General features: G+C 56.9%; 36 protein-coding genes, 1 tRNA gene and 1 rRNA gene. 22 read left to right on the plus strand and 16 right to left on the minus strand.

The window, feature by feature from the left end; genetic code table 11:
- Nucleotides 1-17: 17 nt before the first annotated feature.
- Together EIEH_RS02925 and rrf are read left to right on the plus strand one after the other, a co-directional pair.
- Nucleotides 18-93, plus strand: a tRNA-Thr gene (locus EIEH_RS02925).
- A 34-nt stretch (nucleotides 94-127) separates the two neighbouring features.
- Nucleotides 128-243, plus strand: a 5S ribosomal RNA gene (gene rrf / locus EIEH_RS02930).
- A gap of 112 nt (nucleotides 244-355) precedes the next feature.
- Here rrf and mobB read toward each other — a convergent pair.
- Together mobB and mobA are read right to left on the minus strand one after the other, a co-directional pair.
- Nucleotides 356-910: a molybdopterin-guanine dinucleotide biosynthesis protein MobB gene (gene mobB, locus EIEH_RS02935; RefSeq protein WP_049640970.1), complete on the minus strand. Its 555-nt coding sequence runs from the start codon at nucleotides 908-910 to the stop codon at nucleotides 356-358.
- Entirely contained in the window at nucleotides 871-1,455 is a 585-nt protein-coding gene (mobA, locus tag EIEH_RS02940; protein ID WP_035608613.1) for a molybdenum cofactor guanylyltransferase MobA, read from the minus strand. The genes mobB and mobA overlap by 40 nt, the downstream gene beginning before the upstream one ends.
- Before the next feature lie 172 nt (nucleotides 1,456-1,627).
- Between mobA and EIEH_RS02945 the strand changes: the two genes are divergently transcribed.
- The 3 genes from EIEH_RS02945 to dsbA are packed head-to-tail and all read left to right on the plus strand — an operon-like array spanning nucleotide 1,628 to nucleotide 3,542.
- Nucleotides 1,628-1,897, plus strand: a complete 270-nt coding sequence (locus EIEH_RS02945; protein ID WP_015873027.1) for a YihD family protein — start codon at nucleotides 1,628-1,630, stop codon at nucleotides 1,895-1,897.
- Nucleotides 1,898-1,901: 4 nt separating this feature from the next.
- Nucleotides 1,902-2,888 (plus strand): serine/threonine protein kinase, encoded by a 987-nt coding sequence (locus tag EIEH_RS02950; RefSeq protein ID WP_015873026.1) that lies wholly within the window; start codon nucleotides 1,902-1,904, stop codon nucleotides 2,886-2,888.
- Nucleotides 2,889-2,918: 30 nt separating this feature from the next.
- Nucleotides 2,919-3,542 (plus strand): thiol:disulfide interchange protein DsbA, encoded by a 624-nt coding sequence (dsbA, locus tag EIEH_RS02955; protein ID WP_015873025.1) that lies wholly within the window; start codon nucleotides 2,919-2,921, stop codon nucleotides 3,540-3,542.
- A gap of 58 nt (nucleotides 3,543-3,600) precedes the next feature.
- Here dsbA and EIEH_RS02960 read toward each other — a convergent pair whose 3' ends face one another.
- A complete protein-coding gene (locus EIEH_RS02960; RefSeq protein ID WP_035608616.1) occupies nucleotides 3,601-4,518 on the minus strand; it encodes an acyltransferase in 918 nt (305 codons plus the stop codon).
- Nucleotides 4,519-4,967: 449 nt separating this feature from the next.
- Between EIEH_RS02960 and polA the strand changes: the two genes are divergently transcribed.
- Both polA and spfP read left to right on the plus strand, forming a co-directional pair.
- Nucleotides 4,968-7,760 (plus strand): DNA polymerase I, encoded by a 2,793-nt coding sequence (gene polA, locus EIEH_RS02965; RefSeq protein ID WP_015873022.1) that lies wholly within the window; start codon nucleotides 4,968-4,970, stop codon nucleotides 7,758-7,760.
- A gap of 160 nt (nucleotides 7,761-7,920) precedes the next feature.
- On the plus strand, nucleotides 7,921-7,968 hold the full coding sequence (gene spfP, locus EIEH_RS20180) for a small protein SpfP (RefSeq protein WP_071892919.1): 48 nt from the start codon (nucleotides 7,921-7,923) through the stop codon (nucleotides 7,966-7,968).
- 203 nt (nucleotides 7,969-8,171) lie between these two features.
- On the opposite strand, the gene yihA is transcribed toward spfP, so the two are convergent.
- Nucleotides 8,172-8,825 (minus strand): ribosome biogenesis GTP-binding protein YihA/YsxC, encoded by a 654-nt coding sequence (gene yihA, locus EIEH_RS02970; protein ID WP_015873021.1) that lies wholly within the window; start codon nucleotides 8,823-8,825, stop codon nucleotides 8,172-8,174.
- Between the two features lie 669 nt (nucleotides 8,826-9,494).
- Here yihA and yihI point away from each other — a divergent pair.
- Genes yihI through hemN form a run of 3 tightly spaced genes read left to right on the plus strand, consistent with a single transcriptional unit; the run spans nucleotide 9,495 to nucleotide 11,585 of the window.
- Nucleotides 9,495-10,025 carry a Der GTPase-activating protein YihI gene (yihI, locus tag EIEH_RS02975; protein WP_015873020.1) on the plus strand — a complete coding sequence of 177 codons (531 nt, stop codon included), beginning with the start codon at nucleotides 9,495-9,497 and terminating at the stop codon, nucleotides 10,023-10,025.
- A gap of 6 nt (nucleotides 10,026-10,031) precedes the next feature.
- Complete coding sequence (locus tag EIEH_RS17215; RefSeq protein ID WP_015873019.1) at nucleotides 10,032-10,205, plus strand: hypothetical protein; 174 nt, start codon at nucleotides 10,032-10,034, stop codon at nucleotides 10,203-10,205.
- A 6-nt stretch (nucleotides 10,206-10,211) separates the two neighbouring features.
- Complete coding sequence (hemN, locus tag EIEH_RS02980; protein ID WP_015873018.1) at nucleotides 10,212-11,585, plus strand: oxygen-independent coproporphyrinogen III oxidase; 1,374 nt, start codon at nucleotides 10,212-10,214, stop codon at nucleotides 11,583-11,585.
- Nucleotides 11,586-11,644: 59 nt separating this feature from the next.
- On the opposite strand, the gene EIEH_RS02985 is transcribed toward hemN, so the two are convergent.
- From EIEH_RS02985 to glnA, 5 genes are all read right to left on the minus strand, one after another.
- Nucleotides 11,645-13,303: a putative transporter gene (locus tag EIEH_RS02985; protein ID WP_015873017.1), complete on the minus strand. Its 1,659-nt coding sequence runs from the start codon at nucleotides 13,301-13,303 to the stop codon at nucleotides 11,645-11,647.
- Nucleotides 13,304-13,528: 225 nt separating this feature from the next.
- Nucleotides 13,529-13,654: a YshB family small membrane protein gene (locus tag EIEH_RS18780; protein WP_226092371.1), complete on the minus strand. Its 126-nt coding sequence runs from the start codon at nucleotides 13,652-13,654 to the stop codon at nucleotides 13,529-13,531.
- A 90-nt stretch (nucleotides 13,655-13,744) separates the two neighbouring features.
- Entirely contained in the window at nucleotides 13,745-15,160 is a 1,416-nt protein-coding gene (glnG, locus tag EIEH_RS02990) for a nitrogen regulation protein NR(I) (protein WP_015873015.1), read from the minus strand.
- 36 nt (nucleotides 15,161-15,196) lie between these two features.
- Nucleotides 15,197-16,264 (minus strand): nitrogen regulation protein NR(II), encoded by a 1,068-nt coding sequence (glnL, locus tag EIEH_RS02995; RefSeq protein WP_015873014.1) that lies wholly within the window; start codon nucleotides 16,262-16,264, stop codon nucleotides 15,197-15,199.
- 233 nt (nucleotides 16,265-16,497) lie between these two features.
- Complete coding sequence (gene glnA, locus EIEH_RS03000) at nucleotides 16,498-17,907, minus strand: glutamate--ammonia ligase (RefSeq protein ID WP_015873013.1); 1,410 nt, start codon at nucleotides 17,905-17,907, stop codon at nucleotides 16,498-16,500.
- A gap of 370 nt (nucleotides 17,908-18,277) precedes the next feature.
- Here glnA and typA point away from each other — a divergent pair, with 370 nt between their 5' ends.
- From typA to dtd, 4 genes are all read left to right on the plus strand, one after another.
- Entirely contained in the window at nucleotides 18,278-20,098 is a 1,821-nt protein-coding gene (typA, locus tag EIEH_RS03005; RefSeq protein WP_015873012.1) for a ribosome-dependent GTPase TypA, read from the plus strand.
- A 164-nt stretch (nucleotides 20,099-20,262) separates the two neighbouring features.
- Nucleotides 20,263-20,850 (plus strand): glucose-1-phosphatase, encoded by a 588-nt coding sequence (yihX, locus tag EIEH_RS03010; protein WP_015873010.1) that lies wholly within the window; start codon nucleotides 20,263-20,265, stop codon nucleotides 20,848-20,850.
- A gap of 120 nt (nucleotides 20,851-20,970) precedes the next feature.
- Nucleotides 20,971-21,849, plus strand: a complete 879-nt coding sequence (locus tag EIEH_RS03015; protein ID WP_015873009.1) for a virulence factor BrkB family protein — start codon at nucleotides 20,971-20,973, stop codon at nucleotides 21,847-21,849.
- Between the two features lie 15 nt (nucleotides 21,850-21,864).
- Nucleotides 21,865-22,302, plus strand: coding sequence for a D-aminoacyl-tRNA deacylase (gene dtd / locus EIEH_RS03020; protein ID WP_015873008.1), 438 nt, complete (start codon nucleotides 21,865-21,867; stop codon nucleotides 22,300-22,302).
- Nucleotides 22,303-22,345: 43 nt separating this feature from the next.
- Here dtd and EIEH_RS03025 read toward each other — a convergent pair whose 3' ends face one another.
- The gene (locus EIEH_RS03025; RefSeq protein ID WP_015873007.1) at nucleotides 22,346-23,578 is read right to left on the minus strand and encodes an MFS transporter; all 1,233 of its coding nucleotides are present in this window, start codon (nucleotides 23,576-23,578) and stop codon (nucleotides 22,346-22,348) included.
- A 181-nt stretch (nucleotides 23,579-23,759) separates the two neighbouring features.
- Nucleotides 23,760-24,317, minus strand: coding sequence for a carboxymuconolactone decarboxylase family protein (locus EIEH_RS03030; RefSeq protein WP_015873005.1), 558 nt, complete (start codon nucleotides 24,315-24,317; stop codon nucleotides 23,760-23,762).
- 230 nt (nucleotides 24,318-24,547) lie between these two features.
- Here EIEH_RS03030 and EIEH_RS03035 point away from each other — a divergent pair, with 230 nt between their 5' ends.
- Entirely contained in the window at nucleotides 24,548-25,147 is a 600-nt protein-coding gene (locus EIEH_RS03035; RefSeq protein WP_015873002.1) for a TetR/AcrR family transcriptional regulator, read from the plus strand.
- Between the two features lie 228 nt (nucleotides 25,148-25,375).
- Nucleotides 25,376-26,278 carry a methylenetetrahydrofolate reductase gene (gene metF / locus EIEH_RS03040; RefSeq protein WP_015873001.1) on the plus strand — a complete coding sequence of 301 codons (903 nt, stop codon included), beginning with the start codon at nucleotides 25,376-25,378 and terminating at the stop codon, nucleotides 26,276-26,278.
- Nucleotides 26,279-26,325: 47 nt separating this feature from the next.
- Here the strand turns inward: metF and ppc are convergent, their stop codons facing one another.
- A complete protein-coding gene (ppc, locus tag EIEH_RS03045) occupies nucleotides 26,326-28,959 on the minus strand; it encodes a phosphoenolpyruvate carboxylase (RefSeq protein ID WP_015873000.1) in 2,634 nt (877 codons plus the stop codon).
- A gap of 235 nt (nucleotides 28,960-29,194) precedes the next feature.
- Nucleotides 29,195-30,346 carry an acetylornithine deacetylase gene (gene argE, locus EIEH_RS03050; RefSeq protein ID WP_015872999.1) on the minus strand — a complete coding sequence of 384 codons (1,152 nt, stop codon included), beginning with the start codon at nucleotides 30,344-30,346 and terminating at the stop codon, nucleotides 29,195-29,197.
- Between the two features lie 203 nt (nucleotides 30,347-30,549).
- On the opposite strand from argE, the gene argC reads away from it, so the two are divergent.
- The 4 genes from argC (at nucleotide 30,550) to argH (ending at nucleotide 35,091) form a co-directional block, all read left to right on the plus strand.
- Nucleotides 30,550-31,572, plus strand: coding sequence for an N-acetyl-gamma-glutamyl-phosphate reductase (gene argC / locus EIEH_RS03055; RefSeq protein WP_015872997.1), 1,023 nt, complete (start codon nucleotides 30,550-30,552; stop codon nucleotides 31,570-31,572).
- 29 nt (nucleotides 31,573-31,601) lie between these two features.
- Nucleotides 31,602-32,375, plus strand: a complete 774-nt coding sequence (gene argB, locus EIEH_RS03060) for an acetylglutamate kinase (RefSeq protein WP_015872996.1) — start codon at nucleotides 31,602-31,604, stop codon at nucleotides 32,373-32,375.
- Between the two features lie 38 nt (nucleotides 32,376-32,413).
- Nucleotides 32,414-33,631 carry an argininosuccinate synthase gene (locus tag EIEH_RS03065; RefSeq protein WP_015872995.1) on the plus strand — a complete coding sequence of 406 codons (1,218 nt, stop codon included), beginning with the start codon at nucleotides 32,414-32,416 and terminating at the stop codon, nucleotides 33,629-33,631.
- Between the two features lie 77 nt (nucleotides 33,632-33,708).
- Nucleotides 33,709-35,091, plus strand: a complete 1,383-nt coding sequence (gene argH, locus EIEH_RS03070; protein WP_015872994.1) for an argininosuccinate lyase — start codon at nucleotides 33,709-33,711, stop codon at nucleotides 35,089-35,091.
- Nucleotides 35,092-35,111: 20 nt separating this feature from the next.
- On the opposite strand, the gene EIEH_RS03075 is transcribed toward argH, so the two are convergent.
- Both EIEH_RS03075 and EIEH_RS03080 read right to left on the minus strand, forming a co-directional pair.
- Complete coding sequence (locus EIEH_RS03075) at nucleotides 35,112-36,560, minus strand: dihydrolipoyl dehydrogenase (RefSeq protein ID WP_015872993.1); 1,449 nt, start codon at nucleotides 36,558-36,560, stop codon at nucleotides 35,112-35,114.
- A gap of 86 nt (nucleotides 36,561-36,646) precedes the next feature.
- Nucleotides 36,647-37,381, minus strand: coding sequence for a glutathione peroxidase (locus tag EIEH_RS03080; protein WP_015872992.1), 735 nt, complete (start codon nucleotides 37,379-37,381; stop codon nucleotides 36,647-36,649).
- Nucleotides 37,382-37,522: 141 nt separating this feature from the next.
- Here EIEH_RS03080 and oxyR point away from each other — a divergent pair, with 141 nt between their 5' ends.
- Entirely contained in the window at nucleotides 37,523-38,446 is a 924-nt protein-coding gene (gene oxyR, locus EIEH_RS03085) for a DNA-binding transcriptional regulator OxyR (protein ID WP_015872991.1), read from the plus strand.
- Here the strand turns inward: oxyR and sthA are convergent.
- A complete protein-coding gene (gene sthA, locus EIEH_RS03090; RefSeq protein WP_256594397.1) occupies nucleotides 38,429-39,850 on the minus strand; it encodes a Si-specific NAD(P)(+) transhydrogenase in 1,422 nt (473 codons plus the stop codon). The genes oxyR and sthA overlap by 18 nt on opposite strands.
- A gap of 225 nt (nucleotides 39,851-40,075) precedes the next feature.
- Between sthA and fabR the strand changes: the two genes are divergently transcribed.
- Nucleotides 40,076-40,747: an HTH-type transcriptional repressor FabR gene (gene fabR / locus EIEH_RS03095; protein ID WP_015872988.1), complete on the plus strand. Its 672-nt coding sequence runs from the start codon at nucleotides 40,076-40,078 to the stop codon at nucleotides 40,745-40,747.
- Nucleotides 40,748-40,829 lie beyond the last annotated feature (82 nt).

Consider the following 40,829-nt stretch of genomic DNA (forward strand, 5'->3'; position numbering starts at 1 on the left):
GGCATCAAATTTAGTGTGCTGATATGGCTCAGTCGGTAGAGCGCACCCTTGGTAAGGGTGAGGTCCCCAGTTCGATTCTGGGTATCAGCACCACTTTTTCGGGGTTTTGTTCGGCAAAAAGAATTTGCTTGGCGGCGATAGCGCGGTGGTCCCACCTGACTCCATGCCGAACTCAGAAGTGAAACGCCGTAGCGCCGATGGTAGTGTGGGGTCTCCCCATGCGAGAGTAGGGAACTGCCAAGCATTAAATAAAGCAAAAAAGCCGCTCAATGAGCGGCTTTTTTGCGTCTGAAGCCCGGCCAGATCCTGTGAAAAACCGCCGTTGGCGGTCTTTTTATACACAGGTGTTATCTCCTTATCCTTTAGCTTGTTGCTTTAACCAACGCTGGATGAAGGCTGCAATTTCACCGGGGTTATTAATATCCAGGAATGGGACGGCGCAGTCATGACGGCTATCGCTGGCCAACGCAATGACGTACTTGTCGATAAGGCCGCTAAAGGGTTTGCCAACCGCGTGCCGGTAAAGCGCTATTTTGGCAATATGTTCATGTTTAAATCCCTCGACCAGAATTAAATCGCAGCGCCTGGCATCGATGCGTGAGGCCAGAAAGCGTAAGTCCAGCGGCTGCCTCTCCTGCGTTTCGCTCATCAATGCCCAGCGTAGATCGCTGGCGACCAGTGTTTGATCTGCCCCGGCCTTACGCAGCTCATAGCTGTCTTTACCCGGGGTATCGACATCCATATCGTGATGGGTGTGCTTGATCAGGGCGATGCGGATCCCCCGGGCTTTTAGGCTGGGAATCAGCTGTTTCAGCAGCGTGGTTTTTCCGGTGCCGCTGTAGGCGGCAATGCCCAAGAGTGGTGGGGTCGTCACGGTGATGTGTGTTCCTGTTGTTGCGCCTGCTGGCATTCTTGCAGACTATTAATATTGATAAAGAGCGCGGGATCGGCATAGCGTACGGGCTGCGCATCAACCCATTGCATGAATAGCATGAGCTTACGCTCTCCCCGCTGCAGAAAGGTGCGTAGCTGCGGCAGCAGGCTGCGGTGCCATAGGGCGAGCGTCGGGTGACAGCGCTCGCCGTCGTTGATATAGGCTGCGAGGGCGTCGCCTTTGCCTTGCCAGAGTACGTTGACCAGATCGGCGGGAATAAAGGGGACATCGCAGGGAACAGAGATGAGCCACGGCGTTTGACACTGCTCCAGCGCCGTTAGCACGCCGGCCAAGGGGCCAGGAAAGTCCGCCATGCGGTCGCTGAGCACTTCGCAGCCGCTTTGCCAGTAGGTCTGCTGATTTCGATTGGCGCTGATGACGACCCGGGACACCTGGGGCGCTAGACGTTGTAAAACCTGCTGATACAGGGGTATGGCGTTGAGTGTAACCAATCCTTTATCTCTACCCTGCATCCTGGTGGCTCGCCCGCCCGCTAAAATAACCCCCTCAATGTCCTGCATTGTGAAAGCGCTCCTGTAAACTGTAGATGTCGAACGATGCTCTATCATAGCGCCCCTTTAATGATGATGTAATAGTTTGTAAATAGTGAGTGTTACACGGTAAACGACTATCTTTGCTAAATTAGGATTGCTAGTTTTAGCAGCCCTGTGAATAGACAAGAGAGCGTACTCTATGAAATGCCATCGTGTTAATGAGCTTATTGAGTTAATCCATCCGGCCTGGCAGCAGGAGCCGGATCTGAACCTGATGCAGTTTTTACAGAAGCTGGCCGACGAGGCGGGCTATGAGGGCGCACTGGCTGACCTTACTGATGATATTCTGATCTATCACCTGAAAATGCGCGACAGTGAGAAGAGCGCGGTGATCCCAGGCCTGCAAAAAGACTATGAAGAGGATTTCAAAACGGCCCTACTGCGCGCGCGCGGCGTGATTAAAGATTGATGCTATGACGACGTCGGCCTTTAATTTTCAGACTCTGACACCGGATCTCATCTTGGGTGCGCTGGAGAGTACGGGGATCCGCATTGATTCCGGTCTCAGTGAGCTGAACAGCTATGAAAACCGCGTCTATCAGCTGATGGATGAGGAGAGACGGCGCTATGTGGTGAAATTCTATCGGCCCGAGCGTTGGAGCGATGCTCAGATCGCAGAGGAACACGCTTTCTCTGCCGAGCTGGCCGCGCAGGAGATCCCGCTGGCGGCTCCGCTGTCCCTGAATGGCACCACGCTGCATCACTACCATGGATATGCCTTTGCTGTTTTCCCCAGCCTGGGGGGCCGTGAGTATGAGGTCGATAGCCTCGACCAGCTGGAGTGGGTTGGGCGCTATCTGGGGCGTATCCATCAGGTAGGCCGACGCCAGCTGTTTGGCTGTCGGCCTACCATTGGGCTGGACGAATATGTCTACCAGCCGCGGGCGCTGCTGGCGGACAGCCCACTGGTGCCCGAAGCGCAGCGATCTGCGTTGCTATCGGCGTTAGATACGCTGATTGCGGTGTTGCTTCCGTGCTGGCGGGATGATTTGCCGCAGCTGCGCCTGCACGGTGACTGCCACCCGGGAAATATACTGTGGCGCGATGGTCCACTGTTCGTCGATCTGGACGATGCGCGCAACGGCCCGGCGATCCAGGATTTGTGGATGCTACTGAATGGAGATGACGCAGAGAAGCGCGTACAGCTGGATGTACTGCTGGAGGCCTACGGCGAATTCAGTAATTTCGATCTGCGCGAGCTGGCGCTGATTGAGCCGCTGCGCGCCATGCGGATGATCCATTATGTGGCCTGGATCTGCCGTCGCTGGCAGGATCCTGCGTTTCCGCGCAGTTTTCCCTGGATGGGCGAGACCCAGTTCTGGCTGCGTCAGATCCAGGTTTTTCAGGAGCAGGTCCGTCTGTTACAGGCCGCTCCGCTACAGTTAACGCCGATGTATTGACGACAGATCCCGAATAATGGAGAAGTGATAATGAAAAAGATGTGGCTGGCCCTGCTGGGCATGGTTATAGCGTTTGGCGTATCGGCTGCGCAGTTTACTAACGGGGAACAATATACCACGTTGGATAAACCGGTAAACGGTGCGCCGCAGGTATTGGAATTCTTCTCGTTTTATTGTCCGCATTGCTATGAGTTTGCTGAGGTTTACCATATTCCCCAGGCTATTGAAGGTAAACTGCCGCAGGGGATAACGCTGACAAAATACCATGTAGAGTTTCTGGGGCCATTAGGAAAACAGCTGACTCAGGCATGGGCTGTCGCGATGGCGCTGGGAGTTGAGGATAAGATTACCCAGCCTATGTTTGATGCGCTACAGAAAACACAGAGTATTAAAACCGAGGCGGATATTCGCAATGTCTTTATTCAGGCCGGAGTGAAACCGCAAGAGTATGATGCTGCGCTGAATAGCTTCGTGGTTAAATCTTTGGTGGTACAGCAGGAGAAAGCCGCAGAGGATTTCCAACTGCGCGGTGTGCCGGCGGTATTTGTAAACGGCAGATACATGGTGAAAAGCGATGGATTGGATACCAGCTCCATGGCGAACTATGTGGCGCAGTTTGCCAATGTGGTGCACTTCTTGGTGAGCCAGCCGTAATCGGCGCACTGACCCTGAGCAACACGCCGGATATCGTCTCTCCGGCGTTTTTTAGACTTTAGACGGTAGGACGGTAACGTTCGCGTAGCCGTGTTATCAGCAGATCCTTACGCTGCCAAAGTGTATTCAGCCATAGCTGAAACTGGTGTTTGAAGTCTTTATTATTGAAATAATCGCCGCGAATTTCATCGCTGATAGGCAGTATTTCAACGTGTACGACGATGCCTTGCATGCGTCCGCAGAGGAGATCGAGGAAAGGGCGTCGCTCATTCTGCGGGTAAAGCAGCGTGACGTTAAGCACTCGCTCAAACTGGCTGCCAAGGGTACTGAGGGTAAACGCGATGCCCGCAGCCTTGGGCTGTAATAGGTTCTGATAGGGTGAGTTTTGGCCGCGGCGTTTTTCCTCCGTACAGCGTGATCCTTCGACGAAGTTAACGATAGTGGTTGGATGCAGGCGAAATTTCTCGCATGAACGGCGGGTCGTTTCGATATCCTTACCGCGCAGCTCCGGGTGTTTAAGGAGATAGCTGCGGGAATAGCGTCGCATGAAAGGCATATCCAACGCCCAACAGGCTAGGCCGATAAAAGGTACCCAGGCCAGCTGCTGCTTAAGGAAATACTTATTCATTGGAATATGATTCCGTAGCAATACACACAGCACTACAATATCCGTCCAGCTGTTATGATTGCTGATCAGCAGATACCAGTTTTGCTTACTTAACCCCTCTAGGCCGCTGACGTGCCATTTTAGTCGTGGATTAAGGTTCATTAATCCGGCCAAACCTTGGCACCAGCACCACATCAACCTATCAGAGTATCGGGAAATAGCATGCCTCACTCCGGGTAGCGGCAGCAGAAGTTTTATGACGCCCAATAGTACGATAGGCAGCGAACAGGCCATGGTGACTACGATGGCCAACAGCGTTATTAGTACGAAGGTAAAAGGAGACAACACCGTGGCAGTCAGGGTTGGCATTGGGAAATCACACCGCACTCGGAAGAATAGGATCTGCAATGTTAGCAGATAGAGGCGTAAGTCGGCACATTTTGTCCCGCTCAAAGATATTTCTGTAAAAAAGTCTGTGCCGTTTTAAAAGTAGGTCATACTATAATGACGCTTATCGAACTGTCAGGTTCTGTTGGTTATATTTTTCAAGTTATACACAGTTCACTCCTTATGTTTTTTATATTAACTCCTTCGGTATTAAGTGAATATGACATTGATTTTAAATGATTATAATCATTGAGTCTTCATATATAGTCTTCTTGGTATTAAGTGTTCTATTTTTTGCTCACAAACTTATCCACAGATTGATTCTGTGTGGTTGTGCATCATAGATAGCGATAAAACTCCCCGAATATTCGTCAGCGCACCTGAGGTGTGGCATCCTTATACTTTGATAACCACCACGACAAAGACAGATTATGGCCCAGATAGCTGAAAATCCCCTGATCCTGGTTGATGGATCCTCATACCTTTACCGTGCCTATCATGCGTTTCCACCGCTGACCAATAGCGCCGGGGAGCCTACCGGGGCTATGTATGGTGTGCTGAATATGCTGCGAAGCCTGATCATACAATATCAGCCGAGCCATGTTGCCGTGGTGTTTGATGCCAAGGGCAAAACGTTTCGCGATGAGCTGTTTGCCGAATATAAGTCACATCGTCCTCCGATGCCGGACGATCTGCGTGAGCAGATAGCGCCGTTGCACCAGATGGTTGAGGCGATGGGGCTACCGCTGCTGGTCGTACCGGGGGTGGAGGCGGACGATGTGATCGGCACGCTGGCGCGCCGCGCTGAGCTGGCGGGGCGGCATGTTCTGATCAGCACCGGCGACAAGGATATGGCGCAGCTGGTAACACCGAATATCACGCTTATCAATACGATGACCAACACTGTTCTGGGACCTCAGGAGGTGTGTGACAAATATGGGGTGCCGCCGTCGCTGATCATCGACTTTTTAGCGCTGATGGGCGATGCCTCTGACAATATTCCCGGCGTCCCCGGCGTAGGTGAGAAGACGGCGCAGGCGCTGTTGCAGGGCATTGGCAGCCTGAAGACGATTTATGATGATCTCGATCGGGTGGCTACCCTGAGCTTTCGTGGCGCGAAGACTATGGGAGCCAAGCTGCTGTTGAATAAAGAAAAGGCCGATCTTTCCTACCTGTTGGCGACCATTAAGACCGACGTTGATCTGGCGCAGGGGGGCGACGATTTGGCCATTAAAGTGCTGGATAGTGAGACGCTGCACCAGTTGTTCAGCCGCTATGAGTTTAAGCGATGGCTGAGCGATGTGCAGGAGGGCTCTTGGCTAACAGGGGCGACAGGCGGTCGTAAAACGCGGGGGAATAAAATCGCTGACACACCTGCGGCGCTTGCGCCGGAGGTTTTCGTGACGCTGACGCGCGAGGGCTACCAAACGATCCTCGATGAGGCCGCGCTGGAGGCATTGATTACGCGCCTGCGCCAGGCCGGGAGCTTTGCCTTTGATACTGAGACCGATTCGCTGGATGTACTGTCGGCCAATCTGGTGGGGATCTCCTGCGCCGATAAGCCGGGGCAGGCATGTTACATCCCGCTGGCCCATGACTACCTGGATGCGCCGCATCAGCTCGATCGTCAGTATGTTCTGGCGCGCCTACAGCCGCTGCTGGAGGATGAAGGGATAGCCAAGATTGGTCAGAACCTGAAGTATGATATTGGCGTTATGGCGCGCTATGGTATCACGCTGCGCGGCGTGGCATTTGATACCATGTTGGAGTCCTATGTGCTCAATAGCGTTGCTGGGCGCCATGATATGGATAGCCTATCTGCTCGCCATCTCGACCATAAAACGATTACGTTTGAAGAGATTGCCGGTAAAGGAAAAGGTCAGCTGACGTTCAATCAAATCCCGCTGGAGCAGGCGTCGGAGTATGCCGCAGAGGATGCCGATGTTACCCTGCAGCTGCATCAGCATTTGTGGCCGATGCTGGAGGGAGAGTCTGGTCCGAGCCATATTTTCCGCGATATTGATATGCCGTTGGTTCCGGTGCTGTCGCGGATGGAGCGTACCGGGGTGTTGATCGACAGCGCGATTCTGGGTCAACATTCACAGGAGCTGGCGGTACGGCTGGAGGCGCTGGAGCAGCAGGCGCATAGCGAGGCTGGAGAGCCATTTAATCTGTCATCGACCAAACAGCTGCAGAGTATTCTGTTTGAGAAGCAGCAGCTGCCGGTATTGAAGAAAACGCCGGGCGGAGCGCCATCAACCAATGAAGAGGTGCTGGTTGAGCTGGCCGAGCAGGGGTATGCGTTGCCACAGGTAATCCTGGAGTACCGCACGCTGGCCAAGCTGAAGAGTACCTACACCGATAAGTTACCGCTGATGGTTAATCCGCTGACGGGCCGGGTACATACCTCCTATCATCAGGCCGTCACCGCGACAGGCCGTCTGTCATCCAGCGATCCTAACCTGCAGAATATCCCCGTGCGCAGCGACGAAGGGCGGCGCATCCGTCAGGCTTTCATCGCGCCGGTCGGCAGCCGGATTGTGGCGGCGGATTACTCACAGATTGAGCTGCGCATAATGGCACACTTATCGGGAGACAAAGGGCTGCTGCAGGCATTTGCGGCAGGGAAAGATATCCATCGCGCCACGGCGGCAGAGGTCTTTGGCTTGCCGTTAGAGGCGGTGAGCGCCGATCAGCGCCGCAGCGCTAAGGCGATTAACTTTGGCCTGATTTATGGTATGAGCGCTTTTGGTCTGGCTCGTCAGCTGAACATTGGCCGCGGCGAAGCCCAACGCTATATGGATCTCTACTTTGAGCGCTATCCGGGCGTGCTGGCCTATATGGAGCGCACCCGCCAGCTGGCATCGGATCAGGGCTATGTTGAAACGCTGGATGGCCGTCGGCTCTATCTGCCCGAGATCAACGCGCGCAACGGTATGCGCCGTAAAGCGGCGGAGCGTGCCGCGATTAACGCGCCGATGCAGGGAACGGCGGCCGATATCATTAAACGGGCCATGATTGCCGTTGATGGCTGGCTACAGGAGACCCAGCTGGAGGTTCGTATGATTATGCAGGTACACGATGAACTGGTATTTGAAGTGCCAGAGTCTCAGGTTGAGGCGGTGGTCTGTCAGGTTCGTGTACTAATGGAAAATAGCCTGTCGCTGGCGGTTCCATTAAAAGTTGATATTGGTTGTGGTGAAAATTGGGATCAAGCTCACTAAAATGTGAATATTTAATCCTGTTATGTAATTAATTTACATAAAAAATGCGTTTATTGATGGGTTTTGCGGATTAAAACGGCGTTTTTTGTAAGTAAACAACAAAAAGGTTGATTGATACATAAAATGTTGTACAGTTGTCAGAGTAGGGTACAGAGGTAAGATGTTCTATCTTTCAGACCTTTTACTTCACGTAATCGGATTTGGCTGATTATTAGCCGCCCCGGTCTTTATGACTGGGGCGTTTTTTTTGTATAAAGAAAAGTCAGTTGAAATATAACCGCATATAACTCTTCGCTGGCGCCGTGTGCGTGTGTCGCCGCATAAGTTGATGCGCTTATTTTTATATTTTGCTGAAAAATAGCATAAAAAAGCCGCTCTCGCGGCTAATTGTATCGATACATCAGGGAGTTATTACTCGCCGATGCTGGGATCGTCGTCCTTGTCCGCCTGCTGAGGCGTGATCTCGCTGAACCAGGTATCCAGCTTATCTCTCAGCTTATCGACGCCAAACTTTTTGAGGGAGGAGAATGCGTCGACCTGGATGTCGCCCATAAACGGCAGCACCGCCTCTCGCACCATATTCAGCTGCGCCTTGCGGGCGCCAGAGGCCAATTTATCGGCCTTGGTTAACAGCAGCAATACAGGCAGGCCAACCTCTACCGCCCAGGCGATCATCTGCTGATCGAGATCTTTTAGCGGGTGTCGGATATCCATCAGTACGACCAATCCCTTCAGGCACTGCCGTTTCTGCAGATACTCTCCCAACGCCTGCTGCCATTTACGCTTCATCTCTTCCGGGACTTCGGCGTAGCCATAGCCAGGCAGATCGACAAGGCGAATGCCATCCTCAACCTCGAACAGGTTGATGAGCTGGGTACGTCCCGGCGTTTTACTGGTGCGCGCCAGGCTTTTTTGATTGGTCAGTGTATTGAGCGCGCTGGATTTCCCAGCGTTGGATCGCCCGGCAAACGCCACTTCAATACCGGTATCTTCCGGCAGGTGGCGAATATCGGGGGCGCTGGTGACGAAGTGCGTCACATGGTAGTTGTAAGTTTGACGGGCCAAGAGGATCGTCTCCCTGTTGCTGGAGGAATAATGGCAGGAATTATAACCATAATGATGGGAAAGGGCGTATAAATCCGTGTATCACCGGCATGGATGGCGTAAGCCGTCAGCCCGTCTCCACGTAAGCGATCGACTATAGCGTCATCAGATAATGGCGTATCGTTCTGTAAGGGTTTTATTTTTTAATTATTGATATTCAAATGATTACATTAATTGTGTGATATCGATCGGCTATCGAGACGCAATTTCGCTTATTGTTCTTTACCCTCAGTAAGATAGATTAATTCCAGCGCAGGGATGCAGCCTAAAACGGACTCTTCGTCAGGATGACGATGCCCTGGGAGCGTTAAGGATAATGCGTCGGGGTAAGGAGACCGGCCACAGGATGTGGCGCGACAGACAGGATGTTTGTCACAGGGATGTATCTGGCCCGGGAGTGGGCTACCGCCTTCGGGCGGAGAGGGAGTTTGCCTTAGGGATGAGGGCAGGGAGCACCGCCGCAAAGGGATAAACCGGGACGTTGTTTGCCGTTAGGGATGATTAGTGTGAATATCCTTCTGCAGAAGGTATAAAATTAAGGCGACAGTTTAGGCTGTCGCCTTTTTTCTTTGCGGCCTTTCTGATAGATTTCGCCGCAGTTTTCGACATCTCTGATCAAGAGTATAAGTTATGAGTCCGGTGAATAAATCAAAGGCCGTTAAAGCCAAAAAAACACGTAAAACCCGTCAGGAGCTGGATCTGGAAGGACGCGAGCGCAAACGCCAGAAAAAGCACCGCGGCCATAAGCCGGGCGCTCGCAATAGTGACAGTGCGGCTCAGGATGGGAAGGGAGGTAGCCGCGTAGGACGCGATCCGCGCCTCGGCAGCAAGACGCCGGTTACGTTGGTGGTCGATAGCCAGGCGATAGCGCTGCGCCGTCCGCAGTCGCCGGTACAGCCAGAGGTGAAGAAGGCGCTCTCCCCGGAAGAGGAGCTGGCGCGTCTGGAAAACGATCAGCGTCTGGATGCTCTGCTGGAGCGTCTGGAAGATGGCGCGACGCTGAATGGCGAAGAGCAGCGCTATGTGGACGAGATGCTGGATCGCATCGATGCGCTGATGGAAGAGCTGGGTATTGAGCTGGAAGATGATGAGGACGACGTGCCGGAACAGGAAGACATTATGCAGCTGCTGCGCCGCGGTAGCCCAAAAGATGCTATCTGATGCCGGATGAGCCTGATTCTGGCCATCGGCCTGATGCTCACATGTTATCTGCTGTGGTTATTGGCTAAACTATGGCGGCTGTCGCAGCGCAAAGCGCGCTGGCAACGGGCCGCCATGCGTTACGGCAGGCCGTCGGCTTCTCCACTGCGCACAGTCAGGAGAAAACAGAATAAGGAGTGAGCATCCATGTCAGAACAGACTATCGTCTGGGATTTGGCCCTGATCCAGAAATATAACTATTCCGGGCCGCGCTATACCTCGTACCCCACCGCGCTGGAGTTTAATGAACTCTTTGATGAGGCGGCCTTTCTGCGCGCCGTAGCCCGCTATCCCGAGCGGGCGCTTTCCCTTTACGTGCATATCCCGTTCTGCCATAAGCTGTGCTACTTCTGCGGCTGTAATAAGATTGTGACCCGTCAGTCCCACAAGGCCGACGAGTATTTGGATAAGCTGGCGCTGGAGATCGCTGCTCGCGCGCCGCTGTTTGCAGGGCGGACGGTGAGCCAGCTGCATTGGGGCGGCGGTACGCCGACCTTTCTCAATAAGGCGCAGATTAGCCGCCTGATGATGCTGCTGCGTCGCCATTTTACCTTTGCGCCTCAGGCGGAGATTTCGATAGAGATCGATCCGCGGGAGATTGCGCTGGATGTGCTGGATCACCTTCGTCAAGAAGGGTTTAACCGCCTGAGCATGGGGGTTCAGGACTTCAATAAGACCGTACAGACGTTGGTCAACCGCGAGCAGGATGAGGCGTTTATCTTTTCTCTGCTGCACCACGCGCGGGAAATCGGCTTTACCTCAACCAATATCGACCTGATTTATGGTCTGCCCCGCCAGACGCCGGAGAGCTTCGGTTTTACGCTGCAAAAGGTGATTGAGCTGAATCCCGATCGACTCAGCATTTTTAACTATGCACACATGCCCAAGCTGTTTGCTGCTCAGCGTAAGATTAAGGATGCCGATCTACCCAGCGCAGACCATAAGCTGGCTATTCTGCAGCAGAGTATCGCGACGCTGACCAGCGTGGGATACCAGTTTATCGGAATGGATCACTTCGCCCACCGTGACGATGAGCTGGCGGTGGCCCAGCGCGCCGGTAAACTGCATCGCAACTTTCAGGGATATACCACGCAGGGCGACAGTGATTTGCTGGGGTTGGGCGTATCGGCGATTAGCATGATCGGGGATAGCTATGCCCAAAATCGCAAGGTGCTGAAGGAGTACTATGCCGCGGTTGAGGCGCAGGGCAACGCGCTGTGGCGCGGGCTGGCCATGAGCCGGGATGACTGCATTCGCCGCGATGTGATTAAGGGGCTTATCTGTAATTTCCGCCTGGATTTCGCGCCGATAGAGCAGCAGTACGGCATTCGCTTTGTGGATTATTTCGTCGAGGATCTGGTGCTGTTGCGTCCGCTGGCGCAGGATGGGTTGGTCGAGCTGGGTGAGACGGCGATTAACGTCACGCCGCGCGGTCGTTTGCTGATCCGGAATATCTGCATGTGCTTTGATGTGTATCTGCGTCATCAGGCCCGAATGAAGCAGTTTTCGCGCGTCATCTGACGCCAGCCTAAAACGACAATCCCCGGCACGCCGGGGATTGTCGTTTTAGGCTTAGCGGTTCAGACGCTCCAGAACAGCAGCGCCAGCAGCTGGGGCGACATAATGCGCAGGAACATCGCCAGAGGGTAGACCGTGGCGTAGGAGAGCGCTGCAGCCCCGCTGGTGGCGTGTAGGCCGTTGGCGAAGGCCAGCGCCGGGGGATCGGTCATCGCCCCTGCCAGCATGCCGCAGAGCGTCAGATAGTTCATCTTAATCATCAGACGTGCCAGGAGCGCTGCCGTGAGCAGCGGGATAGCGGTGATCAGGATCCCATAGCCAATCCAGGTGACCCCTTCGCCGTTGAGCAGCGTGTCGATGAAGTTGCCGCCGGACTTTAGCCCGACGACCGCCAGGAACAGCACGATCCCCAGTTCGCGTAGCGCCAGGTTGGCGCTGGGCGGCATAAACCAGTACAGCTTACCGATGCTGCCGATACGGCCCAGAATCAGAGCGACCACCAGCGGCCCGCCGGCCAGCCCCAGCTTGAGCGCCGCCGGGAAGCCAGGAATGAACAGCGGAACCGACCCCAGCAGAACGCCCAGCCCGATACCGATAAAGACCGGCAGCATCTGCACCTGCTGCAGCTTTTGCTGGGCGTTACCGACGATGGCAGCGACGGCATCGATCGCCTGAGGCCGACCAACCAGATTGAGAATATCGCCGAACTGCAGCGTCGCATTGTTACCGGCCACCAGCTCGACACCGGCGCGGTTAAGCCGCGAGATCACGACATCGTACCTTTGCTTCAGGTTGAGATCGCGGATCTTTTTTCCCAGAACCCTCTCGTTGGTGACCACGACACGGCTGACCTGCAGCTCGGTTCCGCGGGTGGACAGCGAGGTGTCAACCTGTTCGCCGATCACCAGCCTGGCGTTTTCCAGCTCCTGCTTTTGCCCCACCAGATGGAGCAGATCGCCGCTTTCGATCTGGGTGGTGGGCAGTGGCACCATGAGGAAATCACCGCGCTTGAGGCGTGAGCAGACGATGGTATCACTATTCAGGATCGGCACCTCCTGTATGGACAGTCCACTCAGGTTGGGGTTGCGCACCATGATATTCATGGTTTGCAGCAGCTCGTGGCTATGACCGTTGCGTGAGTCGAAGTCACGTGCTTCGGCGTCGATATTGATGCGAAACAGCAGGCGTATCAGCCAAATCACCAGCAGAATGCCGCAGATGCCAAAGGGATAGGCCATGGCGTAGCCCATTCCCATCAGATCTATTTGGGACGGGTTGGACCCCAGATCGGTTAATATCTGCTGCCCGGCACCCAGCGCGGGGGTGTTAGTGACGGCACCGGAGAAGATCCCGAGAATAATCGGCAAGGGGACGGCAAATAGCTTGTGAATGGCGGCGGTAATCAGCCCGCTTATCAGTACCATTAGGACGGCAAAGGCATTGAGGCGCAGGCCGGAAACGCGTAGCGAGGAGAAAAAGCCGGGGCCTACCTGAATACCGATGCTGTAGACAAACAGGATCAGGCCAAACTCTTGAATAAAATGCAGCATATCACTGTTGAGATCCAGCTGGTAGCGCTGGGCAAAATGGCCGACGATGATCCCGCCGAACAGGACGCCGCCAATCCCCAGACCGACGCCGTAGATCCGCCAGTTACCAATCCACAACCCAAGCACAGCGACCAGTGATAACATACTGACCGTAAGGGCGATATCGCTCATGATACATCCTTGATAATTAAACGACTCCGGTGAAACGCGCGCGACCGGATGATCTGCTGGGGTAACGGAAAACTCACCTGTATATTGTTACAGAGCGTTGGTAAATAGACTGTGTCACACGACACAGCCCGGATATTTAGTGGATATCCTAGCAGATATTCTCCCGGGGGACTGAAGGGCCCAAGGCGCGCTATCATGATGGCCATCTCCTGGACGTAGAGAGGGTTATCCCAACAGGTGGAGCTGCGCGACGCACAGCACAGCGGCAATGGAGGCATGCGATGGTGGCCCGCCGCTGGCGTTGAGTCCGGTGCCGTGGGAAACCATGGCGCACAGCGAATCGATCATCATTATTCTCCCGCGTGGTGGTATAACGATCGCGACTGCCGTTTTTTTGTGCGCACGGCCTCGTTTTTAACCGAGGGTGTCCTCTCCCCATCATTACTCCATTCCCAGCTCTTTCAGCTTGCGGGTCAGGGTATTGCGGCCCCATCCCAGCAGCCTGGCCGCCTCTTGTTTATGGCCATGAGTGTGGTGCAGGGCGCAGTGCAGCAGCGTACGCTCCATTTCCGGCAGGGCTTCGGCCAGCAGATCCTGCTGGCCGCTCTGCAGGGCATGCTCCGCCCACTGACTCAGCAGCCGTGGCCAGCTGTCCGGCGGGAGTATCACCGGCTGGCGTTCATCGCGCGCGCGCTCAAACAGCTCCGCCGGCAGATCCTGCGTCAACACCTCTTGGCCTGCGGCCATGACCGTCAGCCAGCGGCAGGTATTCTCCAGCTGGCGCACATTGCCAGGCCACGGTAGACGGATCAGAGCCGCTTCGGCCTCCGGGCTGAGCACTTTGGCCTCGACGCCCAGCTCCTGTGCGGCCACTTTGAGAAAATGGCGAGCCAGGCGGGGAATATCCTCGCGCCGCTCACGCAGCGGCGGAAGATGTATGCGGATAACGTTGAGGCGGTGGAAGAGATCTTCGCGGAACTTCCCCTCTTGTACCCGCTGTTCCAGATTCTGATGGGTCGCGGCGACGATGCGCACATCGACCCTGACCGGCGCATAGCCACCGATGCGATAAAACTGTCCGTCGGCCAGTACGCGCAGCAGGCGGGTCTGAACGTCCAACGGCATGTCGCCGATTTCATCGAGGAATAGTGTCCCGCCGTCCGCTTGCTCAAAGCGTCCCTGGCGGATCTGGCTGGCACCGGTAAAGGCGCCTTTTTCATGGCCGAACAGCTCGGATTCGATCAGATCGCGCGGAATGGCCGCCATGTTCAGGGCAATAAATGGCCCCTTGGCACGCGGGCTGTGGCGGTGCAACGCATGGGCGACCAGCTCTTTTCCGGTGCCCGACTCCCCATTGATCAGCACGCTGATGGAGGAGCGTGACAGGCGCCCGATAATGCGAAAGACATCCTGCATCGCCGCTGCTTCGCCAATAATATCGGCGCTGGGATCGCTTCCTGGCGTCTGGCGTGCTGGCTGCTGCTGCTCCTGATAGTGGCTGATAGCGCGTTCGACGAGCGCGACGGCTTCGTCAATATCGAACGGTTTGGGCAGATAATCAAAGGCGCCCTGCTGGTAGGCGCTGACCGCGGCATCCAGATCGGAATGGGCCGTCATAATGATGACCGGAAGCAACGGATGGCGCATTTTTATCTGCTGTAGCAGGGCCAGCCCGTCCATACCGGGCATGCGGATGTCTGACAGTAGAACGTCCGGCGTCTGGGCGCTCATCGCCGTCAGAACCGCCTGACCATTTTCAAATGTGGCGCAGCGTAAACCTGCGCCGGTCAGCGCGCGCTCTAAGACCCAGCGGATGGCACTGTCATCGTCGACGATCCAGACGAGACCCGGTTGCATTGTCATGGTGACCACCTGTTGCGTGAGGGGCGTGGGCTATTTGCGGATTGGCAAATATACCGAAAACTCGGTGTGGCCCGGCCAGCTGTTAAACTCGATTTTTCCCTGATGCTGATCGATCAGGCTCCTTGCAATCGACAGGCCAAGTCCGGTGCCTCCGCTGCGTCCGCTCACCATTGGGTAGAACAGCGTATCCTGCAGCTGGGCGGGGACCCCTGGCCCATCGTCTTCAATATCTATGCGCGCCGCCAGACGATAGCGCTCGCCGTGCAGGGTGACCTGCAGCGCTGTACGGGTACGCAGGGTGATAGTGCCGCCCCGCTCACCCAGCGCCTGCAGGGCATTCCGCGTGATGTTCAGCAGTACCTGCTCGATTTGCTCCGGATCGTGATTCAGCTCTGGCAGGCTGGGGTCATAGTCACGCAGCAGGGTGATGTTCCCCGGGCACTCCAGGGAGACCAGCTGGCAGACCCGCTCGGCGACTTGATGAATACTCTGGGTGACGCGCTGCCCCGGCCTCTGGGGGCCCAGCAGACGATCGACCAGGTTGCGCAGGCGATCGGCCTGCTCAATGATCACCTGGGTGTACTCGGTCAGGGCCGGATCCGGTAGTGCTCTGGCCAACAGCTGCGCTGCCCCGCGCAGCCCGCCGAGCGGGTTTTTGATCTCATGGGCCAGCCCGCGTACCAGATCGCGGGCGGCGACCTGCTGGGAGTGCTGGAGCTGCTCCTGGCTTAGGCGCCGCTGGCTGTCCAGGGGGGAAAGCTCCAGCAGGATCTGCCCTTCGCTCAGGGGCTGGGCCGTCAGCGCCATGATGTGCGGCTGGCTGTCGATGACCAGCATCACCTCGTTGTCGGTAAAACCCTGTCCGGTGCGCAGGCTGATGCGCATCAGTGAGATATCCAAAGAAAGATAGCTCAGCAGATCCGGCAGCGGAGTGCCAAACAGCTTACGCGGGCTCTGCGCCAGCAGCTGCTGAGCGGCTGGATTGGCATAGCGAATGACCAGATCGTCGTCCAGGACCAGGATGCAGGTCATCAGGGCATTTAGCAGCGGCCCGGCATCGGGTAGGTCACGGTGGGGCGGCGTAGGGTATTCAGCCATTTGTGCACTCCTGCACTATTTTAGTGCAATGGGATACCTTGCACTGTAGCATGCTTTCGCTGCCTGTGCGGGGGGGCGGAGAATTTTTTCTCCGTCCTGCGGCGTACGGCGAAAAAAACCCATCCGAAGATGGGCTGAAAGTTTCCACGGCAATAAAAACGGATGTCTCCAGCGTGGATAGCTTGGCAAGGCCCGGTACAGCGGGGCGGCCGGGTCTCCTGCCGCGCGTCGCGTTATACGCTGTAGTAGAGTTCAAACTCGACCGGGTGCGGTGTCATGCGTACGCGTTCCATTTCAGACTGGCGCAGCTCGATGTAGGCATCGATGGCATCGTCGGTAAAGACGCCGCCGCGGGTCAGGAACTCACGATCGCTATCCAGCGCGGCCAGGGCTTCATCCAGAGAGCCGGCGACGGTCGGGATCTCTTTGGCCTCTTCCGGCGGCAGGTCATACAGGTTTTTATCCATGGCATCGCCGGGATGGATTTTGTTGATGACGCCATCCAGGCCGGCCATCAGCAGAGCGGCGAAGCACAGGTACGGGTTGGCCGCCGGGTCCGGGAAGCGAACCTCAATGCGGCGCGCCTTCGGCGATGCCACTACCGGGATACGAATGGAGGCGGAGCGGTTGCGGGCAGAGTAGGCCAGCATCACCGGCGCTTCATAGCCTGGTACCAGACGCTTGTAAGAGTTGGTGGTCGGGTTGGCCAGGGCGTTGATAGCCTTGGCGTGCTTGATCACCCCGCCAATATAGTACAGTGCAGTTTCAGACAGACCTGCGTACTTGTCACCGGCAAACAGGTTGCTGCCGTTTTTAGACAGGGACATATGGCAGTGCATGCCGGAGCCATTGTCACCGAACATCGGCTTGGGCATAAAGGTGGCGGTTTTACCAAAGGCGTGGGCGACGTTGTGCACTACATACTTGTAGATCTGGATTTCGTCCGCTTTCTTGGTCATGGTGTTGAAACGGGTAGCAACTTCGTTCTGCCCAGCGGTGGCTACTTCATGGTGGTGAGCCTCTACGACCAGCCCCATTTCTTCCATGGTCAGGCACATGGTCGAGCGGATATCCTGAGCCGAATCAACCGGCGGAACCGGGAAGTAGCCGCCTTTAACTGCCGGGCGGTGCCCTTTGTTACCGCCTTCGTACTTGGTTGCGGAGTTCCACGCGCCTTCGATGTCATCAATGGCGACGTGGCTGCCGTTGATGCTGCTGCCAAAGCGGATATCGTCGAACAGGAAGAACTCTGGCTCCGGCCCAAACAGCACGGTGTCTGCGATACCGGAGGCGCGCAGAAAGTCTTCGGCGCGTTTGGAGATGGATCGCGGGTCGCGGTCGTAACCCTGCAGGGTACCCGGCTCCAGAATGTCACAGCGAATGATCAGCGTTGGCTCTTCATAGAATGGGTCGAGTACTGCGGTGGTGGGATCCGGCATCAGCACCATGTCTGACTCATTGATGCCCTTCCAGCCGCCGATGGAGGAGCCGTCAAACATTTTGCCCTCTTCGAAGAAGTCGGCGTCAACCTGATGAGCCGGAATGGTGACGTGCTGCTCCTTACCCTTGGTGTCGGTAAAGCGCAAATCGACGAATTTAACTTCGTGCTCATTCAGCATCGCTAAGATATGTTCAGCGGACATACTCTACTCCCGGTTTCTTTGGTCGCCGTGCAACGGAACACAGATGATAGAAAGTGGTTTTAGCCATCGTACTGTAGCCTTAGCTAGAAACGTGCCAACTTTACAAATTGCCTGAATGGCGCATAATTACCTTACTCTGACGCTGTGTCAGGCGGCACTGATGGAGCGTCGTGCTCCATAATGGTGCAAAACACTTCAGCAAAAGCACAATCTTGGTGCAAGCTGTTTATTCCCGCGCCGTTTAGCATCGTGAATAGGATCACAAACCGCCATTCGTAGCATTGTTTCTGCGAGAAGCTTGTGATCCTGTTTAGTCCCTCGCTTAATACGTGTACAATAGCGCGCTATTTCTAATGCCTGAGGCAAAGCTGTGATCGAAAATCTGCGTAACATCGCCATTATTGCGCACGTTGACCATGGGAAAACCACCCTGGTTGACAAACTGTTGCAACAATCCGGAACCCTGGGTGAACGTAACGACGCGACTGAGCGCGTAATGGACTCCAACGATTTGGAGAAAGAGCGTGGGATTACCATCCTCGCGAAAAACACCGCCATTAATTGGAATGGCTATCGCATCAACATCGTGGATACCCCGGGGCACGCCGACTTCGGCGGCGAGGTAGAGCGTGTGATGTCTATGGTTGACTCGGTTCTTTTGCTGGTCGACGCAATGGATGGTCCGATGCCGCAGACCCGCTTCGTAACCCAGAAGGCATTTGCCAACGGGCTGAAGCCGATCGTGGTTATCAACAAGGTTGACCGTCCCGGTGCGCGTCCGGACTGGGTTGTCGATCAGGTCTTCGATCTGTTTGTCAATCTGGGCGCGACCGATGAGCAGCTGGACTTCCCGATCGTCTACGCCTCTGCCCTGCAGGGGATCGCCGGTCTGGACCACGCCGACATGGCTGAGGATATGACTCCGCTGTTTGAAGCTATCGTCGAGCATGTAGCTGCGCCGGACGTCGATCTGGACAGCCCGTTCCAGATGCAGATCTCCCAGCTGGACTATAACAGTTACGTTGGGGTTATCGGCATCGGCCGTATCAAACGTGGCAAGGTGAAGCCGAACCAGCAGATCACCATTATCGACAGCGAAGGTAAGCGTCGTAACGGTAAAGTGGGCCAGGTTTTGGGCCATCTGGGTCTGCAGCGTATCGAGACCGACCTGGCGGAAGCGGGCGACATCGTCGCGGTAACCGGTCTGGGCGATCTGAACATCTCTGATACCCTGTGCGATCCGAGCGCCGTTGAGGCCCTGCCCCCGCTGACCGTCGATGAGCCGACCGTAAGCATGTACTTCTGCGTCAACACCTCTCCGTTCTGCGGCAAAGAAGGCAAGTTTGTGACTTCTCGCCAGATCCTGGAGCGTCTGCAGAAAGAGCTGGTTCACAACGTCGCCCTGCGCGTTGAAGAAACCCCGGATCCGGACGCTTTCCGCGTGTCCGGCCGTGGCGAACTGCACCTGTCCGTGCTGATAGAAAACATGCGTCGTGAAGGCTATGAGCTGGCGGTATCCCGTCCGAAGGTTATCTATCGTGAGATCGATGGCCGCATGCAGGAGCCGTTTGAGCAGGTCACGCTGGATATCGAAGAGCAGCACCAAGGCTCCGTGATGGAAGCGCTGGGTATCCGTAAGGGTGAGATCCGCGACATGTCTCCGGATGGCAAGGGCCGCGTACGTCTGGATTACATCATTCCGAGCCGTGGCCTGATTGGCTTCCGTACCGATTTCATGACCATGACCTCCGGTACCGGTCTGCTGTACTCCACCTTCAGTCACTATGATGACGTGCGTCCGGGTGAAATCGGCCAGCGTCAGAACGGTGTGCTGATCTCTAACGGTCAGGGTAAAGCCGTTGCCTACGCGCTGTATAGCCTGCAGGATCGCGGCAAGCTGTTCCTGGGTCACGGTGCAGAAGTCTATGAAGGTCAGATCATCGGTATTCATAGCCGCTCCAACGACCTGACGGTTAACTGTCTGACCGGTAAGAAGCTGACCAACATGCGTGCTTCCGGTACCGATGAAGCGACCACCCTGTCTCCGCCGGTGAAAATGACCCTGGAGCAGGCTCTGGAGTTCATCGATGATGACGAGCTGGTTGAAGTTACGCCGCACTCCGTGCGTCTGCGTAAGCGTCATCTGACCGAGAACGATCGCCGCCGCGCCAACCGCGGTCCGCGCGACTAATCGTGTCGGTGTGATACCACGGGGTGCCTAAGGTGCCCCGTTTTTTTTTGCGGGCGCTATCTGCGCGCGACTTCCTGCTTTTCTTTTGTTCCTTCTATTCGCTGCCGTTTTTTCCGTCTACAGTGGAGTCTCTCACGCCAATAAGCTGAAATCGGGAGCTGCGCATGCTGTACATCTTTGATTTAGGTAACGTGATTGTAGACATCGATTTTCACCGTGTGCTGGGGGTCTGGAGCCGGTACAGCGGTGCCCCGCTGGCCACCTTAAGCAAGCGTTTTACGATGGGCGACACCTTTCGTCAGCATGAGCGCGGAGCGATAGACGATGAAACCTTTGCCCGGCGTCTATGCGATGAGATGGGGATCGCCCTCAGCTTTGCCCAGTTTGAACTGGGCTGGCAGGCGATTTTTGTTGCGCTGCGCCCGGAGGTTATCGATATCATGCAGCGCCTGCGCCGTCAGGGTGAGCGGGTCGTGGTGCTATCCAACACCAATCGGCTGCATACCCACTTTTGGCCTAAGCATTACCCGGAGATTGCGGCCGCCTGCGATAAAATGTACCTGTCGCAGGAGCTGGGCATGCGTAAGCCCGATGCCGAAATCTATCGTTATGTCCTGGAACAAGAGCGGGTGGTGGCCGGGGAGTCGATATTCTTCGACGATAACGCCGACAATGTAGCGGCGGCGAAGGCATTGGGGATCCAGGCGGTACAGGTGTGTGACCGCCAGGTGATCCCCGCCTATTTTGCATAATGAGACTGGTTTTTCTTTTATCGAGTGTCTGCGCTACCCTGAACACCCAAGTGGGCTCGAACGCCCCCAGTGCGGGGAAAGATGTGATTCGCGATGCAGGCGTAACTGACAGGAGTAAGGATGACGTCATTTTCCCTAAAACGTATTAAAGGCTGGGTCTGCTTTGCCAAGGTTCTGTGGCAGCGGGTGGATGACGATCGTATGACCATGGTGGCAGGTTCGCTGGCCTATGTCTCCCTGCTCTCTCTGGTACCGCTGATCACGGTGGTATTCTCCCTATTTACCGCTTTCCCGATGTTTGCCAGCGTCTCTTTTCAGCTTAAACGCTTTATCTTTACCAACTTCATGCCAGCTGCCGGTGATGTGGTGCAGTCCTATCTGGAGCAGTTTGTCGCCAACTCCAGCAAGATGACGGCACTGGGTACTATTGGCCTTATCGTGACTGCCCTGCTGCTGATCTCCTCGGTTGATGGAGCGTTGAACCATATTTGGCGCAGTGAGCGTAAGCGCGCTGTGGTGTATTCGTTCGCCGTCTACTGGATGATCCTGACACTGGGGCCGCTGCTGGTGGGAGCCAGCATGGCGATCAGTACCTATCTGCTGTCGCTGCGTTGGCTGGCGGACAGTGCAGTTTACTCCATGGTGGATCAGCTGCTGCGTCTGTTTCCGCTGCTGCTGTCGTGCGTCAGCTTCTGGCTGCTATATTGCATTGTACCGACCCAGCGAGTGCCGATGCGCGATGCGTTGGTCGGCGCCGTGGTTGCTGGCGGGCTGTTTGAACTGGGGAAGAAAGCCTTTGCGCTGTACATCACCGCGTTTCCGTCGTATCAGCTGATTTACGGCGTGCTGGCGGTGATCCCGATGCTGTTTGTCTGGGTGTACTGGAGCTGGTGTATTGTGCTGCTTGGCGCAGAGGTGACCGTGGCCATCGGCGATTTTCGGGCACACCGCCGGCAGGCGCAGGGGCTGCAGCAGGCGTTGACATCACATCATGATTAAGGAGTAAACGGTTCGATGATCGCATTAATTCAGCGGGTTACCCATGCCAGTGTGATGGTAGATAATCAGCTTATCGGAGAGATCGGCGCGGGCCTGCTGGTGTTGCTGGGGGTGGAGAGAGGCGACGATGAGCAGAAGGCAAAGCGCTTGTGTGACAAGGTATTGGGCTACCGCGTCTTTAGCGACGAAGAGGGTAAAATGAACCTCAACGTGCGCCAGTCCGGCGGCAGCGTGCTGGTGGTCTCTCAATTTACCCTGGCGGCGGATACCCAAAAGGGGATGCGCCCCGGGTTTTCCCGCGGCGCTGCGCCGGATGAGGCTGAGCGCCTGTATACCCATTTTTCCGACGCCTGCCGCGCCAGCGGGATCACCACCGCGACCGGATGCTTTGCTGCCGATATGCAGGTCTCCCTGCTCAATGACGGTCCGGTCACTTTCTGGCTGCAGGTTTAAGCCGATGGCGGCGTACAGCCTGTCATACGTCTGCGCCGCTGTCTCATCTACCCGCCATCCTCCCCACCAGCTGATCGCGCAGCATCCGTGCGATCAGCGCCAGCCACAGCAGGCCGCTTATCAGGTTGAACAGGTTGAATGCGCCGTTTCCACCCAGCAGCCAGGCGTATTTGCCTACCTCAATGCCAAGGGTATAGATGAACATACTGATCATGCCCATTGCAGCAGAGACGGTGCCCTTGCTCATCGTGCTGGAAAACAGCGTCAGGCGATAGAGACCGGCGTTGGCCAGGCCAATACCAAAGGCATATAGACTCAGGCCTGCCGTCATCCACAGGTAGGCATGGGCGCTGTATAGCGTAGAGGCGGCGGCGATCGCCAGCCCGCCAACCATTGGCCAGGCGCCCAGCTGAATCAGACGGCGGACCGGGCGGCGGCCGCTCAGGCGGGCCAGGGTAAGGTTACCCAGGATCAGCATGCCGAAAATTGGAACCTGTAGCATGCCGTAGTCATAGCTGCTGAGGCCTTCGCCGCTGATGATGATCACCGGCGACTGGGCTATCCAGGCCAGTAGAGGCAGGCTGGCGAAGCCGCAGGCCAGCGAGCCGCACAGAAAGCGTCTATTTTTCAGCACCAGCGTATAGTCGCGGCCCAGTGCTGACAGTGACAGCTTTTCTCCCCGTCGTGTCGCGGTTTCCGGCATGGCTTTATACAGACCAAGGAAGGCGAGCAGAGACAGCGCGGCAAACAGGATAAACATGCCCTCCCAGGGAAACAGATGCACCCATGCAGCGCCGGCTAATGGCCCGAGCAGTGGCGCGATCAGCGCAACGTTGGCCATTAGCGCGGTGATTTTGATACATACGGACTCCTCAAAGGACTCCTGGATCGCGGCATAGCCGACGGCGCCAATAAAGCACAGGCTGATCCCTTGTAAAAAACGCATCAGGGTGAACTGTTCGATGCTGTTGGTCAGCAAAATTGCCAGGCAGGTTGCGGCAAAGTAGAGCGTGCCGATTAACATTACCGGTCGCCGCCCGATGCGATCGGAGAGCGGGCCGAGCAGCCACTGCAGAAACATGCCGCCGGCCAGATAGGCGGTCATGGAAGTCGGAACCCAGCTTTCGTCCACGCCAAAGGTTTGTACTACTGACAGCATGCCGGGTTGAATCATATCGTTTCCGATATAAGTGGCAAACTCATACAACACCAGACAGAGGGGAAATAACAACGCACGCCGTCCCAGTCGGCGAGTAGAAGATAAATGGTTTTGCATAATGTATGGTCGCTAAAAGGAGAAACAGTCAGACCCAGCGGGATCGCCGGTGAAATAGCGGCTGGTGGGGCTGGCTATTCTGCCGTCAGCGGCCTGGCTTGGCAACAGCCGTTCGTGCGGTGAGGTACTACCTCTCCACGGGCAGGGGGCGCCATGGAGAGCGAAGATGCTCAGTTGACGGCTAAACAGCCCGCTTTTGCCAGGCAACGGGCTGCAGACGGGCATCCAGCTCCGTATGTGCCACATGATTGGTATAGTTGCTCATGACCTTTTGCGCCAGGCATAAAATGACGTCGAGGATATGGCGGCGCTCAAAACCGGCGGCGATAAACGCCTGCAGGGTTGCATCATCCACCTCGCCGCGCTGGCGCACCATCGCCAGCGTAAAGGTGCGCAGCGCCTCTAAACGGGCGCTGCGCAGCGGGGTTTCGTCGCGCAGGGCATCGTTGATCTCATCGCTGACCTTCATGGCGCGGGCGATCAGCGTATGGGCCGGTACACAGTAGTGGCAGCGGTGCTCAACATTGATGGTCTGCCAGACGACGGTCTTTTCGTCATTATCGAAGCTGCTGTGCAGAAACAGGCCATGCAGGGCCTGGTAGCCCGCCAGCAACTGTGGTGATTCTGCCATGATAGCGTGTAGTCCTGGGATGCCACCGTTGCTGCGCTTGCTTTGCAGCAGTAAATCGCGGCTTTCCTGGGGGGCGGTGTGCTCATCGTACTTTTCAAAAGTCAGCATGTTATCTCCCTGAGGTTGGCGTTTAACGCATCGGGTAAGGCGGCGTTGGTGCCGTCGTTTTGCGCTGGCATCTCTGTAAAACGCGCTCAGCCGGCGCGCCTCCTCCCGGCGTTAATCGGTGAAATTTCACTCTAGATATTTTTGAGTGATTGTTCAATAATTTTTTTGAGCAACCGTTCAAAAAAGTGCGTTACAATGAACTGCATTGAACTCTCCAGCAGGCTTGTAGCATGGCAAGACCCCTCCAACACGATCGCGATGTGGCGTTGCAGCAGGCTGTCGCTCTGTTTTGGCGGCGCGGCTACTTTGCGACGTCGATGAAAGAGATTGAGCAGGCGCTGAATATGCGCCCCGGAAGTATCTACGCCGCGTTTGGCAATAAAGCCGCACTGTTCTCCAGCGCGTTGACGCGCTATACCCAGAGCCAGGTGGATGCGTTTTTTGCTCTGATGGCGGACTATCCCGATCCGTTTTCCGGTGCCGAGGCCTTTTTGCGCCACTTTGGCGCCACGTGTTCGACAGAGCTTCCCTCCAGCGTCTGTTTCTTGGTTAAAAGCCTGCTGGAGCTAGAGGGGAGAGCGGAGGATGCGCCGCTGTCGGTGGTGCGGGAGAGCCTGGCGGCGATGGAGGCAGCCTTTTACCGGGCTTTCCGGGAGGGTGTGTCGCCGTTAGTCGAGGCTGAGGCCCGACAAATGGCGCGCTGGCTGCAAAAAGAGGTGATCGGTATTCGCATTATGGCGCTGCAGATTGGCAATTCCCCTGCGCTGGCGGCGCTGGTGGATGACAGCTGCGTAACGCTGCGTCGCTGGCGCGCCAGCGTACTATCCTAATTTCCGGCGCCGACGGCGCCGCAGACATGGATCGCGGAACTGGTGTCTGGGCTGCGCAGGGGCCTGCCTGAGGCTTTCTCATCATCTCCTGAGGTTTCTTCATCGCCCGGTGGCAATTTGCTGTTGACGAATCCATCAACTTACGGCAATTTCTATTTAGACGTCTAAACGTATGGATGTTTAAAGTGGGGGCGCAGAGAGTCGCGCAGAGCATAAGGATGATGGGGTATGAGTTTTTTTCACGCAAGCCAGCATGATGCGCTAAACCAGAGCCTGGCCGAGCTGCAGGGGCAGATCCAGGTTTCTTTTGAGTTTTTTCCGCCGCGCAGCCCGGAGATGGAGCAAACGCTGTGGCGATCCATCGATCGGCTCAGCATCCTGAGGCCGTCGTTTATTTCGGTGACCTACGGCGCCAACTCCGGCGAGCGCGACCGTACCCACAGCGTGATTAAGGGGATAAAAGAGCGCACCGGGCTGGAGGCGGCACCTCACCTGACCTGCGTTGATGCCAGCAGGGAGGCGCTGCGGGGAATAGCCCGGGATTACTGGAATAGCGGTATCCGCCATATTGTAGCGCTGCGCGGCGATTTGCCGGCGGAAGGCGGGCGTCCGGAAATGTACGCCCGCGATCTGGTGGCGCTGTTGCGCGAGGAGGCTGACTTTGATATTTCGGTCGCCGCCTATCCCGAGGTTCACCCGGAGGCTAAGAGCGCCCAGGCCGACCTGTTAAACCTAAAGCGTAAAATTGACGCCGGTGCCAGCCGGGCGATCACCCAGTTCTTCTTTGACGTGGAGAGCTATCTTCGCTTTCGCGATCGCTGTGCGGCAGCCGGTATTGACGCGGAGATTGTTCCGGGGATCTTGCCGGTGTCCAACTTTCGCCAGCTGCAGCGCTTTGCCGCGCTGACCAATGTCCGCGTGCCGCAGTGGATGCTGGCTATGTTTGACGGGTTGGATGAGGACGCGGAGACGCGTAAGCTGGTCGGTGCCAATATTGCCATGGATATGGTGAAACTACTCACCCGCGAGGGGGTGAAAGACTTTCACTTTTATACCCTGAATCGAGCCGAGCTGAGCTATGCCATTTGCCATACGCTGGGCGTACGGCCACAGGGTGGCGTGGCGTCGTGATAGGCAAAAAAAGCCCGCGGCCGCGGGCTTTTTCCTTTGCATCGCGGCTAGCCGGTATTGCGCATCCCGGCGGCGACTCCGGCGATAGTGACCATCAGCGCCTGTTCGACGTTGGCATCCGGCTGTTCCTGGTGGCGTGATCGGTAGAGTAGTTCAGCCTGCAAGACGTTGAGCGGATCGGTGTAGACGTTACGCAGAGCGATAGACTCTGCGGCCCAGGGCAGATCGGCCATCAGGTGATCGGTGTCAGCGATGGTCAGTACCGCCTGAATATCCCGCTGTACCTGTTGGCGCAGCTCTGTGCCCAGCGGCCATAGGGCCGGGTCAACCAGGCGCTGATCGTAGTATTCGGCCAGCCACAGATCGGACTTCGCGAACACCATTTCCAGCATATCGATGCGGGTGGTGAAGAATGGCCAGCTACGGTACATATTTTCCAGCGTGCCGCGGTGCCCCTCGGTCATGGCCTCCTCCAGCGCGGTCCCGGCGCCCAGCCAGGCTGGTAGCATCAGACGGTTTTGGGTCCAGGCGAAGATCCAAGGGATTGCGCGCAGGCTCTCTACGCCGCCGCTGGGGCGGCGTTTAGCCGGGCGTGAGCCCAGTGGCAGCTTACCCAGCTCCAGCTCTGGAGTCGCTGAGCGGAAGTAAGGAACAAAATCTGGATTTTTACGGATATAGCGTCGATAAAGCGCGCAGGAGGTCTGCGATAGCTCGTCCATGACATCACGCCACTCTTGCTTCGGCGCTGGCGGTGGCAGTAGATTGGCCTCCAGAATAGCACTGGTGTACAGCGTCAGGCTGCTGACGGCGATCTCCGGCAGGCCGAGTTTGAAGCGGATCATCTCCCCCTGTTCCGTTACGCGTAGGCCGCTCTTCAGGCTTCCCGGCGGCTGAGAGAGCAGGGCATCGTGCGCCGGCGCGCCGCCGCGGCCGATAGAGCCACCGCGGCCATGAAACAGGGTCAGGGCGATCCCGGCATTGTCACAGACGCGCACCAGCGCTTCCTGTGCACGATATTGAGCCCAGGAGGCCGCCATTACGCCGGCGTCTTTGGCTGAGTCAGAGTAGCCGATCATTACCATCTGTTTACCCTGGATAAAACCACGGTACCAGTCGATGCTCAGCAGCTGTGTCATCACCGCCTCGGCATTGTTCAGATCGTCGAGGGTTTCGAACAGCGGAACAACCGGCAGATTGTACGGGCAGCCCGCCTCTTTCAGCAGCAGGTGGACAGCCAGAACATCGGATGGGGTGCGCGCCATCGAGATGACATAGGCGGCGATGGCGCCGGCAGGCGCCTCGGCGATCACCTGACAGGTGTCAAACACCTCTTTGGTTTCCGGCGACGGCGTCCAGTGACGCGGTACCAGAGGGCGCTTGGAGTTCAGCTCGCGCAGCAGGAACGTCTGCTTATCCTCTTCAGACCAGGTCTCATAGTCGCCCAGTCCCAAGTAGCGGGTCAGCTCGGCCAGCGCCTCGGTATGGCGGGTGCTTTCCTGGCGAATATCGATGCGTACCAACGGCACACCGAAGCAGTGGACCCGGCGCAGAGTATCTAACAGCTGTCCGTTGGCGATGATCCCCATACCACAGGCCTTCAGCGAGCGGTAGCAGGTATGCAACGGCTGCCACAGCTGATCGTTGCTGACCAGCAGATCGGCGGGGCGTGGCAGGCGCTCTCCCCGCAGACGTGCGTCCAGATAGGTCAGCGTATTGTTTAACTGCTGGCGCAGGCGTTTTAACACCTCGCGGTAGGGCTCTTGGGTATGCTCGCCCGCCAGCGCCCGCAGTTCCGGTGTACAGACGGTCATGGAGAGTTCTGATACCAGTACCTGAACATCGCGCAGGAACAGCTCCGCGGCCTTCCAGCGGCTGAGCAGCAGGGCGCGGCGGGTCACCTCGGCGGTGACGTTGGGGTTACCGTCACGATCGCCGCCCATCCAGGCGGTGAAGCGCACCGGCACCGCTTCGACCGGTAGCTGGTAGCCAAGGGATTTTTCCAGCTGTTCATTAAACTCGCGCAGGAAGGCGGGAACGCCTTCCCACAGGCTGTTTTCGACCACGGCATAGCCCCATTTGGCTTCATCGATGGGCGTAGGGCGATTTTTACGGATCTCGTCGGTGTGCCAGGATTGGGCCACCAGCTGGCGTAGGCGGCGCATGATCTGGTGACGCTCATAGTCGGCCAGATCGTCATGATCGAGCTGGCTGAGGCAGGTGTTTACCTCCACCAGTTTATGGATCAGCGTACGGCGAGCGATCTCGGTGGGGTGCGCGGTCAGCACCAGCTCGATGGAGAGGTTATCGACGGCCTGACGGATTTGCGCCTCGTCCAGATTTTTATTCTTCAGTCGGGTGAACAGGTGATATAGGGCATCGGGATTGCTGGCAGCCTCACCGTGTGGGGAGATTCGGTGATATTGCTCCGCGACGTTGGCCAGATTGAGGAACTGGCTGAAGGCGCGCGCCACCGGCAACAGCTCGTCATTGGAAAGATTTTGCAGTGTGTTCAGCAACGCCTGTCGGCTGGCTTCATTGCCTGCGCGTGACGACTTGGACAGTCTGCGGATAGTTTCAACGCGATCCAGGATCTCTTCTCCCAGCGCGTCCTTGATGGTATCGCCCAGCAGCTTGCCCAACATGCTGACATTGCCACGCATCGCCGAATATTGCTCATTCATAGAACCACAGCCCCTCCCAATACGTAAATTTCTTTCACTCGGAAATTGTAGAGTGCCTCTTTATAAAGCCACGTTCCGTCCCCTGCGTCAATTGACACAATTTCTTGCCAAAATACACAATTTACTGCTGTTAACTGAAATTTAATTACGCAATGACCTGGAGAGGTCTAACTGATAACAGTTACATTGCAAACGCCGTCGCGCCATCGTTTGCCCAAGGCAGTGCCTACCGCGATCAGCGCTGACAGAAATGGTGGATTAGCTGCGTCAGCAGAGTGCGCGTCGGCACAATAAAGTCGGTGGACAGGTACTCATCCGGCTGATGTGCCTGCTCAATGGATCCCGGGCCGAGTACCAGCGTTGGGCAAACCTCTTGCAGGAACGGCGCCTCGGTACAGTAGTTGACGGCTTCTGCCCGCTCCCCCAATAGCTGTTCTATTGCCTGCACCAGCGGCGCGTGGCGCGGGCATTCATAGCCGGGGATCGGCGGATGCAGGTGCTCAATACGCAGACGTCCCGACCACTGCGCCGCGATGGGCGTCAGCGCCTGGTTCAGTAGCTCGTTGAGATCGTTCAGCGTCATTCCCGGCAGCGGACGCATATCCAGGTGTAACTCGCAGCAGGCACAGATGCGGTTGGCCGCATCGCCACCGTGGATATGCCCCAGGTTCATGGTGGGATAAGGGATATTAAAGGCCGGATTGTGGTAGCGCTGTTGTAGCGTATTGCGCAGGGTGAGCAGGTGACCGATGGCATTGTGCATGATCTCGATCGCGTTGACGCCGCGTGCCGGATCGCTGGAGTGTCCTGACTGACCGGTGATGCGGATGGCCTCGGAGAGATGGCCTTTATGGGCCCGGATAGGCTTAAGGGAGGTGGGCTCGCCGATGATGCAGCAGTCGGGGCGCAGCGCGGTGCTGGCGGCAAAATAGCGCGCACCCGCCATTGAGGTCTCCTCATCAGCCGTCGCCAAAATGTAGAGCGGTTTATTCAGTTTATGCAGTTCGATATCGCGCAGGGTATCGATAATAAAAGCGAATAATCCTTTCATGTCTGCGGTTCCAAGACCGTACAGGCGATTATCCTGTTCGCTAAGTGTGAAGGGATCCCGGGTCCAGCGCCCCTCGTCAAAGGGAACCGTATCGGTATGCCCTGCCAGCATCAGTCCACCGGCCCCCTCACCATAGTTTGCTAGTAAATTGAATTTATTCCGTGTGTTAGGGACTGGCTGCATCTCAACTCGCAATCCGAGATCGCTAAGCCATCCTGCCAGCAGCGTGATTAACCGTTCATTACTCTGGTCCAGTGCACCGTCGTTGGCGCTGATGGAGGGGGTTGCGATCAGCGCACGGTACAACGCGATAAATGAGGGTAATTGTGTATTCATGGTTGACAGTCTCTGGTTTGGATAGTATCAATATTCATGCAATAATTATGAATAAAAATACATTAAAACATCATCGAAAGGAACAGACAGGGACGCCCGAGTATTGGCAGCAGCGGTGGGGCTAACTGGATGTGTGGACGGGGGCTGATGCATCTCAGCGCCCAGCCGGTATCCACGGTTAACCAAGAGGAGCGATCGCAGCGATGTCCAGTATTCAGAAGCCGTTAAATGGGTTAATCGTTGGCGCCAGCGGCTATACCGGTGCTGAGCTCGCCGCCTGTCTGCAGCGCCATCCCTACATCACCATAGCGGGTTTGACCGTGTCTGCGCAAAGCGTTGATGGCGGAAAATTGTTGTCAGATATTCACCCGCGGCTGAAAGGGGGGGTCGATCTCCCGTTGATTGCCAGCGATGATAGCGCGGCGCTGGCCGATCTGGCCGATGTGGTATTTCTGGCCACCGATCATGCGGTGAGCCATCTTTTGGCCCCGACGTTTTTGGCCGCTGGGTGCACCGTCTTCGATCTTTCCGGGGCTTATCGGCTCCGTCAGCGTGATGTTTACCCAGAGTACTACGGCTTTACTCATCAACATCCTGAATGGCTTGAGCAGGCGGTATATGGTCTGGCGGAGTGGCAGGGCGCGGCGCTGCGCACGGCGCAGCTGGTCGCGCTGCCGGGGTGCTACCCGACGGCGGCACAGCTGGCATTGAAGCCGTTATTAGACAGTGGGTTGGTTGATACGGCGCAGTGGCCGGTTATCAACGCCGTCAGCGGCGTCAGCGGTGCCGGACGTAAGGCCAGCCTCGGCAGCAGCTTTTGCGAGGTGAGTCTGCAGCCCTATGGGCTGTTTACGCATCGTCATCAGCCGGAGATCGCCGCACACCTAGGCATTCCGGTGATTTTTACCCCCCACCTGGGCAATTTTCCTCGCGGCATACTGGAGACGATCCACCTACGGGTAAAAAGCGGCGTGGATGCGGCCGAGGTGGCGACGGCTTTTTATCGAGCCTATCAGGATAAACCCTTAATCCGCCTGTATCAGGGAACGCTGCCGTCCATCGGCGCGGTGGCGGGTACGCCGTTTTGTGACATCGGCTTCTCCCAGCAGGGACAGCATCTGATCGTGGTTGCTGCAGAGGACAATCTGCTGAAAGGGGCGGCGGCCCAGGCGGTGCAGTGTATGAACCTGCGCTTTGGCTTTCCTGAGACGTGCGCTCTTCTTTAACCATCTATCCCGGACAGACAGAGGCAGCTATGGATCCGTTAATCATCAAACTCGGCGGCGTATTACTCGATAACCCACAGGCGATGGAGCGTCTCTTTCAGGCGCTGTTGGCCTACCGACATCACGATCGCCGTCCGATCGTCATCGTACACGGCGGCGGGTGTCTGGTGGATGAGCTGATGGTGCGCCTGCAGCTGCCGGTGGTGAAGCGGCAGGGTCTGCGGGTCACGCCGGCCGACCAGATAGGCATCATCAGCGGTGCGCTGGCGGGGACGGCAAACAAGACGCTACAGGCCTGCGCTATTGCGCACGGGCTGGCGGCGATCGGTCTGTCGCTGGCCGACGGCGGTGCGGTGCAGGTGAGTCCGCTGGATGCGTCCCTGGGGCACGTTGGCCAGGCGCTGCCGGGATCGCCACTGCTGCTGCGTCAGCTGCTGGCGGCGGACTTTCTGCCGATCGTCAGCTCCATCGGCATCAGCGCCGATGGGATGCTCTTGAATGTTAATGCCGATCAGGCGGCGACGGCACTGGCGGCGACCCTGGGGGCGGATCTGCTGATGCTGTCTGATGTCAGCGGCATCCTCGATGGTAAGGGACAGCGTATCGCGGAGATGACGGCGCAGAAGGCGCAGCGCCTGATCGAGCAGGGCATCATCACCGATGGGATGGTGGTAAAGGTGAATGCGGCCTTGGAAGCCGCACGGACGCTGGGGCGCCCGGTGGATATCGCCGGCTGGCGTCACGCCGAAAAGCTGCCGGCGCTGTTTAACGGCGAAGCCGTCGGCACGCGTATTCATGCATAACACAACGACACGATTTGGTTAAGAATAAGGAAACCCGTATGGCAACCCAAAGCATCAGCAAAATCGTTCTGGCCTACTCCGGCGGCCTGGATACCTCTGCCATTATTCCGTGGCTTAAGGAAAACTACGGCGACTGTGAGGTTATCGCCTTTGTGGCGGACATCGGTCAGGAGCGTGAAGATCTGGTGGGTATCGAGCAGAAAGCGCTCCGCTCCGGCGCCGCCTCCTGCTATGTCGTGGATCTGCGCGAAACCTTTATCAAGGACTACGTCTATCCGGTGCTGAAGAGCGGCGCGCTCTATGAGGGTAGCTATCTGCTGGGGACGTCGATGGCCCGTCCACTGATCGCGAAAGCGCAGGTTGAGCTGGCGCTGGAGCTGGGGGCCGACGCCCTGTGTCACGGCGCGACCGGGAAAGGCAACGATCAGGTGCGTTTTGAAACCACCTATACTGCGCTGGCGCCGCAGCTGCAGGTCGTGGCACCGTGGCGTGAGTGGGATCTTCGCTCGCGTGAGGCGCTGCTCGATTATCTGAAGGGGCGCGATATTCCCACTACCGCCACGCTGGAGAAGATCTACAGCCGTGACGCCAACGCTTGGCATATCTCTACCGAGGGGGGCGTGCTGGAGAGTCCGTGGAGTCCGGCCAACCAAGACTGCTGGGTGTGGACCTGTGCCCCAGAGGAGGCACCGGATCAGCCTGAACTGGTGACCGTGGGCGTTGAAAAGGGCGAGGTCGTTTCGGTCAATGGGGTGGCGATGACCCCCTTTGGCTGCCTGCAGGCGCTGAATGCGCTGGGCACCCGCCACGGCGTAGGACGGATTGATATCGTCGAAAACCGTCTGGTGGGCATTAAATCACGTGGCTGCTATGAGACGCCGGGGGGCACCATCATGATGGCAGCGCTGCGCGGCGTGGAACAACTGGTACTGGATCGCGACAGCTTCCAGTGGCGTGAGAAGCTGGGCCAGGAGATGTCCTATGTCGTGTACGACGGCCGCTGGTTCGCACCGCTGCGTCAGTCGCTGCAGGCGGCGGCCGATGCGTTGGCTGACGCGGTGAGCGGTGAGGTGGTGATTAAGCTGTATAAAGGACAGGCTATCGCCATACAGAAGAAGTCGGTCAACAGCCTGTATAACGAGGCTTTCGCCACCTTTGGTGAGGATGATGTGTATGATCACAGCCATGCCGGCGGCTTTATTCGCCTGTTCTCCCTCTCTTCACGCATTCGCGCGCTGAACAGCGCAAAGCAGTAGTACGCGCAGGGCAGAATGCGGGCCGCGCTGCGGCCGCGGCCCGCCGATCATTTTATTTTGAGTACGGAGCAGTCACTATGGCACTTTGGGGCGGGCGTTTTTCTCTGGCAGCAGATCGGCGTTTTAAACAGTTTAATGACTCTCTGCGCTTTGACTATCGGCTGGCGGAGCAGGATATCATCGGATCCGTCGCCTGGTCCCGGGCGCTGGTGACCGTCGGTGTGTTGACGGTACAGGAGCAGCAGCAGCTGGTGCAGGCGCTAACTGCGCTGTTGGAAGAGGTTCGCACCGATCCCCGGTCTATTCTGGACAGCGATGCGGAGGATATTCACAGCTGGGTGGAGCAGCAACTGATTGGGCGGGTTGGCGATCTGGGCAAGAAGCTGCATACCGGGCGTAGCCGCAACGATCAGGTGGCGACCGATCTGAAACTCTGGTGTAAGGATCAGGGTGAGATGCTGCGTCAGGCGCTGATTGCGTTGCAGCAGGTGCTGACGGCCTGTGCCCGCCAGAATCAGGATGCGGTGATGCCCGGTTATACCCATTTGCAGCGGGCGCAGCCGATCACTTTTGCCCATTGGTGTATGGCTTATGTCGAGATGCTGGCCCGCGATGAGAGCCGTCTGGATGATGCCCTGCGGCGTCTGAATACCAGCCCGCTGGGCAGTGGTGCATTGGCCGGTACCGCCTACCCTATCGATCGTGATCGGCTGGCCGACTGGCTGGGGTTCTCTGCCGCAACGCGTAACAGTCTGGATAGCGTATCCGATCGCGATCATGTCCTGGAGTTGCTGTCAGCGGCCGCTATTGGCATGGTGCATCTGTCGCGCTTCGCTGAGGATCTGATCTTCTTTAACAGCGGTGAGGCCGGTTTTATCGAGCTGTCGGAGCGGGTAACCTCCGGATCGTCGCTGATGCCGCAGAAAAAGAACCCGGATGCGCTAGAGCTGATCCGCGGTAAGTGTGGGCGGGTGCAGGGGGCGCTCAGCGGCATGCTTATGACGTTAAAAGGGCTTCCGCTGGCTTACAATAAGGATATGCAGGAAGACAAAGAGGGGCTGTTTGATGCCCTGGATACCTGGCTGGACTGTTTACAGATGGCGACGCTGGCGTTGGACGGGCTGGCGGTGAAGCGCCCGCGCTGTGCCGAGGCGGCGCAGCAGGGGTACGCGAATGCCACGGAGCTGGCGGATTATTTGGTGGCCAAAGGGATCCCGTTTAGGGAGGCACATCACATTGTCGGAGAGGCGGTCGTGGCGGCGCTGGCACAGGGCAAGCCGCTGGAGGCGTTGCCGCTGGAGATGCTGCAGTCGTTCAGTCCAGTGATCGGCGCCGATATCTATCCACTGCTGGCGTTGGACTCCTGTCTGGTAAAACGCAGCGCCCGCGGCGGCGTGGCGCCGCAGCAGGTCGCACAGGCGATCGATGATGCCCAGCGGCGACTGGGTAACATTCTCTGATGCGCAGCGCGCCGGCGGGGTTAATCCCCCGGGCAGCGCAGGCAGCGCTCGATTTCGTCGCTGCCCAGACGCAGTTTGCTTTGCAGATCGCGCAGGGCGGTACGTACCCCCTCCTCAATGACCGGATGATAAAACGGCATATCCAGCATTTGATCTACGGTCATTTGCTGTTGATGGGCCCAGGAGAGCAAATGGGCAAGGTGTTCGGCGTCCGGTCCGATCATCTCCGCACCGAGGAAGCGACCGCTTCCCTGCTCAGCATAGACATGCAGCAGGCCCAGATTACGCAGCATGACGCGCGATCGTCCCTGGTTTTCAAATGAGACCTCCCCGACGGCGAAGCAGCTGCAGGCGCCATATTTCTCATTCAGCTCGCGGAAGGTGGAGCCCACCATCGCGATCTGCGGATCGGAAAAGACCACCGCGAGGGGGCTGCGGCGCAGTCCAGGGGCTATCAGGGGATAGCTGCCGGCATTCTCACCGGCAATGCGCGCCTGATCGCTGGCCTCATGGAGCAGCGGCAGCTGGTTGCTGGCGTCACCGGCAATAAAGATATGTTCGGTGCTGGTCTGCATTGTCAGGCGATCTGCCAGCGGTACGCCGCGCGCATCCAGACGCAGGGTGGTGTTCTCCAGCCCCAGGCGGTCGAGGTTGGGGCGCCGACCGGTGGCGGCCAGAACGTAGTCCACCAGGATATCCTGCGTCTGACCGTTCAGATCGCGATAGCGAATGAAGACTTGCGCCCCTTCACGCTGTAGGATCTCTACCTGTGCATCGGGGTCGAGATAAAACTCAGCGCCCAGTTTATCTACGGCATAGCGGCGGACCTCGGTATCCGTCAGCGGCCCGACGGCGCCGCCGACGCCGAATACCCTGACCTCGACGCCGAGCCGGTGCAGGGCCTGTCCCAGCTCAAGACCGATGACGCCGGGGCCGAAGACGGCAACGGTGCGTGGCAGCGTATCCCAGGCGAACAGATCGTCGTTGACGATCAGACGATCGCCCAGGGCATCCCAGGCGGAAGGCCATACCGGACGTGAGCCGCTGGCGATGACGATGCGTTTGGCATGGATACGGGTATGCTCATCAACCTGCAGAGTGTTATCGTCCAGAAAACGGGCATAACCAAGGATTTTATCATCCGTGGGAATGCTGTCGACACCCTCCATGACGAACCCGACGAAGCGATCGCGTTCGCGCTTCACGCGATCCATCACCTCTCGACCGTCAATGCGGACGTCGCCCTGGGGGTGGATACCGAAGCCGGGTGCTCGGGCGATCTGATGCACGGACTCTGCCGCGGCGATCAGCAGCTTAGAGGGCATGCAGCCCACGCGGGCGCAGGTGGTGCCAAAGGGACCGCCTTCAATCATCACCACGCTGGGAGTATGGCGTTTGGCCGCACGATAGGCGCCTAATCCAGCGGTGCCGCCGCCGATCACGGCAACGTCGACGTGTAATTCTCTCATTACATGATTCCTGGAATACCGAAAAAAAGGCGGGACAAGCCCGCCAATACGTTGGCTTTGATGGGCCATGGGTGGCCCTATTGTTGTTAAGCCTGTTGCAGGTAGTGCTCCAAATCATCGCTGCCGCCGATATGCTGGCCACCGATGTAAACCTGAGGCACGGTTGCCCGACCGCTGATGGCGCGCAGGCTGATGGTGGTCGCGTCTTTACCCAGGATGATCTCCTCATACTGGATGCCACGATCTTGCAGCATCTGTTTGGCCTTGGCGCAGTAGGGGCATCCGGGTTTGGTAAACAGGGAAACCGAGGCCTGCAGTTTGTGCTCCGGTGCGAGGTATTTCAGCATGGTATCGGCATCGGAGACCTGAAACGGATCGCCTGGCAGATTTGGCTCGACAAACATCTTCTCGACCACGCCGTTGCGTACCAGCATAGAGTAACGCCAGGAGCGTGGCCCAAAGCCCAGATCCGTTTTTTCGACCAGCATGTTCATCCCGCGGGTGAACTCACCGTTTCCGTCGGGAATAAACGTGATATGTTCGGCTTTCTGATCATTTTTCCAGGCATTCATAACAAAGGTATCGTTTACCGATACACACAGAATGCTGTCCACACCGTGCTGGTGGAATATCGGCGCCAGTTCGTTGTAGCGTGGCAGGTGGCTGGAAGAGCAAGTCGGCGTGAAGGCGCCCGGCAGTGAAAAGACGATGACGGTTTTGTCACGGAACAGCGCGTCGCTGGTGACATCGAGCCATTTATCCCTTTGACGGGTATGGAAGGTAACCGGTGGAACGTTTCTGCCCTCTTGGCTGCTAAACATGTAATACAATCTTCCTGTCTGAGACGAAATTTGCGATGGAGCCGCTGTTTATTATTCATTATTGTTGCTCCTACTTGATAGTTCTAATCGTTAATTGCTATCTTATTCATCGATATTTACTATCGCTTGCGGGAGAAAAACATGAATATTCGGGATTTAGAATATCTGGTGGCGTTGGCGGAGCACCGTCATTTCCGTCGGGCGGCGGATTCGTGCCATGTCAGCCAGCCCACCCTTAGCGGGCAGATCCGCAAGCTGGAGGATGAGCTGGGGGTTATGCTATTGGAGCGTACCAGCCGTAAGGTTCTGTTTACCCAGGCGGGCCTATTGCTCGTAGAGCAGGCGCGTACGGTGCTGCGTGAGGTGAAAGTACTCAAGGAGATGGCCAGCCAGCAGGGTGAGGCGATGTCCGGTCCGCTTCATATTGGTCTGATTCCTACCGTTGGCCCCTATCTGCTACCGCAGATCATACCGATGTTGCATCAGGTATTTCCCAAGTTGGAGATGTATCTGCATGAAGCGCAGACCGCTCAGCTACTGGCCCAGCTGGACAGCGGAAAGTTGGACTGCGCCATTCTGGCGTTGGTGAAGGAGACGGAGGCGTTCATTGAGATCCCTTTGTTTGATGAGCCGATGACGCTGGCGGTGTATAGCGATCATCCCTGGGCGGAAAAAGAGCGTATCGCGATGCCGGAGCTGGCGGGTGAGCATCTTTTAATGCTGGAAGATGGGCACTGCCTGCGCGATCAGGCGATGGGATTCTGTTTTGAGGCCGGCGCCGATGAAGATACCCACTTCCGGGCGACCAGCCTGGAGACCCTGCGCAATATGGTCGCGGCAGGCAGCGGGATTACGCTGTTGCCTGATCTGGCCGTACCGTCTCAGCGCCAGCGCGACGGCGTCTGCTATCTGCCTTGTTATAAGCCGGAGCCTAGGCGAACCATTGCTCTGGTCTATCGTCCCGGTTCGCCGCTGCGCGCACGCTACGAGCAGCTCGCGGAGGCTATCCGCGAGCATATGCAGCAGGTAATGATCCAGCGAGAGACGTTAAAACAGGCGGTTTAGGCCGTTAAGCGCCGCCACGCGGTAGGCTTCTGCCATCGTGGGGTAGTTGAAGGTGGTATTGACGAAGTATTCGATGGTATTGCCCTCCCCCTTCTGCTCCATGATCGCCTGTCCGATGTGAATGATCTCTGCGGCGCGTTCGCCAAAGCAGTGGATCCCCAGGATTTGCTTGGTTTCGCGGTGGAACAGGATCTTTAATCCTCCGACGTTCATTCCGGCAATCTGCGCCCGGGCCAGATGCTTGAACTGCGAGCGACCCACTTCATACGGAATTTTCATCGCGGTCAGTTCCTGTTCGGTTTTTCCGACGGAGCTTATCTCCGGGATGGTGTAGATTCCGGTTGGAATATCTTCGATAAGGTGTGTATGGGTTTCTCCACGGGTGATGACCTGTGCGGCGATACGCCCTTGGTCATATGCGGCAGAGGCTAGGCTGGGGTAGCCGATGACGTCTCCGACGGCATAAATATGTGGCACTTCAGTCTGGTAGTGTGCGTTTACCTTCAGCTGACCGCGTTTGTCTGCCTCCAGACCTACCGTTTCAAGGCATAGGCCATCGGTATTTCCCGTGCGGCCGTTGGCAAACAGCAGGCAATCGGCCTTGACCTTTTTACCTGAGCGTAGGTGCACGATAACGCCGTCCTCAACTCCCTCAATTTGCTCAAACTCTTCGTTGTGGCGGATCACTACGCCGTTATTCCAGAAGTGGTAAGAGAGCGAGTCCGACATCTCTTGATCTAGGAAAGAGAGCAGCCTATCGCGAGTATTAATCAGATCGACCTTAACGTTTAGGCCGCGGAAGATAGAGGCATACTCACAGCCGATAACACCGGCCCCATAGATGATGATGTGGCTGGGCTCATGGTGCAGATTAAGGATAGAGTCGCTGTCATAAATCCGGGGATGGCTAAAGTCGACGTCCTGTGGGTGATAGGGGCGGGAGCCGCAGGCGATAACAATGTTATCTGCCGTTAGGGTATCGCTGCTGCCATCCGGATAGGTCACGCTTAGCGTATGGGGATCGACAAAACGGGCCTCGCCGTAAAACAGTTGGCAGTGATTGCGCTCATAGAATCCCTGACGCATTCGGGTTTGTTGATTTATTACGCTGTCGGCGTGACGCAGGATATCGGGAAAGGTCGCGCCGATGAGGCGGGTATTATCACTGTAGAGTGGGTTTTGGTTAAATTCGATAATGCGGCTGACAGCGTGACGGAGGGCCTTCGATGGGATGGTTCCCCAGTGGGTACACCCTCCACCGACGCTGAATTGCCGTTCGATTACGGCAACTTGAGCCCCCTGTTTAACCAGTCCCATGGCGGCACCCTCACCCCCGGGACCTGAACCAATAACGATGGCGTCAAAATGGAAATGCTGTTGCATGTTAGAGCAGGCCTTTTTTATACAAAACCACAACTATAGATTAACATGAAATCCCGTGCGGCCCAATCATCCTCATTATTTATATGGGAAATAGTTATAATCGACAGATAATTACGTAATATAATGCCATTTACTGCCATGATGGTTAATTCAGCGTGACAGAGCTAAGTTTGGTATAGTGAGGCGGTGGTAGCCTATAAAGGCGCCGGCCGTAAAGCCGAACATGAAGAGAATAATGGATAGAATATGGGCGTCAGGGCACAGCAAAAGGAACGGACTCGTCGTTCACTGATTGAGGCGGCATTTAATCAGCTCAGCGCTGAGCGCAGCTTCGCCAGCCTGAGCCTGCGAGAGGTTTCGCGTGAGGCGGGGATCGCGCCCACGTCGTTTTATCGCCATTTTCGTGATGTGGATGAGCTGGGACTCACCATGGTGGACGAAAGCGGCCTGATGCTGCGTCAGCTGATGCGTCAGGCGCGTCAGCGTATCGCGAAGGGCGGCAGTGTGATCCGTACCTCGGTCGCGACCTTCATGGAGTTTATCGGTAATAATCCCAATGCGTTTCGTCTGCTGCTGCGCGAGCGATCTGGAACTTCGGCCGCTTTTCGCGCCGCGGTACAGCGTGAAATTCAGCATTTTATTGCGGAACTTGCCGACTATCTGGAAATCGAAAATCACATGCCGCGCAGCTTTACGGAAGCGCAGGCCGAGGCGATGGTCACCATTGTCTTCAGCGCAGGTGCCGAGGCGTTAGATATCGACAGTGAGCAGCGCCGTCAGTTAGAGGAGCGCCTGGTGCTGCAGCTGCGAATGATTTCCAAAGGGGTGTACTACTGGTATCGCCGCGAGCAGGAGAAAGCGCACTTGGTGCAGGCCGCAGCGACGGCTATCGACGGCGGACATCATCACAAGTCATAGGGGAGGAGATGCGTAAACATCGTCTTGATATCGGAACATTGATCCTGTCAGCCGTGGCAGGGTTATCCATCAGCGGATCGGA

It is taken from the genome of Edwardsiella ictaluri ATCC 33202, assembly GCF_000264785.1.
GTDB classification, from domain to species: Bacteria; Pseudomonadota; Gammaproteobacteria; order Enterobacterales; family Enterobacteriaceae; genus Edwardsiella; species Edwardsiella ictaluri.

Excerpts from the sequence above, each read along its gene's own strand:
- mobB (WP_049640970.1), bottom strand. The coding sequence starts at position 910 with ATGCCAGCAGGCGCAACAACAGGAACACACATCACCGTGACGACCCCA.
- mobA (WP_035608613.1), bottom strand. The coding sequence starts at position 1,455 with ATGCAGGACATTGAGGGGGTTATTTTAGCGGGCGGGCGAGCCACCAGG.
- EIEH_RS02945 (WP_015873027.1), top strand. The coding sequence starts at position 1,628 with ATGAAATGCCATCGTGTTAATGAGCTTATTGAGTTAATCCATCCGGCC.
- EIEH_RS02950 (WP_015873026.1), top strand. The coding sequence starts at position 1,902 with ATGACGACGTCGGCCTTTAATTTTCAGACTCTGACACCGGATCTCATC.
- dsbA (WP_015873025.1), top strand. The coding sequence starts at position 2,919 with ATGAAAAAGATGTGGCTGGCCCTGCTGGGCATGGTTATAGCGTTTGGC.
- EIEH_RS02960 (WP_035608616.1), bottom strand. The coding sequence starts at position 4,518 with ATGCCAACCCTGACTGCCACGGTGTTGTCTCCTTTTACCTTCGTACTA.
- polA (WP_015873022.1), top strand. The coding sequence starts at position 4,968 with ATGGCCCAGATAGCTGAAAATCCCCTGATCCTGGTTGATGGATCCTCA.
- yihI (WP_015873020.1), top strand. The coding sequence starts at position 9,495 with ATGAGTCCGGTGAATAAATCAAAGGCCGTTAAAGCCAAAAAAACACGT.
- EIEH_RS17215 (WP_015873019.1), top strand. The coding sequence starts at position 10,032 with ATGAGCCTGATTCTGGCCATCGGCCTGATGCTCACATGTTATCTGCTG.
- hemN (WP_015873018.1), top strand. The coding sequence starts at position 10,212 with ATGTCAGAACAGACTATCGTCTGGGATTTGGCCCTGATCCAGAAATAT.
- EIEH_RS02985 (WP_015873017.1), bottom strand. The coding sequence starts at position 13,303 with ATGAGCGATATCGCCCTTACGGTCAGTATGTTATCACTGGTCGCTGTG.
- EIEH_RS18780 (WP_226092371.1), bottom strand. The coding sequence starts at position 13,654 with ATGATGATCGATTCGCTGTGCGCCATGGTTTCCCACGGCACCGGACTC.
- glnG (WP_015873015.1), bottom strand. The coding sequence starts at position 15,160 with ATGCAACCGGGTCTCGTCTGGATCGTCGACGATGACAGTGCCATCCGC.
- glnL (WP_015873014.1), bottom strand. The coding sequence starts at position 16,264 with ATGGCTGAATACCCTACGCCGCCCCACCGTGACCTACCCGATGCCGGG.
- glnA (WP_015873013.1), bottom strand. The coding sequence starts at position 17,907 with ATGTCCGCTGAACATATCTTAGCGATGCTGAATGAGCACGAAGTTAAA.
- yihX (WP_015873010.1), top strand. The coding sequence starts at position 20,263 with ATGCTGTACATCTTTGATTTAGGTAACGTGATTGTAGACATCGATTTT.
- EIEH_RS03015 (WP_015873009.1), top strand. The coding sequence starts at position 20,971 with ATGACGTCATTTTCCCTAAAACGTATTAAAGGCTGGGTCTGCTTTGCC.
- dtd (WP_015873008.1), top strand. The coding sequence starts at position 21,865 with ATGATCGCATTAATTCAGCGGGTTACCCATGCCAGTGTGATGGTAGAT.
- EIEH_RS03025 (WP_015873007.1), bottom strand. The coding sequence starts at position 23,578 with ATGCAAAACCATTTATCTTCTACTCGCCGACTGGGACGGCGTGCGTTG.
- EIEH_RS03030 (WP_015873005.1), bottom strand. The coding sequence starts at position 24,317 with ATGCTGACTTTTGAAAAGTACGATGAGCACACCGCCCCCCAGGAAAGC.
- EIEH_RS03035 (WP_015873002.1), top strand. The coding sequence starts at position 24,548 with ATGGCAAGACCCCTCCAACACGATCGCGATGTGGCGTTGCAGCAGGCT.
- metF (WP_015873001.1), top strand. The coding sequence starts at position 25,376 with ATGAGTTTTTTTCACGCAAGCCAGCATGATGCGCTAAACCAGAGCCTG.
- ppc (WP_015873000.1), bottom strand. The coding sequence starts at position 28,959 with ATGAATGAGCAATATTCGGCGATGCGTGGCAATGTCAGCATGTTGGGC.
- argE (WP_015872999.1), bottom strand. The coding sequence starts at position 30,346 with ATGAATACACAATTACCCTCATTTATCGCGTTGTACCGTGCGCTGATC.
- argC (WP_015872997.1), top strand. The coding sequence starts at position 30,550 with ATGTCCAGTATTCAGAAGCCGTTAAATGGGTTAATCGTTGGCGCCAGC.
- argB (WP_015872996.1), top strand. The coding sequence starts at position 31,602 with ATGGATCCGTTAATCATCAAACTCGGCGGCGTATTACTCGATAACCCA.
- EIEH_RS03065 (WP_015872995.1), top strand. The coding sequence starts at position 32,414 with ATGGCAACCCAAAGCATCAGCAAAATCGTTCTGGCCTACTCCGGCGGC.
- argH (WP_015872994.1), top strand. The coding sequence starts at position 33,709 with ATGGCACTTTGGGGCGGGCGTTTTTCTCTGGCAGCAGATCGGCGTTTT.
- EIEH_RS03075 (WP_015872993.1), bottom strand. The coding sequence starts at position 36,560 with ATGAGAGAATTACACGTCGACGTTGCCGTGATCGGCGGCGGCACCGCT.
- EIEH_RS03080 (WP_015872992.1), bottom strand. The coding sequence starts at position 37,381 with ATGTTTAGCAGCCAAGAGGGCAGAAACGTTCCACCGGTTACCTTCCAT.
- oxyR (WP_015872991.1), top strand. The coding sequence starts at position 37,523 with ATGAATATTCGGGATTTAGAATATCTGGTGGCGTTGGCGGAGCACCGT.
- fabR (WP_015872988.1), top strand. The coding sequence starts at position 40,076 with ATGGGCGTCAGGGCACAGCAAAAGGAACGGACTCGTCGTTCACTGATT.